The sequence below is a fragment of the Streptomyces diversicolor genome, assembly GCF_057537855.1.
This window is the reverse complement of sequence record NZ_BAAJXA010000059.1, coordinates 1-51,813: the sequence shown is the minus strand read 5'-3', so window position 1 is coordinate 51,813 and position 51,813 is coordinate 1. Positions and strand designations below refer to the sequence as shown.

Below are 51,813 nucleotides of genomic sequence, written 5' to 3'. Positions count from 1 at the left end.
TTAGGGCTGCCGGAACTGAGTGCGGAAGGCGGTTCCTTGCACAGCAGGGATCCTCGGTCGTCAACTCGTGGGGGCCCGCTGTGGGGTGGCGCGGCCCTGCCCGAGAAGGTGTCCGCTCGCCTGGCCGAGGGTGCGTTCCCCCGGGTGCCGGTGCTCCAGGGCGCCAACCACGACACGAACGCACCCCCGCTGTTGCCCGTGACCGCAGACTTCCCGCTGGGCGCCACGCACACCTCCGAGCTGCCCTACCTCTTCGACTTCGGACTCACGCCGGACGCCACCCAGCAGGCGTCCGCCGACCGGTTGATCGACTACTGGTCGAACTTCGCCCGCACCGGCGGGCCGAACGACGGGACCGTGCCGCACTGGCCGACCTACGCGCCCACCGGGCAGGTCCAGTCGCTGGAGAGCGGGACCGCGCGACCGGTGCCGGCCAGTGGCCGCGCCACGGAGCATCACTGCGCCCTCTGGAATCAGATCATCGACTAGGGATCTTGGGGGATCTACCGGCGTGCCGACACGAGACGCACCCTGGCGGCGCGTCTCGTGTCCGCGGGCTCTGTCGAGAGGTAGAGGATCCGCGTATGCTCCGTCATGTTCCATATCTCAGACCGACATGCCGATTAATGAAAAGAGCCGTGTGTGAAGCTCCGCAGCGCACAGTGGTACGAGGGTCAGGACCGCAACGCCTACATCCACCGGGCCTGGATGCGCCGAGGCGTACCGGGCGACGCGTTCACGGGCCGTCCGCAGATCGCCATCGCCAACACCGCCTCCGACCTGACGCCGTGCAACGCGCACCTGAGCGAGGTGGCCGCGTCCGTCCGCAACGGCGTGTACGAGGCGGGCGGCATACCGCTGGAACTTCCTGTGATCTCGCTGGGCGAGACCCAGATGCGCCCCACCGCCATGCTCTGGCGCAACATGGCGGCCATGGCCACGGAGGAGATGCTGCGGGCCAACCCCCTCGACGGTGTCGTCCTGCTCGGTGGCTGCGACAAGACCATCCCCTCGCTGCTCATGGCCGCCGCGTCGGTGGACCTGCCGGCCGTGGTCGTCCCCGGTGGTCCGATGCTGACCGGCACCTTCCGGGGCGCTCCGCTGGGTTGCGGCACCGACGTCTGGCGGCTGTCGGAGGAGGTCAGGGCCGGCACGCTGTCGAACGAGGAGTTCACGCGCTCCGAGTCCGCGATGATCCGCAGTCGCGGGCACTGCAACACCATGGGAACCGCGTCCACGATGGCCATCGTCGCCGAGGCGCTCGGAACGGTCGTACCAGGCACCGCGGGGACCCCCGCCCCCGACAGCCGCCTTCTGGAAGCGGCGCACGGAACAGGTCGCCTCGCCGTGGAGATGGTGTCCGCCGACCGCAGGCCCAGCACCTTCCTGACCAAGGCATCCTTCCACAACGCCATCGTGGCGCTCGCGGCTGTCGGCGGTTCCACCAACGCTGTCGTCCACCTCTTGGCGATCGCCGGCCGCCTCGGTATCGACCTGGCCCTGGACGACTTCGACCGCATCGGCTCCCGGGTACCTGTCTTGGTGGACCTGCTGCCGGCCGGGCGGTTCCTCATGGACGACTTCCACCGGGCCGGCGGGCTGCTCGCCGTCCTGCGCGAGGTCCGCGACCTGCTCGATCCCGAGGCACTGACCGTCACCGGCACCCCGCTCGTGGACCACCTCGACGACGCTCCGATCTGGGATGCCGAGGTGATCCGCACCCGACAGAAGCCGCTGGTGGCCGAGGGCGGCATCGCCGTCCTGCGCGGCAGCCTCGCCCCCCGGGGCGCCCTCGTCAAACCGGCGGCGGCCTCACCGCACCTGCTGCGCCACCGCGGCAGGGCGGTCGTCTTCGACAGCATCGAGGACTTCCACGCCCGCGTCGACGACCCCGACCTCGACATCGACGCCGACTCCGTCATGGTCCTGCGCGGCTGCGGCCCCAAGGGCTACCCGGGCATGCCGGAAGTCTCCAACATGCCCCTGCCCAGGAAACTGCTCGAACAGGGCGTGCGTGACATGGTCCGCGTCTGCGACGGCCGGATGAGCGGCACCGCCTACGGCACGGTCGTGCTGCACGTGACACCCGAGGCGGCCGCCGGCGGCCCCCTCGCCCTGGTGCGCACCGGGGACATCGTCAGCCTGGACGTCGAGGCCCGCCGCATCGACCTCGAAGTCCCCGCCGACGAACTCACCCGACGCACCCCCAACGAGGCGACCGTCGCCGGCTTCGCCGCCCCTCGTCGCGGCTGGGAACGGCTCTACGTCGACCACGTCCAGCAGGCCGACACCGGCGCCGACCTGGACTTCCTCACCGGGTCCAGCGGATCGGAGGTCAGCCGTGAGTCGCACTGACCGGCCCCGCACCGCGAAGGCTCCGCACCCCGGCCACCCGCTCGCCGCCGACGCGGCCCTGCTGGCCCGACTGGAGTCGGCGGCGCCGGGCGCGGTCACCGGCCGGGCCCTCGACCGGCTGTCCTTCGCCCACGACGCCTCGCACTACCTGCTCGTGCCGCAGGCCGTCGTCGCCCCGCGCGACGCAGACCAGGTCGCCGGCCTGCTACGGGTCGCCGCCGCGCAGGGCCTGCCGCTGACCTTCCGTTCCGGCGGCACCAGCCTGTCCGGACAGGCCACCAACGACGGGGTCCTCGTCGACACCCGCCGCAACTTCCGGGGGATCCAGGTCCTCGACGACGGCGCGCGCGTGCGCGTCCAGCCCGGGGCGACCGTACGCGCCGTCAACGCCCGGCTGGCCCGTCACGGCCGCAAGCTCGGCCCTGACCCGGCCAGCGAGTCCGCCTGCACGATCGGCGGGGTCGTCGCCAACAACTCCTCCGGCATGACGTGCGGCACCGAGGCCAACACCTACCGGACGCTGGAGTCGGCCGTCCTGGTGCTGCCCAGCGGCACCGTGCTCGACACCGCGGCCCACGACGCCGACGAACGGCTGCGCGCACGGGAACCCGACCTCCACGCGGGTCTCGCCCGCCTGCGCGACCGCGTGCGGAGCAACCCCGCGTCGGTCCGGACCATCGAGAAGCTGTACTCGATCAAGAACACGATGGGCTTCTCAGTCAACTCCTTCATCGACCACACCCGCCCGGTCGACATACTCCTGCACCTGGTGATCGGCAGCGAGGGCACACTCGCCTTCGTCGCCGAGGCGACGTTCCGCACCGTCCCGGCCCACCCGCACGCCGCCACCGCACTGCTGCTCTTCTCCGACCTCGCCGCCGCCACCGGGGCGTTGCCCGCCCTGGTCGACGCCGGCTTCACCACGATCGAACTGCTCGACGCCACGAGCCTCCGCGTCGCCCAGCGCGATCTACGAGCGATCGCGGCGCTGCGCACCCTCACGGTGCACGACCACGCCGCCCTGCTGGTCGAGCACCAGAGCCCGTCGGGCGCGGAACTCACCGACCGCATCGACTCCTCGGCACGCCTCCTCGCCGGCCTCCCGCTGGCCGCCCCCGCGGAGTTGAGCACCGACGCCGCCGCGAGGTCGGCGCTGTGGCACATCCGAAAGGGGCTCTACACCGCGGTCGCCGGCGCCCGCCCGTCCGGGACGACGGCACTGCTGGAGGACATCGCCGTCCCGGTCCAAGCGCTGCTGCCCACCTGCTCGGAGCTGACCGGGCTGTTCGACCAGCACGGCTACGGTGACAGCGTCATCTTCGGCCACGCCAAGGACGGCAACGTCCACTTCCTGCTCAACGAGGACTTCGACGCGCCCGGCAACGTCGACCGCTACCTGCGCTTCACCGAGGACATGGTCGACCTCGTACTCGGCGCCGGCGGCACCCTCAAGGCCGAGCACGGCACCGGACGGATCATGGCACCCTACGTCCGCCGCCAGTACGGCGACGAGCTCTACGACGTCATGTGCGAGGTGAAACGGCTGCTGGACCCGCTCGGGCTCCTCAACCCCGGCGTGCTGCTCGACGAGGACCCGGCCGGCCACATCAGCCACCTCAAGTCCACACCCACCGTCGAGACGGAGGTCGACCGGTGCGTGGAGTGCGGCTACTGCGAACCGGTCTGCCCGAGCCAGGACCTCACCACCTCCCCGCGCCGACGGATCGTGCTGCGCCGGGAGATGGCCCGGGCCAAGGGGGCGGACGACACCGCGCTGCTCGCCGAGCTGGAGCGGGACTTCCAGTACGACGCCCTCGACACATGTGCCGTCGACGGCATGTGTGCGACGGCCTGCCCGGTCGGCATCGACACCGGTGACCTGACGCGCCGGCTGCGCGCCGAACAGCGCGGCGCGACCGAACAGCGGGCGTGGGCCTACGCGGCCCGGCATTGGGACGGTGTCACAAGGGCGGCCGCGAGGGCGCTGACCACCGCGCGCGCCGTACCCGACGCGCTGCCCGGCCGGGTCACCGCGGCCGGGCGGGCGCTGCTCGGCGCCGACACGGTACCCGCCTGGTCCGCCGACCTGCCGCGCGGCGGCAGCCGACGCCGCCCCGTGCAAGCCAGGACACCACAGGCGGTCTACTTCCCGGCCTGCCTGTCCACGATGTTCGCACCGGCCGAACCGGAGGCAGGGCCGGGAGTCCGGGACGCCTTCCTGGCCCTGTGCCGACGAGCCGGCGTAGAAGTCCGCGTACCGGCCGAGATCGCCTCGCTGTGCTGCGGAACACCGTGGAAGTCGAAGGGCCTGACCGACGGGCACACGGCCATGCGCGACCGCGTCCTGCCCGTTCTGCGCAGGGCCACCGACGGCGGTGCGCTGCCCGTGGTGGTCGACGCCGCCTCATGCACCGAGGGCCTGGCACGCATGCTCGCCGAGGAAGCCGTCGGAGCCGTCGAAGTCGTCGACGCGGTGGACTTCGTCGACAAGCACGTGCTGCCCAGGCTGGCGGTCGCCCGCCGTCTTCCCTCGGTCGTCGTCCATCCCACCTGCTCCTCCACGCAACTCGGCCTCAACCCGGCGCTCCTGCGCGTGGCGGCCGCGGTCGCCGAGGAGGTCGTGCAACCGGAGAGCTGGAGGTGCTGCGCCTTCGCCGGTGACCGGGGCCTGCTGCACCCGGAGTTGACCGCCTCGGCGACCGCGGCCGAGTCACAGGCCGTGCTGCGGCATCCCGCGGCCGCCCACGCCTCCGTCAACCGGACCTGCGAACTCGGCATGACCAGAGCGACCGGGCACACCTACCGTCACCTGCTCGAACTTCTCGACGACGCGACACGTCCCCACTCCGTCTGAACGCCACGCTCGCCTCTCACGGTGTCTTCCCGACACCACCACCCACCGACAGGAGACACGGAATGAACGCCAGGACCGCCCTCGTGACGGGCGGCGCCCGCGGACTCGGCGCCGCCACCGCCGAGCGGCTGCGAGCCGACGGGCTGAAGGTGACGACACTCGATCTCGAAGACGCCGACGTGTGCGTCGACATCACCGACGAGGTGGCACTGCGGCACGCGGCCGACGGCCTGGGTCCCATGGACGTGCTGGTCAACTCCGCGGGCATCGTCGGGCCGAACAAGCCGCTGCTGGAGACCACGCGCGACGAATGGCTCCGCGTCCTCGACGTCAACGTCCTGGGGACCGTCAACACCATGCGTCAGTTCGTACCCGGCATGCGGGACCGGGGCTGGGGCAGAGTCGTCAACTTCGCCAGCATGGCCGGCAAGGACGGCAACCCCAACCTGGCCGCGTACTCGGCATCCAAGGCCGCGGTGATCGCGCTCACCAAGGCCGCCGGCAAGGAACTGGCCACCAGCGGAGTCCTGGTCAACGTGATCACACCCGCCGTCATCGCCACGCCGATGAACGAGACCACGGCGCCGGACGTGCTCGAACGCCTCACCGCCCTGATCCCCATGCAACGCGTCGGACGTCCCGAAGAGGTCGCCGAACTCGTCGCGTTCCTCGCCTCCGACCGCGTCAGCTTCTCGACCGGTGCCGTGTACGACATCAGCGGCGGGCGTGCCACGTACTGAGCCGCGGTCCACGCCGGGAGGGCGTGTACCGGTGGACGTCGGCGGAGATCGAGAGCCGCCGGCTCTGGGAGTCGACTCCCAGAGCCGGCGACAGGTCCTGTCAGCGGAGTCCGCAGACCAGGGGCGCGGTGGCCATGATGTTCCGCACGGAGTCACCGACCGACACGGTTCGTCCGATCGGTGCCGGCTTCCAGCTCTTGCTCGCGGTGTCCCAGTAGTTGAGCCGGTCGCTGTCGATGTGGACGTTCACGACCCCGGTCTGTCCGGGCTTGAGCGTGATCTTGTCGTAGCCGCCCAGGGCGTACTTCGCGAACTGGGCGTCGTAACGTCCGCTCGGGGCGCCGATGTAGAACTGAGGTGTTGCTGATCCCGCGCGCGACCCCACATTGCGCACCCGCACCGAAACGTCCGCCCCGGTACCGTCCGGCTTCACCGTGAGGTCGGAGTAGCTGAACTTGGTGTACGACAAGCCGTAGCCGAACGGGAAGAGCGGCTTCTGCCCCGCCTTGTCGTACCAGCGGTACCCGACGTTGATGCCCTCGTCGAAGTCCAGCGATCCGTCCCGGCCGGTGAGCGCGTCGGGTGTGGCCGCGACCGGGCCCTGGCTCGCGGAGGCGGGGAACGTCACCGGCAGGTGGCCCGAGGGATCGACGTCACCGTAGAGGACCTTCGCGAGCGCTGTGCCGAACGTCTGCCCCGGGTACCACGCCTGGACGACCCCTTCGACGTCGTCCAGCCACGGCATCAGCACCGGGCCGGACGTGTTGAGGACGACGACGGTGTGCGGGTTGGCCTTCGCCACGGCCTCGATCAGCTGATTCTGATCGCCGGGCAGGCTCAGGCCGTCACGGTCGGCGCCCTCGCCGGACGCGTAGTTCGCCATCACGACCGCGACCTTGGCCTTCTTGGCCGCCGCGACCGCGGCGGGTATCCGCGACTGGGACGGCTTCTGCCACGCGAGATTGATCCCGTCGTTGCCGAACGCTGTGCTGACACTGCTGTAGCGGACGCTCAACTGCACGGGTTGCCCCGCCTTCAGGCTGACCGTGCCCTGCGCCGGATACTGCGGACCGGCCCACAGATGGGACGTGGGCTTCTTGGCGTCGATCACGTGCCGACCGTTCACGCTGAACGTCATGTCCCCGGACACCAGCGACGTGAACCGGTAGAGCCCGGTCTCCGTCGGTGTGAAGGTCGACGTCCACTTCGCCGAGTACGGGGCCTTGAGGCCTTCGGGAACCTTGGGGACATCGATCGAGGGCTCGTTGCGGCTGATGGCCGGCGTGCCCTGCGGCTGTGCAGTGTCCCAGTACTGGGCCGACCAGCCGGTTCCGTCGCCGCTCGTGGGTTTCAGCGCGGTACCGGAGACGAGGTCGGTGGCCGGGACGTCACCGGCCGAGCCCTGCGACGCGAGGACGGTCGTCCCCGCCCCGGCGCGGGCCGTGATGCCGGCGAGCGGAGAAACCGTCGACTCCGCCGAGAGCGGCACGGCGGGGCCGCCCCCTTCGACGTACATCGCGTCCGAGCCCGAAGGGCCGATCACGGCGACCGACGTGTCGTCCTTGGCGCTCAGCGGGAGCGTGTCGCCGTCGTTCTTCAGGAGCACCATCCCCTGCGCCGCCACCTTGGCCGCGAGTTCCTTGTGCGCCGCGGTACTGATCTCGTCCCGCTTCACCGGCGGGTTGTCGTACACGCCGGAGTCGAACAGGGCGTAGAAGATCCGGTAGTCGCTCCTGTCCAGGACGTCCGCGGGGATCCGGCCCGAGGTGTACATGGCGGCAGTCCGCTGCTGGTTGCCCCCGTCGAAGCCGGCGATGTCGACTCCGGCCAGCGCGGCCTGTACGGCGTCGCGTTGGGCGATCAGGTAATCCGGGATCACGAGGCCCTGGAACGTGCTCTTGATGTCGTTCAGGAGGTCCGGGTTGTGGCATGCCGGCTGCCCGTTGACCTGGTTGTAGGAGCACATGACCGAGTCCGTGCCGTTCCCCTTGGCCGTCGCGACCACCGGAGCTTCGTAGATCTCGTGCAGGGCCTGTTGCGGAATGTTCTCGTTGATGGCCGGTGTGCGGCCGAAGTAGGCGTTCGGGTCGTCGCTCTCGAAACCCATGCGACCGTATTCCTGGACGTTCGCCCCGAAGTGCTTCACGGTCGTCATCACGTTCTGCGACGTGGCCCCGTCGACCTCGGCCCGTGCGGTTGTGCCGATCAGGTACGGGTCCTCGCCGAGGTTCTCGGCCTGGCGCCCCGCGAGCGGCTGACGCGTGACGTCCGTGGCCGGCCCGAGCCAGATCGACCGGCCGCTGTCCCTGATCTCCTGCGCGATGGCCGTGCCGTACTGCTCGGCCGCCGCGGTGTCGAAACCGGCGGCCATGGACAGCGCCGACGGGAAGGCGGTCGCACCCTCGACGCTCACTCCGCTGGGGCCGTCGTGCGACGTGAGGACCGGCGGAAGGCCGTACTTGACCAACGGCTCGAAGTTGTCGAGGGCGACCTGCACCTTCTCGTCGAAGGTCAGTGCGTTGAGGAGCGCCTTCGCGCGCTCGGCCGGTGACTTCGACGTGTCGCGCCACGGCTGGTCGACCGCGGACGCGGGTGTGACCGAGCCGCACAGCAGACCGGCGGCGAGCGCACTTGCCGCGGCTGTGACGGCTCGCCTTCTCCATCGGTTGCGCATGAATCTCCTTTGACAGATGCGAACGACTGGCGGCGTCAGTTGCCCGGCGCGGATCCGACCGCCGTGACGATGCCGGCGAAGCTGTCGTAATCGGCGACCAGGGGCGTGGACTCCCAGGTCTTCTGCGCCATGACACGAAGGCGCGGGAAGATGGACTCCGCGGCCTCGGCCTCGGTCCAACTGCCGCCGCTGTTCCACAGGTTGATCGCGGAACCGAGGTTCGCTCGCGCGCCCGGGTCCACGGTGTGGAACGGGGTGAGGAGGGGCGGGGCCGGATAGCTGCCGCGATAGGCGTATCCGTGGAAGGTGTCCACCGCCCAGTTCTCGTACGTCCAGGGCATGGAAGGCTGTTCCGGCGGCCCGGCGGGATAGTCGTACGTGGGGAAGAAGCCGCGGTTGTTGATGCGGTAGCCCTGGTCGAGGAGGGTCTGCGGCAGGTCGGGCGAGATCGGCTGCTGGGGGTGGAAGAGGTCCGTCCACCAGTCGACGACGAGGTTCCTGTCCAGGGTCACGACCCCCTCCTGGCTGAAGAGGTCGTTCCAGACGCGCAGCGTCCGGCCCCGCTCGCGCACGAGGTCGCTCATGTCGTTGACCAGGCCGCGTATGCCGTCCTTGCCGATGGCCTGCGGGCCGAACTTCTGCTGCGCGTAGGCCGTCAGCTGCGGGTAGTCGGCGTACTCCGAGGTGACGATGTACTCGTCCGCGCCCATGTGCCAGTAGGGGCCCGGGAAGAGGTCCAGGTACTCGGAGACCACCTCGCGCAGGAGGTGGCGGGCTCCGGTGAGGGAGTAGTCGAGCTTGCCGGGGAGGGCCACGCCCTGGGAGTTCCTGAGCTGGTACTGCGGATAGTGGGCCAGCAGTGCGCCGGTGTGGGCCGGCATGTCGATCTCGGGTATCACCGTGACGTGGTAGCGCGCGGCCAGCTCCAGCAGCTCGCGGACCTGGCGCTTGGTCAGATGGGGTGTGCAGTGCACACCGAGATCGCTCTCGATGCGCCAGCCCTCGTCGTCGGTGAAGTGCAGATGAAGGAAGTCGAGCTTCAGGTAGGCCAGTTCACGGATCCGGGCGGCCAGCCACTCGTACGAGAAGTTCATGCGGGCGATGTCCACCATGAGGCCGCGCTCGCGATAACGGGGCCAGTCCTTCGCCACACCGGCCGGGACGACCGGCTCCTGCCGGAACAGCTGCAGGAGGGTGCGGGTGCCGTAGAAGGCGCCCTTCGCGGTGCGGGCGGTCACGGTGATGTGCTCGCCGACCTCAAGCAGGTAGCCCTCGACGCCCAACTCGCCATCGGTGGCGCCGAGTTGAAGCACGATGTCGTGCCGGCGTGCTGGGCGGTCGGTGACCGTCGTATCGCCGATGGGGCGGCTGTCGGCGCGCAGGTCGTCGGCGAAGGTATGCGCCACACGGGAAAGCTGTCTCGCGTCCCGGGTGCGCACGACGATCTGGCCGGCAGCGCTGAGCTGGTACGAACCGTTCTTCCCGCGCCATTCGCGCAGTGCCGGGATGGTCCGCGGCCGGTCGGCGTCCGAGCCCGCGCAGAGGGCGGATGCGGCGGCCGGTGTGGTCGCGAAGGGCGCGGCGAGCACGCCTCCCAGGACCACGGCGGTGCCGACGAACGTGCGACGCTTGATGGTGTTCGTTGTCTTTTCTTGAATGGCCATTCACCTTCTTGGGCTGGTGGCGGTGCGTTTCCTTGCGGTGAGGTCCGGTCGATTCCGCGGCGGCGCTCAGCCCTTGACCGCGCCGGTGGCGAGGCCGGACTGCCAGTGGCGCTGCAGAAAGAGGAAGGCGATCATCAGCGGGATGATGGAGACGAACGCTCCGGTGATCACGGTGGAGAAGAGCACCTGAGCTCCGCCACCCGCGGACGCGGCGCTCTGCCACTGCGCGAGTCCGACGGTGACCGGGAACAGCTTGGGCGAGTTGAGCATGATCAGCGGCAGGAAGTAGTTGTTCCAGGTGGCCACCAGCTGAAAGAGCAGCACGGTGACGATGCCGGGAGTCAGCAGCTTCAGCGAGATCGTGCGGAACGCGCGGAACTCACTGGCTCCGTCGATACGGGCGGCCTCCAGGAGGCTGTCGTCCACGGCGTCCGCCGCGTAGACGCGCATGAGGTACACGCCGAAGGGGCTCACCAGCGACGGCAGGATGACCGCCCAGACGGTGTCGGTCAGGCCGGAGGCCGCGAAGAGGAGATAGGTCGGCAGGGCCAGCGCGGTCAGCGGCACCATGATGGAGCCCAGGACGATGTTGAACACCGCCATGGAACCGGGGAAGCGGTACTTCGCCAGGGCGTAGCCCGCCATGGTGGACACAGCGGTGGCTCCGACCGAGCCGACGACGGCGTACACAGCGGTGTTGATCAACCACCGGTTGAAGATGCCGTCCTGGAAAGTGAACAGGGAGCGGAGATTCCCGAAGAACTCGAAGGAGTCGCCGAACGCGAGGCCGAAGCTGGTGAAAAGGCCCGCGTTGTCCTTCGTGCTGGACATCACCAGCCACAGCAGAGGGACGACGAAATAGGCGACGGTGAGCCAGATGATGATGGTGAGCACGTTGCTGCGCCGCTTGTCGCGCTCCACGAGGCGGCGCTTTCGGCCGACTGCGGGAAAGGAGCGCACGGCGGTGCTCGGGGCTTCGGTGGTCAGCGGGGGCGCGCTCATGCCTGGCGCTCCTTCCGGTTGGTGATGCCCTGGACGACGAAGGAGACGATCATGATGACCATGCCGAGCAGGAACGCGATGGCGGCGGCGTAGTTGTCGTCCTGGTTGCGAAAGGCCAGGTTGTACGCGTAGAGGTTCGGCGTGAAGTCGTTGCCGATCGCGTTCGGGGCGATGTTGAACAGCAGGTTCGGCTCGTTGAACAGCTGGAACGAGCCGATGATCGAGAAGATGACCGTCAGCAGGAGCGCCGGACGCAGGGCCGGCAGTTTGATGCTCCAGGCGATGCGCCACTGGCCCGCGCCGTCGATCTCGGCGGCCTCGTAGAGGTCGGCCGGAACCGAGCGCAGGGCGGCGTAGAGAACGATCATGTTGTAGCCGATGAACTCCCAGCAGACGATGTTCATCGTCGAACCGAGGATGTGGTCGCCCGACAGCAGGTTCGGCGCGTCCAGGCCGACGGCGTCGAACAACTGGGTGACCAGGCCGAAGTCCTTGCCGTACAGGTAGCCCCACATGAGGGTGGCCACGACGCTGGGGACGGCGTACGGCAGGAAGATCAGCAGCCGTACCAACGTGCCGCCGCGCACCCGCCGGCTGTCCAGGGCGAGGGCGAGGAAGACGGAGAGGGCCAGCATGATCGGCATCTGGATGCAGAGGAACTCGCCGACCCGGCGCAGGCCGTCCCAGAAGTTCGGATCGTGCAGCGCCCGGGTGTAGTTGTCCAGGCCGCTGAAGACCTCGCCGCCCACGAGTTGTGAGGTGAAGAGGCTGAGGTAGGCCGAGTAGACCAGGGGGACGGTGAAGAACGCGGCGAAGACCAGGAGGAAGGGGAGCGTGAGGAGCCACGCGGTCCTGGTCTGGCCGGTGTGGATGCCCCGGCTTCGGCGGGCGGCCAGGGCGGAGGGCGCTGTGCGGCGCGGTGCTTCGGCGGTCATGACTGCCTTCTGACGTGGTGGGCCGGCCGGGCGTCCGGCCGCCCGGGCCGGGAATTACTTGACGGTGAAGCCCTGCTGCTCGGCGTAGTCGACCAGTTGTTTCTGCCAGGCGCCGAGAGCGGCCTTGAGGTCGCCGTGGTCGGCGATCGCCTTGCCGAGCGTCTCGTTGTACGAGGAGTTCACGTAGTCCTGGAACGGCAGGTACTTCTGGTTCTGCGGGACGGTCTTGGAGACGCCGGCGAAGAACTTGTTGACTTGCTGGCCGCCGTAGAAGTCGGACTTGGCGTCGGTGAAGTCAGGGTCGGACAGCGTGGCGGTCGTCGTCGGGTAGAGCGAGCGCTTGTTGGCCAGCTCGATCGTGGACGACGGGTCGTTGTTGATGAACTTCGCCAGCTCGTAGGCCTGGATCGGGTGCGAGGTGGCGGCCATCACCGCGTCGGACGAGCCGCCCCAGTTCGCCGCGATGTTCTGCCCGGCCGCCCACTGCGGCAGGGTCGCCGCGCGCCACTTGCCGCTGGTGTTCTTCGCGCTGCCGGCCAGGAAGGTCGGCCCCCAGGCCGCCGTCAGCCAGGTCGCGTACTTGCCGCGCGAAAGACCCTGATACCAGGAGTCGTTGAAGTCCGCGTCGGTGGACACCAGATCCTTCTGGATCAGGTCCTGCCAGTAGCCGACGACCTTCCGCGTGGTGGCGTTGTCGACGTCGATGCCGACCGTCTTCTTGCCGTCGTAGTCGAAGAGCTTGGCGCCGGCCTGGGAGAAGAAGCCGAGCGTCTGCGGCATGTCGTTGCCCGGAAGGTTGGTGATGTGCGCGCCGGTCTTCTTCTTGATCGTCTGTGCGGCGGTGGCGAACTCGGCCCAGGTGGTGGGGACCTTCACCCCGGCCTTGTCGAAGAGGTCGGTCCGGTACAGGGTGCCCATCGGGCCGGAGTCCTGCGGGACGGCCCAGACGCCGCCGTTCTGCTCCACCTGGCTCCAGACGCCCGGCACGTACTCGGAGGCGATCTTGTCCGCGCCGTACGGCGTCAGGTCCAGCAGGCTCTTGGTCTGGGTGAAGGAGGGCAGGTAGTCGTAGCCGATCTGCGAGACGTCCGGAACGCCCTTGCCGGCCTTGACCGCCGCGCGCAGCTTCACGTACTGGGTGTTGGCGTCCCCCTGGTTGACGAGGTTGACCTTGATCTTCGGATACTTCTTCTCGAACAGGTCGACCTCGTCCTGGACGTTGGGCACCCAGGACCAGAAGGTGAGGGTCGTCGGCGTGTTCATCGCCTTGTCGATCTCCGACTGCGTGACCGGCTCGGACGGTCTGGCGCCGGAGCTCCCGTCGCCGGAGCCACATCCGGTGAGGACGAGGGCGGCCGAGACCGCGCCCGCTCCGACCGCCAACGCGGTGCTGCGCAGAGTCTTCATGGTGCTGCTTTCGGTGGAAGGGAGGTGCCGCCGACCTGATCGGGCGGCCCAGGATGTCGAGTACGAGTGCGGCTTGCCGCTGGAGAGTGGGGGATTCCCAGCAGCCCTGTCGCGCGGTGGAGACGAGGTGGAGAGCCCGCGGTGGCCGGTGACCGCGGGCGCATCGCCGACCGAGACCACCTGCGCGAACTCGTCATGCTCTCCGAGGCGGCGCATTCTTGACTACGAAGTCAACCGGTACCTTGAATGTTCGAACGCGCTGAGTCAAGAGAGCTGTCGTATCTATTTTTTTGCCCATGAATCATGGGACTCTAGTGTCGGTTGGTGAGGAGCCTGACCCTTCCAAAACCGTGTTTGACTACGTAGTCTGAATCGGTCAGCCATCCGGTGCGGAGTCGCCGCCCGGCGCGCTCAGATGTGAAGGGATCGGTGAGCCGTGACAGCCACCGGCGGGGGCAAGAGCGTCCCCCGGCCTGCGAGCACCGACGTGGCACGCCTGGCCGGTGTGTCGCAGAAGACCGTGTCGCGTGTCATGAGGGGCGAGCCGCATGTCCGCCCCGAGGTGCGGGAGAAGGTGCTCCGCGCGGCGCAGCAGCTGCGCTACCGGCCCAACGCGGCGGCCCGCAGCCTGACGTCCGGCAGGACGGGCCGGATCGGCGTCGTCGCGCTCGGCGCCCAGCTGTACGGCCCCGCGACCCTGCTCGTCGCGGCGGAAGCGGCGGCCCGCAGACTGGGCTACGCCACCATCGTCGCGCACGTCGGCGAGGACGACAGCGACTCCCTCGCCGGTCCGCTCGAACGGCTCCTGGAGCAGGGGGTCGACGGCATCATCCTGCCCGAGGACATCGACGAGGGCCCGCTCGCGGTGACCGTCGACGTGCCCGTGCTGACCATGGGGAGGTTCCACAGCATCGCGGCTCCACGCCGGGTGGAGGTGGCCGAACGCCCCGACCGCAGCGGCTATGTGGCGACCCGTCACCTCATCGACCTCGGCCACACCGAGATCCGCCACCTCGCGGGCCCCGATCGCTGGTGGGCGGCGCGCGACCGTGCCGCCGGCTGGCGCTCGGCGCTGACCGACGCCGGTCTGCCGGTGGTCGAACCGATCGAGGGCGACTGGTCCTGCGAGGGCGGCTACGCGGCGGGCCTCCGTCTCGCGGAGGACACGACGATGACCGCTGTCTTCGCCGCCAACGACGAAATGGCGATCGGTCTGATCCGGGCCCTGCACGACAGCGGCCGGCGCGTACCGGACGACGTCAGCGTCGTAGCCATGGACGACATTCCGGCGGCGCGTTTCCTCAACCCGGCCCTCACCACCATCGTCCAGGACCTGCACGCCATGGCGGCCGAAGGCGTCGCGCTGCTGGTCGAGGAGATCGCCGCCCCCACGTCCACCGGCCGCCGGATCCACATCGGGGAACCGACCCTCGCCGTCCGCGAGTCGACCGCGCCGCCCCGCTGAGCAACCGGGCCATCACACCTATCCAGGAGTTTCCGTGACGAACACGTCGCGCCTGCCTCGCCGCGTCCTCTTCGGGGCGGCCTACTACGCCGAGTACCACCGGGGACCGCGCGTCGCCGAGGACTTCGACCGGATGGCCGCGGCCGGTTTCAGCGTCATCCGCGTCGGCGAATCCGTCTGGTCGACCTGGGAACCCGAGGACGACCGCTTCGACCTCGACTGGCTGCGACCGGTCCTCGACCACGCCCACGCCCGCGGCATCAAGGTCATCCTCGGCACGCCCACCTACGCGGTCCCGCCGTGGCTCGCACGCCGGTACCCGGAGATCGCCGGCGAGACCGCCACTGGCCTGCGCGTCGGCTGGGGCGCACGCCAGGAAGTCGACTTCACCCACGCCGCGTTCCGCTTCCACGCCGAGCGTGTCATCCGCGCCATCATGGGGCGCCACGCGGCGCACCCGGCGGTCATCGGCGTTCAGGTGGACAACGAACCGGGCTACCACCTGCTGCACAACGACGGCGTCTTCCAGCGCTTCGTCGAGCACCTGCGCCGTCGCTACCAGGACGTCGAGACCCTCAACAAGGAGTGGGGGCTCGTCTATTGGTCGCACCGCCTGTCCGACTGGTCCGACCTGTGGAGACCGGACGGCAACGCGCAGCCGCAGTACGACCTGGCGTGGCGCCGCTTCCAGGCCGAGCAGACGGCCGAGTTCATCCGCTGGCAGGCCGACATCGTGCGCGGCTGCACCGAACCCGGCACGCCCGTCACGACCTGCATCGCCTACGACCTGCCCGCGATGAACGACGAGTTGGTGGCCCGGGAACTCGACATCACGTCCGGCAACGCCTACTACGGCATGCAGGACGCGCTGCTGCTCCCGCAGCCCGAGGCCGACGCCCCCCGGTACTGGTTCACCACGGGCGTGCCCGCTCTCCACCTGACAGCCGACCGCATGTACGCCTCCCGTCAGGCGCCGTTCCTGGTGACCGAGACGACCGCCGGGTCGATCAACGACCCGGGGCACATGAAGCCCGCCTACGACGGGCAGTGGCGTCAGGCCGCCTGGGCGCTGGTGGCCCGGGGCGCCACCATGATCGAGTACTGGCACTGGCACACCCTGCACTTCGGCGCCGAGACCTACTGGGGCGGCGTCGTCCCGCACAGCAACGTGCCCGGCCGCACCTACCGCGAAATAGCCCGGCTCGGCGCCGAGTTCACCGCCGCGGGCGAGACGGTGGCCGCTCTGACACCCGACAGCGACGTGGTCTTCCTCTACTCCGCGGCCGGCAAGTGGCTGATGGAGAAGCAGCCGCCGCTGGCCGACGCGGACGGCCGTCCGGACCCGCGCGCCTACCGGGAGATCTTCGACGCCTTCTACCGGGGCGCCTTCGACGCTCGACTCCAGGCACGCCTGGTCCACGATCAGCAGATCCTCGACGGCGCTCCGGGCCAGGACAGCCCGGACCCGGAGCGGTTCGCCGCGCAGCACCCGCTCCTTGTCGCCGCGGGCACGCAGGTGGCCGACCGGCGCCTGCTCGACTGGCTCACCGCCTACGCCGCCGCCGGCGGACACCTCGTCCTCGGGCCGCGCACCGGCTACACCGACGAGGAGGGCCGCGCCCGGGAAGAGGTCGCGCCCCCGGTCCTGTCCGAACCCGCGGGCGCCGGTTACGGCGAGTACAGCAACCTCGACGCGGACATCCCCCTGACCTCCCCGGCGGACAGCGGATTGAGGCTGCCGGACGATGCCACCGCGACCCGATGGGCCGAGGGGCTGGTGGCCGCCGACGCCAAGGTCCTCGCCCGCTACGAGCACCCGCACTTCCGGCAGTTCGCGGCAGCGGTTACCCGCCCGTACGGCACGGGACGCATCACCTGCGTGGGCACCGTCCCCGGCGTCTCCTTCGCCAAGGCACTGTTCGAGTGGGCGCGCCCCACGGCGCCACTCTGGAACGCTCTGCCGGACAGCGTCACCGTCAACAGCGCGACGAACACCAACGGCGAGCGCGTGCACGTCGTTCACAACTGGTCGTGGGAGCCGCAGTCGGTCACCGTGCCGGTCGACCTGGAAGACGTACTCGCCGACCGCACGTTCCGCGCCGGCGACGCCATCGAGCTGGGCCCGTGGGACGTCGTCGTCACCGTCGCGCCGTGAGCGCCCAACTCGGATTCGACAGAGCGGAGTTCACTCCATGACCGGATGGCCCAACCCGCTGATCCCCGGCTTCCATCCCGACCCGAGCGTGGTGCGCGTCGACGGCGTCCACTACCTGGTGACCTCGACGTTCGAGTACCTTCCCGGCCTGCCGGTGTACCGCAGTACCGATCTCGTCGACTGGGAACACATCGGCAATGTCGCCGAGCGCCCCGAGCAGGTCGCGGTCGGCTCCGTCGCCACCGGAGCCGGCGTGTTCGCGCCCACCATCCGGTACCACGACGGGCTCTTCCACGTCATCGTGCGCGTGGTCGGCAGCCCCCGGGGCTGCGTCGTGTTCACCGCCCCCGATCCCGCGGGGCCGTGGAGCGACGGACTGCCCCTCACGGGCGTCGACGGCATCGACCCGGACCTCGCCTGGGACGACGACGGCACCGCCTATGTCACCTACTCCGGGCTGCGCCTGTCCGAAGAGGAAGCGGGGCGCCACCACGGCATCGAGCAGGTCCGGGTCGACCTGGTAACGGGCCGGGCCCTCGAAAGCCCCCGCTCGCTGTGGTCCGGCACCGGGCTGCGCTTTCCCGAGGCCCCGCACCTGTACCGGCACGGCGACCACTGGTACCTGGTCATCGCCGAGGGCGGCACCGAACGCGGCCACGCGGTCAGCGTCGCGCGTGGACCCTCCCCCGCAGGACCGTTCACCGGGCACCCGGCCAACCCGCTGCTGACGGCGAGCGGATCGCCGCGGCAGATCCAGAACACCGGGCACGCAGATCTGGTCGAAACCCCCGACGGCGGCTGGGCGGCGGTCCTGCTCGGAGTGCGCACGATCGGCGAAGCGCAGGCATTCTCGCCTTTGGGCAGGGAAACGTTCATCACCGAGGTCACCTGGACCGCGGACGGGTGGCTCACGGTCAACCCGGTCGAACTCGCCCCTCGGGCCGGCACGGAGAACATGGTCGTTTCCTTCGTGGACGAAACCGCACTCGACGATCCCGGTTGGCTTGCCGTCCGGACGACGCCGCGGTCCCTCGCGCGGGTCGCTGACGGCAGCCTGGTCCTGGAGGGGCGCAAGGCCGGCCTCGACGACCCGCGGCCGGTCTTTGTCGGCCGCCGCCAACGCCACCTGAACTGCACCGTGACGATCACGGTGGATGCGTCCGACGGAGTGGGCGGTCTGGCGACGCGCTACGACGAACAGCATCACTTCGGGCTGGAGGCGAAGACACAGGACGGCGCCACGCTCGTGACGGCGTGGGGTGCGGTTGCCGGTCTGCGCCAGGAGTGGCGCGGAACGTTCCCCTCCGGGCCGCTGGACCTCTGCCTGGAGATGCGCACGCCCGCGGGGCAGGCCGCACGCGAGGACCGGATCCGGCTGCTGGCCGGCGGCACGCTGCTCGCCGAACTGGATGGGCGGTACTGGACGATGGAGACCTGTGCGTCGTTCACCGGGCGGGTCATCGGGGTCTACGCCCGCGAGGGCACGGTGCGGTTCAGCGACTTCCGATACGAGGGCTGGGAACTCCTGCCGGTAGCGCAGTGACTCACTCGCAGGCCGAAGACCCTCCACTCGTCCTGCTTCACGATCCCGGATTGGATCATCCCGGTGAAAGACCACTTCATCCACGCTGCCACCGGCCAGCTGATAGCGAACTCGCCCCGTCCCGGTTCCCGGTACAGACCGATCAGACCGGCGCTCCGGTAGACAACCTGAGCCCGTTCTGCGAGGCCAACCGGAACGCCGACGCCCCCGCGTTCGCTGCCTTGATGGAGCATCCCGCGCGCCCCGGACGAGGGGCAGGGCGTGCGCGCAGCTGACCTGTGTGCTGGGCTGCGGACGGCTGTCCGGCGCACGGCGTCGACCGGCGCGGCCATCCCGGTCGGATTCATCGGCAGCACACCCCGTCCGTTCACCCATGTACTGCCCGCATTGCAGATCTCACCCGCATCGGAGGACCCATGACGTCCCTTGCCCCCTGGCGCCCGACCGAGATCACTCTCGTCGCCGGGCGCGACCATGCCGAGCCCTACACGGGAGTGGAGGTCTGGGCCGACTTCACCCACCACCCCAGCGGAACGGTGCTGCGCCGGCCCGCCTTCTGGGACGGTGGGCGCACATGGCGGATCCGGTTCGCCTCGCCGCTCGCCGAGGGTGAGTGGACCTGGCGTACGTACGCCGACGTGGACGATGCCGGTCTGGCGGGAGTCACCGGCGAACTCGCCTGCGGAAAAGGGGAGGTGGCGGATGAGGGCAAGTTCGCGCGGCACGGCTTGTGGAGGATGTCCGACGACAGGCGCAGCCTGGTGCACGCCGACGGGCGCCCGGCCGTGCTCGCCGCCGACACCGCCTGGGCGCTGCCCTGGCGTGCCACTGAGGAGGAGGTGCGCACCTACGCCGCCGACCGGCAGGCCAAGGGCTTCAACGCGGTCCTGCTGATGAGCGTGCAGCCCGACATGGACGCTCGCGGCCCGCGCGACCGCTCGGCGGACGAGGGGTTCGCGGTGGCCTTCGCGGACCTGGCCGACGGCCACCTCAACCGGCTCGACCCCGGCTATTTCCAGTACTTCGACCGGCTGCACGCGATCCTGGTCGAGCATGGCATCGTGCCGGTGCTGCAGCCAGTGTTCCACGGATACGGCTGGAAGGGGCTGCGCACCGCGGGCCCCGGTGCCGACCCCGGTGAATACGCCCGCTACTGCCGCTACCTCGTCGCCCGATACGGCGCCGACCCCGCCATCTATCTGGTCGGGGCCGACGGCTCCGGCGAAGAGCCCTCGATCGCGGCCGGCGGCGCGGAGGTCGAGGCATGGGACGCGTACGGGCAGCCCTGCGGCATCCACTACCGGTCGCACTCGCGCGCTCGCGCCCACCAGAGCGCGGACTGGCTCGACTTCCAGTGGTGCCAGACCGGACACCTCGGGGAACACCTGCCTGCCCGGGTGGCCGACATGTGGCGCAACACCCCGGCCAGGGGCGTGGCCAACGGCGAGCCCACCTATGAACACACCGGCGAGAGCGGCAGGGCCCAAGGGTGGTGGCAGGGGCATGAAGCCTGGTCGAACCTGTGCGCCGGCGGCACGATGGGTATCGTCTACGGCGCCGCCAGCCTGTGGCCTTGGGCACACCGCGCCGACGAGCCCGGGATGCCCGAGTACTTCATGGCGCCGAGTGCGGGCTGGCGCGATGCGTTGGACTTCGAGGGCGCGGCCTACGCAGGTCTGGTCGGGCGCATCCTGGACGGCCTGCCCACCACCGGCATGGCCCCCGAGTGCGAGGCCGCCGTCGGCGGGCGCGGATTGATCGTGCCCGGGGTCCTCTACCTGCACTACAGCGAGAACGGCGGGCCCCTGATGGTCACTCCGGGGCAGCGTGACCGTGTCCCGCGCCAGTACTACGTGCTCGACCCGCGCACCGGCGAAGTCACCGGCAAGGGTGAACTCCCCGACAGCGATGACATGCTGTGGGTGGAACAGGAGGCCGGAGTGCCGCGCCTGTTCGTCTTCTGCGCTGACGTGCAGGCCTGAGCCGCGGTCATCCGGGCATCGGTGCGCTCCGTCCTCGGGCAGGCGCGTAGCGTACAGTCCGGCCCGGCTGCTACCGAGCGAGATCCGCACGAGCCGCACCAGGAGTTCCGCGTCGCACGGGGCAACAAGATCTCCTCGGCCTGTGCACGGGGTGCGGGAGCCAGCGACACGAGATCGATGCGCTCGTCCTCCCAACACACCCACGTACGGAGTGTGGGCCAGGCAGCGGAGTCGTCGAGGACTTCGGCGCAGGGTGGCGCGGCTGCGCAACGCCGTCCACCCCAGCGGCAGCCCGTAGCTACGCAGCCCGCGGCCGGCGTATCGCACAGCGACGGAGTCCGCGGAGTTCACACGGCCGCTGTCCCACACGTCGGCCTGGCCTGCGCGCAGCCGGTCTGCGGAGCTCGCGACGAGCACGCGGTAGGCACTTTGGCGCCGGCCACGGGTCGCGGAGGACATGCGCCAGCCGAGTCGTGGACGTGTCGCGTCCACACCGAGCGGTTCGGTGCGGTGCTCGACCGTCAATGCCTCCACTCTTGTGCGACCCGTCGCGGCACCCTCCGACGAGGCAACGTCCCGCGTCTGTACGGCTGTTGCCGGCCCGACCGCGCCGACACCGCCGACCACGGCGACCGGAACGGCGCCCAGCGCGGTGGCCGGCACGGTTCTGCGCCGCGCCCTTCCCGTCCACGACGCTCAGCCGGATGACGGTGAAGCCGCCGAGGGGCGGTGTGCTAGTGAGACCTCCTGGCGTCCTTGCGTGGTGGTTTCTGGGGGCGGGGCGATGGTGTTTCGCGACGTTTCACAGCGGGCTTCACCATGATCAGTAGCGACATGAGTGCGATGCACGACAGCCCGATGAGAACGACTCCGAACGCCAAGACGCGATCAGAGCCGGTGCTGGGCAGTGGGGAAACGAGGGAAGCGAAGCCAAAGTTGACGAAGCCGAGTACAGACGCGGCGGTGCCGGCCTGCAGGGCGTGTCGCTCCAGGGCGACGACCTGCACCGTGGGCATGCAGGAGCCGGCCGCGAGCAGGAAGACGAACGCGGCGACGGTGAACCCCACGACGCCGATCTCGGCCAGGGCGATGAGTACCACCCCCACCGCGGCGATCGATGCTGAGCTCAGAGCCCAGCACAGCACTCGCTGCGGGGAGCATCGCAGCAATGCCTTGGCGGCCACCTGGGAACCCAGGGCGAACGCCGAGGCGTTGACAGCGAACACCAGCGCGTAACTCTTCGCTCCGAGCCCGTAGGTGGTCTGGTAAGCGAACGAAGACGTCGACAAGTAGGCGAACACGCCGCCGACCATCATCGCGCCGATGGCTGCCGCTCCCACCAGTCCCCGGTCGCCGAGGACCGCGATGTAGCGGTTCTTGACCGAGCCGCGTGTCCTCATCCGGGAGTCGGCATCGACAACGGCCGAGGTTTCGGGCAAGGCGGCCATGCACAGCACTACCCCGATGACCCCGTATCCGGCCAGGGTGATGAATATCCCGCGCCAGCCCACAGTCATCAACAGCAGCGACCCCAGCAGGGGAGCCACCACCGGCGCCAAACCGCTCAACAGCGCAAGCCGAGCCACGACATGCACCAGGCGCCGGCCCTCGAACGCGTCGCGCGCGACAGCGGTGGCCAGGACCGACACCCCCGCGGCACCGAATCCCTGCAGCAGGCGCCACAGCAGAAGCCACTCTGCGCTCCCGACCAGAGCGATGGCGATGCTCGCGGCGACGTGGATACCTGTCGCGGCCATCAACGGCCAACGGCGTCCGACGGCGTCGCTGAGCGGGCCGAAGAGCACCTGCCCGGCCGCCACTCCCAGGAGAGTGGCGGAGAGCGACCACTGGATCTGAGCGGCGCTGGCTTCGAGGTCCGCGGCCATCCGTGGAAAGGCCGGCAGGTAGAGGTCTGTGGTCATCGGGCCCAGCACCGCCAGGAGCGACAGTGTGGGGATCACCCCGGACAGTCGTCGAGAGCCAGGGCCCTGATCAGCACTCATATGCATCCTGGACAGGGGCGCGCTGAGCGGGCTTCGAGGTCCCAAGAGGCAGACCGGTCCCCTGTACTGGCCGGTGCTGCACCGATGGATGCGGCAGGAGCGTGGCCGGGATAGCTGATGCTCCTGGCGCGCGGCCCGAAGCCGATCATGTGCCGCCCTCTCCGTGGTACCGGAAGTCGGCGAAGCGGACCGTGCCCTCCTCGGCGAACACGCCGACCACGCGTCCGGTGAACGGAACAGCGGTTTCGACCGACCAGAAGCGGCCGTCGAGTTCGGCGAGGGCGGTCTCGACGCCGTTCCCGTCCACGACGCTCAGCAGGATGAGGTCTCCCGACGGCAGCCACTGCGGATCAGCCGGTGTTGGTTCCAGTGTGGCGATGCGCAGGACGACCTCGTCGCCGACGGCCTCGGTGTCCCAGGAGTTGACGAGGGTCGGCATCGAGGCTCGGGCCGTGATGCGGGTTCCGACGCCGGACGGAGCCCGTTCGGCGACCATGCTGACGGTGAAGTTCTCGTCGAGGCGGATGCCCAGACCACCCCGGCCGTCAGCCGGGTCCACGCGGGTCTCCACCACGCTGGTCACGTGCCGTTGTCGTCGGCCCACGAAGTCCGGGCGATAGGCATCGATGCCGCCGGAGTCGCCGCGCAGGGTGAGATATCCGGGACGCTCGTCGAGGGACGCCACCGATTCGGGTGTGCGGCCCACCGCGAGCCAGCCCGGGTCCGCCAGCGCGTCCGTGTCCGTGAACCGGAAGTACTCGTCGACCGGTTCCGGCCGGGGGGCGTACGGCACCGGCGCCGTGTGGGGCCAGCCGTCTGCCCATTCGACGCTGGTGACGTACGTTTCACGGCCGAGGGGTGAGGTCCGGCCTGCCGTGCGGGTTCCCAGAAGTACCAACAGGTCTCTGCCGTCAGGTCCCGGGACGAGGTCGGCATGGCCGGTGCACTGCACCCGGCGGTCCGTGCCCGAAGCACTCAGGATCGGGTTGTGGGGCGCCCCTTCGAAGGGCCCTTCGATGCTGGTCCCGCGTGCGATGCTCACGCAATGCCCGAACCCGGTGCCACCTTCGGCGATCAGCAGGTACCAGAAGCCTCCGCGGTGGTAGAGATGCGGAGCCTCGGGCGCGGTCAGCCCCGTCCCTGACCAGAGCCGCCGCGGCTCCTCCAACGCCTTGCCGGTCTCCAGGTCGACCCGCGCCTGGAGAATGCCGTGGTGCGCGATGACGCGCGTGCCGTCCATCTCCAGACCGCTGTACGTGACGTACGGACTCCCGTCCTCGTCCCAGGCGATGTCGGGGTCGATGCCCTGAACACCGTCGAGTTCGAGACCGTCGCTCCAGGGCCCTGCGGGATCGGTTGCGGTGAACACGAGACAGCCGCGCGTACCGGCGGCCACCGCGACGATCACGTAGTAGAGGCCCTCGTGATATCGCAGCGTCGGCGCCCAAACGCCCGCGGTGGACGGCGTCTCCGCGATGCCGACCTGCTCCTCACGCGTGGCGACGTTGCCGATGTGCTCCCACGTGGCGCAGTCGGTGGAGCGATAGACCGGGAGAGCCGGCAGGTACTCGAACGACGACGTGACCGCGTAGTAGATCCCGTCGACGATGATGCAGCTCGGGTCGGGGTTGAAGCCCGGGATCAGTGGATTGGGCAGCGCCGTGGGCTCGATCGCCCGCGGATCCGGCTGTGACGTCACGGTGATTCCTTGAACAGGTCGAGGGGGAGCGGATCAGACCCGGGCGATCTGGGTCGTGGAGAGGAAGGAGCGCTCCGGGCTCGTGAGGAGCCTGGGCTTGCCGACCAGAGCGAAGGAGCCCTCCAGGCGCCGGTCGTCCGAGTCGAAGCCGAGGAAGTACGGGACGGCTCCCGGTTCGACCGCGAATTCACGGGCCAGGTTCGTGTGCCCGAGCTGGGCGGCCGCCACCTGGAAGGTGACACGGCGTGACGCGCCCGCCTCCAGCTCCACGCGGGCGAAGCCGGCCAACTGCTGTGCGGGCTGGGCGACACCGGTGGCCGGGATCTTCAGATAGAGCTGGAGCGTAGTGGCGCCGTCGACAGTGCCCGTGTTGGTGACCGTCGCGCTGATCGTGGCCGTGCCCTCGGTGGTGATCTCCGCGTCGCCGGACAGCTCGGTGAGCGCGAAGTCGGTGTAGCTCAGGCCGTGGCCGAACGGGTAGAGAGGGGTCGCCTCCATGTCCAGGTAGAGGCGGTCGCGGCCGGGCGGCGTGGGGTTGCGGTAGCCGGTTCCGGACGGCTGGTGGTGGTAGACCGGGATCTGGCCGGTGTGCCGGGGGATGCTGTAGGGCAGCTTGCCGCTCGGGTTGACGGCACCGAAGAGGACCTCGGCGACCGCGCTCGGCCCGAACGGTCCGCCGTACGGCGCTACGACGAGCGCAGCTGCCTCGCGCACCACCTCGGGCAGTGTGTACGCGCGCCCCTGGAAGAGCACGACAACGAACGGCTTGCCGGTGGCCGCCACCGCCTCGGCGAGAGCCACCTGCCCCGCCGGCAGCGAGATGTCCGCCGAGTCGCTGGCCTCACCCTCGGTGCGGTCACCGGTGAACCACAGGCTGGCTCCGCCGAGCGCGAGGACAACGACGTCGGAGCGGACCGCGAGGTCGACCGCTCGCTGGATTCCCTCCGGATCCAGAGTCTGCGTCACCCCGGTGCCCGGTTCCACAAGGACGGTGCCGGTGAAGTCCTGGACGGCCTCGGCGAGCGAACGGGCACCGTGCCGTTCCCGGACGAACGTCTCCGGGTCGACCGGCGGGAAGAGCTCGTCGTTCCACGAGGCCAGACCCGGGTCGGCACCGATCTGGTTGCCGAGCGCGCCCTGCGACATGCGCACGATCATCTCCCGCCAGGCGGGATAGGTGTACGTCGGGAACTGCAGGGACGGCGCGTCGGCGTGCGGGCCGACGACGGCGATGGTGCGCTCCCCACCCGACAGCGGCAGCAGCCCGTCGTTCTTCGCCAAGGCGACGCCGCGCCGGGCGAGTTCACGCGAGACGTCCTCGCCTTCCCGCGCGGTGACGTCGAGGTCGATGTGCTCCGCCGGATACGGGTTCTCGAACAGACCGAGCTCGAACTTGGCCCGCAGCACCCGCAGCACGCACGTGTCCACATCCCGCTCGTCCACCTCACCTCGACGGACCGCCTCGGCGAACTCCTTGCCATAGCCGTACGGCGTGGGCAGCTCGACGTCGAGGCCCGCGTGGATCGCCATGGCACCGGCGGCCTCAGGGGTGGCCGCGGCATTCTGCCTGTTCACCACGTGCTCCAGCGTCGTGTAGTCCGACGCGACGAAGCCGTCGAAGCCGAGCGTGCCGCGCAGCAGGTCGGTCAGGATCTCGCGGGAGACACCCACGGGCACGCCGTCCACGGTCGCGTACGAGTTCATGACCGACTTCAGCCCTGCCAGCTGGATGGCGGCCTCGAAGGGGTAGGCGAACAGGTCACGAGTGCGGCGGGCGCCGCCCTCATACGCGGAGAGGTTGATGCCGCCGGAGGCGAGGCCGTAGCCGAGGAAGTGCTTGGCCGTCGCCATGACGCCCTCCGACAGGTCCTCGCCCTGCAGACCCCGGGTGTAGGCGACGCTGAGCGCGGCGGACAGGTGCGGGTCCTCGCCGTACGTCTCGTGCACGCGGCCCCACCGCGGGTCGAGTGCCACATCCATGACGGGAGCCAAAGCCTGCCGGAAGCCGACGCGACGCATCTGCTCGCGCATGACGTCCGCCATCTGCTCCACCAGCTCGGGGCTCCACGCCGCCGCCAGGCCGGTGCCGGTCGGGAACACCATGTGGCCACCGGCACAGAAGCCGTTGAGGGCTTCCTGGTGGATGAGGGCCGGGATGCCGAGCCGGGTGCGGGTCACGTACTGGCGCTGGATCTCACCCGCCATGCGCGCGAGGCGGGCGGGATCGTCGGCGGTCAGGCCGGCAACATGCCCAGGCGCGGACTTGATCGCTTCCTCGGCGCCCTCGGCCTGCGAGCCGTCCGGGCGGACCAGGAACCACGGCCAGCCGGCGGTGAGCTGGGCGCACTTCTCCTCCAGTGTCATCTCGCGCAGGAGCAGCTCGGCCCGGAGGGCGGGCGGCAGACTGGCGTCGCGGTGGTCCTGAGGGGACATGATCGAGGTTCTCCTGTTGCGTTGCGTGCGGGAAGGCGCGGGACCGTCAGGCGGAATCGTTGTTGATGAGGGCGTCGACGGTCTGTTGGAAGGCGGCGGCACCAGGGCGGAAGTCCTGGGGGATGAGCGCCCCGGCGAGTGCGGTGGCGGGCGCGTCGAGGTAGCCGGCGAGGCCGGCCGCGGCCTGAGTCTCGCCCAGCGGGGCCAGTCCTGTCTCGACGGCCGCGCTGACCACCGCGGACCAGACGGCCGGATTGTCCAGGACGTCCCGGACCGTGGTGGCGCCGGCCGACCCGTTGGAGGCTTCCACCGGGTCGGGCACCACCCAGTGGTGCTCGCCGTGGCCGACCAGGACGGTTTCGGCGGAGCCGGGAAGGCGCACCTGCGCGGTCGCCCCCACCGGCACCCGCACGTCCAGCCGGAACCGCCCGTCGGCGCGCTCCCACGCCACGCAGGCCTCTCCGTACGGCGTGAGGTGCCGCGCCGACGCGGACGTGAGCGCGGCGTTGGGCTGGGGCTGAACGGAGATCCTCCGGTAGCCCGGGGCGGCCGGCGCGAGGCCGGCGACACGCCGGTGCAGCCAGTCCGCGACCGCGCCGAGCGCGTAGTGGTTGAACGACGTCATCTCACCGGGGTTGACGGTGCCGTCGGGGAGCATGCTGTCCCAGCGTTCCCAGACGGTCGTCGCTCCCATCGTCACCGGATACAGCCATGAGGGGCAGCCGGTCTGCAGCAGCAGCCGGTAGGCGACGTCCGTGTGGCCGGTGGCGTTGAGTGCGTCGGTGACGAGCGGGGTCCCCACGAAGCCGGTGCTGATGCGGAAGCCGCCCGCGCGTACGAGATCCGCAAGCCGTCGCCCGGCCTGCTCGCGCTGCTCCGCGGTGTGCAGCAGCCCCCATTCGATGGCGAGGGCGTACACGGTCGGCGCGTCCGAGAGGATGCGGCCCGCGGCTGTGACATAGGCCCTGTTGAACGCCTCACGAACCTCGGCGGCCAGCACCGCGTACCGGTCGGCCTCGTCGTGCCGGCCCAGGACCCGCGCCGCCTCGGCGACGACCGCGGCGGAGCGGGCCAGGTGCGCCGTGGCCACCACGTCGGGGTCCGCCTTGGCCCGGAAGGGATCCTCCGGGGGAGCCGTCGGGTCGAGCCAGTCACCGAACTGGAAGCCTCCGGTCCACAAGCGGTCCGGGCCGGCGAGGTCGGCCACCTTGTCCACCCAGGCGCGCATGCTCGGCCACTGCCGCTCCAGGACGCCCCGGTCGCCGGTGCGCTGGTACAGCACCCAGGGCACGATCGCCGCGGCGTCGCCCCACGCTGCCGCCGCCGGCGCCGCGTCACGCAGTACGTCAGGCACGACGAACGGCACGGATCCGTCGGGGAGCTGTTCGGCCGCCAGGTCCTTGAGCCAGGAGTCGAGGAATCCCGAGCTGTCGAACAGGAAGGCCGCCGTCGGGGCGAACACCTGGATGTCGCCGGTCCAGCCGAGGCGCTCGTCGCGCTGAGGGCAGTCCGTGGGCACGTCGACGAAGTTGCCGCGCATGCCCCACACCACGTTCTCGTGGAACCGGTTGAGCAGCCGGTGGGAGGAGGTGAACCAGCCGGTGCGGCGCAGGTCCGACCCGATCACCACGACTTCGATGTCCTCGGGGCGCAGATCGGGTACGCCTGTCACCTCCGCGTAGCGGAAGCCGTGGAACGTGAGCGAGGGCTGAAGGATTTCCTCACCGGTTCCGGCGAGGAAGTAGCTGTCGGTGGCCTCGGCGGTGCGCAGCGGACGGGTACCGAGCTCGCCGTCCTCCAGGACCTCCGCGTGGCGCACGACGACCTCGGTGCCGGCCGCCAGACCGCGCACCCTGAGCCGTACCCAGCCCACGGCGTTCTGGCCGAAGTCGACCAATGTCCGGCCGGCAGGGGACGTCCACACCTTCTCGGCCGGCAGGACATGGCTCGCCCGGACGGGAGGCCCGTCCGGGGCCACGAGGCGGGTGAGGTCCCCCTCCACCACCTCGACCGCGCCGGTGGCCGGGCACCATCCGCTGCCGCGCCGGCGCAGGTCGGTGCGCTGGCCGTCGTAGAGGTCGTCGGCGAGAATCTCGCTCTCCCGCGCCGTCCATGTGCCGTCGGTGGCGAGCACATGGACCTGCCCGTCGGTCGTGGTGACCTCAAGCTGGGCCAGCAGCGCCAGCCGGTCGCCGTACAGCGCGCGCTCCTGGTTGAAGCCCAGGCGACCGCGGTACCAGCCGTTGCCGAGGAGAACCTCCAGCACGTTCCTGCCACTCTTGACCAGCTCCGTCACGTCGTACGTCTGGTAGCGCAGCCGGTGCCCGTAGGAGGTCCAGCCCGGTGCGAGCACCAGGTCGCCGACGCGCCGGCCGTTGAGCGTGGCGACGTACACGCCGTGTGCGGTGGCGTAGAGCCGAGCCCGGCGGATCTCGCCGGGCACTTCGAGCGTGCCGCTCAGGACCGGTGCCGGCATGCGCAGACCGCCGATGCCGACCGGGCTGACGAAGGCCGCGGTCCAGTCGTCGGCCTCCAGCAGGCCCACTTCGACGACCGACCGTTCACTCCACTCGCTCCATCGGCCCTCGCACGCCACCCGGACCCGAACGGCGGCGTGCTCCCGGGAGACCAGAGGGGATGCCGGCCAGGGCACCAGCACCTGCTCGGTGCTCTCTACCTGGTAGGTCATGGCGGTCCCACCGCGCAGCACCTCAATCTCGTACGCCGTCTGGCGGTAGCCGGCGTCCGCCCGCGGGACCGACCACGACAGACGGGGTGAGCCCGTCCCGATACCGCGTACCGGCGAGGTATCGGTGCGGCGCTCGAACTGGGGTGCGCAGGGAGCAGCAGCCACGACCATGCAAAACTCCAGAGTTCTTGAGCATTGAGTGACCGGTCCCGGGGCGGGGCGACAAGGCTCCGCGCGGAACGCCTGCCTCGCAGGCGGAGGGCCTCATGACGGGCCGGTGTTGTGTAACGTTCTACGTAGCGAGCGTAAGGAGCGGCCCGAACGCATGTCAAGGCACCGGAGGCGTTGAACGATGGGGAAACAAGGAAAGGCGGCGCTTGTAGCATGTCGGGGATGGACAACAGCTCTGCCGACGCCGACCCGCGGGGCGACATGACGACCTCATCCGATGGTGACAGGCGGTCCCGCCGCAGTCGGGTCGACCGCACGGCGCAGTCCGCCGGTGTCCGCCGGGTCACGATTCAGGACGTGGCGAACGAAGCGCGGGTATCGGTGTCGGCGGTGTCCAAGGTGCTGCGCGATGCCTACGGCGTCAGCCCGGAGATGCACGCCAAGGTCACCAGCGCAATCGAGAAGCTGGGTTACCGCCCGCAGGCCGGGGCGCGGGCCATGCGGGGTCGTTCCTACACGGTCGGCATCATGCTCACGGCGCTGTCGCACCCCTTCCAGCCCGAGATCGCCGAAGGTGTCACGGACGAGCTGGAACCGACGCCCTACCAGGAGATACTGGTCACCGGCAGCAGCGCCCCAGAGCGTCAGCAGCGCAGCATCGAGGCGCTGGTCGACCGTCAGGTCGACGGCCTCATCGTCATCGCGCCCGGCATGAGCACCGCTTGGCTGGAGGAGCTCGGGGCGAGCATCCCCACCGTCGTGATCGCCCGGCACGGTGGGGCCAACGGCTATGACACCGTTGTCGACGACGACCAGGGGGGCGCGCGTCTCATGGTCGACCACCTGGTCAGCCTCGGTCACCGGAGCATCGTGCATACCAGCCACCCCACAGCGGGACTCGAAAGACCCTTCGTCCTGTCGCACACCGCTCGCTGTGACGGATATGTCGGGGCCATGAAGCGGCACGGGCTCGAACCGGACGTGATCGAGACAACGTACACGGAGGAGGGTGGCTACCAGGCCGCCGTCGAGGCGCTTTCCCGGCCGGTGCCGCCGACCGCGATCTTCGCGGGAGCCGACATCGCGGCACTGGGTGTTCTGCGGGCGGCGGAGGAGCGGGGCCTGCGGGTGCCCGAGGACCTCACGGTGACCGGCTACGACAACGTGAACGCCTCGTCCATCGGCAGGGTCTCCCTGACCACGGTCGACCAGGCCGGCCATCTGACCGGCCAGATGAGCGCGCGGATCCTTCTTGAGCGCCTGAATGGTCGCACCCAGCCCGTCCACTACGTCGTGGCGCCCCGGCTCGTGCCCAGGGGGACGAGCGCGGCCCCCGCTCGCAGACCGGCCGCACGAGCGGCCCGTGCTTCCTGACGCATGCCCGAGACAGTCGTACATCGGTGCACCCTGTGCCAGGGTGCACCGATGCTGTTAGGTCCCCGTCGGGAGCGGGTCGGCATCGGTCAGCTGAGCTGAAGGCATCCGCCCGGAGTGTGAGATCCCAGGTCATGCGTTGTCGACGCCGTAGATTGACGATCGCACTACGGCCGCGTTGCCGAAATGTTACCCCGCGGGGTTGACGCGATCTCTTGACTCGTTCACGCCCCCTCCGTACCTTGCGGCGTAGAACGTTGTACACATTGACGTCGTCCAGCTCGCGGGGCCCTCTTCCGTCGCCGCCCTGGACGGATCTGCGCCAGCCGGCACGTAACCAGGCTGCAACCCTCATCGCGCGTCCGAAGGAGCCAACCATGCGGCGCATCACCCGACCCGCCCTCACGGCGGTCACCATGACCACTGCTCTTGCCGCAATGGCCGCGCTGAGCGGCTGCACCGACGCGAGCTCCACCTCGGGGAACGCGGGGGGCAAGGACACCCTCACGCTCGGAATGAGCCAGGACATCCAGGGCTGGGACCCCACGAGCCAGCCCAGCTACCAGGGCTGGGGAGCCGCCGCGGTCTACGAATCCCTCTTCCGCTGTGACGCGCTCGGCAAGCCCCAGCCCGCCGCCGCCAAGTCCTGGACGTTCAAGCCGGGCAACACCGGCGTGACGGTTCATCTGCGCCCGGGGATGAAGTTCTCGGACGGGACCCCGGTGAACTCAGCAGCCGTGAAGACGATGATCGAATACGCCGGGAAGACAGGCGGCAGCGCCACCCGGTTCGCCGGCATGAAGGTCACCACGCCGGACGACCTCACCGCGGACATCACCACTCCGTCGCCGAATCCGCTGCTCACCGCCCGGTTGTGCGAGGCGAAGCTGGCGAGCCCGAAGTACCTGGCCGCAGGCAGGACCAACAAGGCTCCCGTCGGATCGGGCCCGTACACGCTCGACACCAAGGCGACGACCAGCGGGTCCGTCTACACCTTCGTCAAGAACGACGACTACTGGGACAGCAAGACCTTCCCGTACAAGAAGCTCGTCCTGAAGGTGATCACCAACGAGACGGCGTCGGTCAACGCCCTCAAGACCGGGCAGATCGACGGCTCACTCATCACGCAGGCGACGTACAACCAGGCCAAGTCCTCAGGGATGAAGATCCAGACGCAGAACAGCCAGGTGACCCGGCTGCTGCTGACGGACCACCTCGGCAAGAAGGTCCCCGCCCTCGGCAATGTGAACGTGCGCCGTGCGATCAACATGGTGTTCGACAAGGACGCCATCGCGAAGAACCTCTACCGCGGACTGGCCACCACCACTGCACAGATCTTCCGCCCCGGCAGCGCCGCGTACATCGAGGGTCTGAAGGACCCCTACCCGTACGACGTCAAGAAGGCCAAGGCCCTGATGACGAGGGCCGGATACGCAGACGGGTTCAGCATCGAGGTCCCGTACATGCAGGGACAGAACATGGACGCGGTGATGCCCGTCATCAAGCAGCAGCTGGGCCTGCTCAACATCAAGGTCAAGCAGGTGACCCTGTCGGGGCCGAACGCCATCAGTGAACTGCTCAGCGGCAAGTACCCGATGCCCATGTGGCAGCTTGGCAACTACGGTGACTCGCGGCTGGACATCCAGGACTACATCCTGCCCGACGGCAACTGGAACGTCATGCACCAGACGGACCCGACCGTGGCCAAGCTCTGGAAGCAGATCCTGACCGACGACACGGCACAGTCGGCCAAGGACCAGCAGGCCATCAACCGCTATGTCGTCGACCAGGCATGGTTCGTTCCCATGGCCTCGCCGGGGATGTTCTACGCCTACAACGCCAAGCTCAAGGTCCAGCAGTCCACCGACCCGAACGCCCTGCACCCCCTGCTGTGGGACTTCAAGTAGTTCCACGGGTGTGAGTGATTGGAGTCGCAGGTGTTGCTCTCTGTGCTGAAGAAGCTGGTCCGCTCGCTGGCCGTGCTGCTCGTGGTCAGCTTCTCCACCTTCGTCCTGATGTACGGCAACGGGCCGGGAATCGCGCGCGCGGTGCTGGGCACGAACGCCAGTGACGCGGACGTGAAGGCGGAGACGGCCAGGCTCGGTCTGGACGATTCGCTCCTGGTGCAGTACGGCAGATGGATCAAGGGCGTCGTCTCGGGCAACCTCGGCGACTCCTTCTTCACCGGCCAGCCCGTGTCGTCCGCACTCTCCTCCCGGGTGCCGGTGACGCTCACCCTGATCGTGCTGTCCATCCTGCTGACTGTGGTGGTGAGCGTCCTCGTGGGTGTTACCGCCGCCGTCCGCGGCGGATGGGTCGACCGGGTGGTGCAGTTCCTGGCCGTCCTGGGGGCGGCGGTGCCCCCCTTCATCATCGCGATCGGACTGGTCTTCGCCCTCGCCGTGTCGGTCCGGGTGTTTCCGGCGACGGGATATGTTTCCCCGGACCAGAGCATGAGTGGATGGCTGAAGTCGGTCACGCTTCCGGTCCTCGCCCTCCTCGTGGGATCGATCGCCAACGCGGCGTCGCAGTTCCGCGGAGCCGTTCTGGACACGCTCTCCCAGGATTTCGTCCGCACCCTGCGAGCCCGGGGGATCCCTGAGTCGAAGGTGATCTTCCGGCATGTGCTGCGCAGTGCCGCCGGCCCCGGCCTCACCGCTCTGAGCCTGCAGACCGTGGGCCTCATCGGCGGGGCGTTGATCATCGAGCAGGTGTTTGCGCTACCGGGTCTGGGTGACCTGAGCAATATCTCCGCCCAGCAGGGCGACGTGCCGGTGGTGATGGGCTGTGTGCTGGTCACCATCGTGATCGTGCTGGTCGTCAATGTGCTGGGTGACCTCGCCGCGGCGGCACTCAACCCGAAAGCGAGGAAGCGGTGACCACGACTCCACCTCTGGATACGGCCGACCTGGTGCAGCCGGCCGCCAAGGGACGTTCCCTGTTCCGACGGCTGCTGACCAATCCACAGGGCCTGGTCTGCCTGGTCTTCCTGCTCTTCGTGGTGTTCCTGGGGCTGTCCAGCCCCTGGCTGGCCCCCCACGACCCCAACATGACCGACCTCAACGCGGTGAACGCGGGCCCGTTCAGCTCCGGGCATCTCCTCGGGGCCGACTCGACAGGCCGCGACATCCTGTCCCGGCTGATGTGGGGCACCCGGCAGACGCTGGTCGCCTGCGTCGTGGTGCTCGTCGTCTCCGTGGCGCTCGGTGTGACCACCGGTCTGGTCGCCGGTTTCTACCGGGGCAGGACCGACGCGGTGTCGAACTGGGTCTCCGACGTCGTGATGTCGACACCCGGCGTCATCCTGCTGATCGCGCTGTACACGCGGACCGGGTCGAACATCATCGCCGCCATGGCCACGTACGGACTCATCGTCGCACCCTCGTACTTCCGCCTGGTCAGGTCCGTCGTCCTCGGAGTCCGCAGCGAGCTCTACGTGGACGCCGCCAAGGTGGTGGGCCTGTCCGATCTGCGGATCGTCGGCCGCCACGTCCTGTGGGCCGTTCGCGCGCCGGTCGTCATCCAGAGTTCGTTCGTCCTCGCCTCGGGCATCGCGATCGAAGCCGGTATGGGCTTCCTCGGCCTGTCGGATCCCGCCAAGGCGTCGTGGGGCGGCGTCCTCCAGGAGGCATTCGGCAACATCTACAACAACAAGGCCGGCGTCCTGTGGCCCGCGCTCCTCATCAGCCTGACGATCATGGCCCTGGTCCTACTCGGCAACGCCCTGCGCGACACCCTGCAGTCGACGGCCAACCGGAAGAGGCTCTCACCGCGCCGCCTTCGTGAGGTGATCGAGCAGGCACGCGCGTCGGCGCCGCAGCCGGCATCGGACGACCGGCCCGCACCGGCTGACGCGGTGCTGTCCATTCGTGGCCTGCGCGTCGGGTATCAGGATGGCGAGGACGGCGTGCGCGAGGTCGTCCACGGCGTCGACCTCGACGTACGGCGCGGCCAGATCCACGGTCTGGTGGGCGAGTCCGGTTCCGGCAAGTCGCAGATCGCCTTCTCGACCCTGGGCATCCTGCCGCGCGAGGCGGTCGTGCTCGGCGGCAGCATCCTCCTCGACGGGAAGGATCTGCTGGCCGACGAACAGCAGCTGCGCACGGCGCGTGGCCGGCGGATCGCGTACGTGCCGCAGGAGCCGATGTCGAATCTCGACCCCAGCTTCACGGTCGGCGCGCAGCTCACCCAGGGCCTGCGCGCGGTCAAGAAGATCACCAAGCGTGAGGCGGAACAGGAACTGCTGGCCCTGCTGGCCCGGGTCGGCATCAAGGACCCCGAGCGCGTGTTCAAGCTGTACCCGCACGAGATCTCCGGTGGCATGGCCCAGCGCGTCCTGATCTGCGGCGCGGTGGCTTCCGGTCCCGACCTCATTGTCGCGGACGAGCCGACGACGGCCCTGGACGTGACGGTGCAGGCCGAAGTGCTGGAGCTGCTGCGTGAACTGCGCGACGAGCGTGGGCTCGCCGTGATCCTCGTGACCCACAACCTGGGGGTTGTCGCGGACATCTGCGACACGGTCAGCGTGATGCGGGAGGGACGCATCGTGGAGCGCAACGACGTGGACGCGCTGTTCGAGGCTCCCACGGAGGCGTATACCCAGGAACTGCTCTCCTCGGCACGCCGTGTCGAGATCGCGGAGGTGTGAGGTGGCTGAGGCCGAAGTGGTGGCTGAGCCCGTACTGAAGGTCGAGAACCTTGTCGTCCGCTACGGCGGCCGGCGGGGCACGGGGACCACGGTGATCGACGGTGTCGGCTTCGACCTGCACGCCGGGGAGACCCTGAGCCTGGTCGGCGAGTCCGGATCGGGAAAGACGACCATCGGTCGCGCGATCCTCGGACTCGCCCCGGTGACCGAAGGCTCGATCACCTTCCGCGGGGAGCCGGTCAGCAACATCTCGCGGGCACGCCGACGGAAGGTCGCCCACGACATCCAGGTCATCTTCCAGGACCCCTACTCCTCGCTGAATCCCTCGATGACCGTGGAGAGCATCCTGGTCGAACCGCTGATCGCCGCCGGCGTGGAACAAGGCCGGACGCGGGTGCGGGAACTCCTGAACGCCGTGGGCCTGCCCGCCGACTCCGGCAGCAGGTACCCGAGGGAGTTCTCCGGTGGACAGCGGCAGCGCATCGCCATCGCGCGAGCCCTCGCGCTCGAACCCTCCGTCATCATCTGCGACGAACCCACCAGCGCCCTGGACGTGACGACTCAGTCCCGGGTGCTCACACTCCTGCAGGACATCCAGCGCAACTCGGGCGTCGCCTACCTCTTCATCAGCCACGACCTGGGCGTGGTCAACGAGATCAGCGACCGGATCGCCGTCCTCAACCAGGGCCGGATCGTCGAGATCGGCAAGGCGCAGGACGTCGCCAAGTGCCCTCAGCACCCCTACACGCGCACGTTGCAGATGGCGGCCCCGATCGCGGACCCGAAGAAGCAGCGCCTGCGGCGTGCCCGCCGGTTGGCGGCGAACGGTGCGGAGGTCTCCGAACTGGAGAAGAGCTCATGAGTCCGCCCGCCCGGCTGCGTCCGGTGCCACGCGCCGGGCGGGTGCGTACGCCCTGCACCGCCGCCCCGACCTCTTGGACGGAGAGGTAGGGCACTTCGAACTCGCCCGGCGCCAACGGGCGGCCGCTCGCATCGTCGGCCGGCTGTCTCTGAGGCGCGGGGGGCGTCGGGCCGTTCGCCGGCCCGGCCGCCGGTGCCTGCCGAGGAACGGAAGCGACCGGGCGCGTCCCGCTCCCGGTCCGGGAACAGCCATCCGGCTCCCCGGCGAACTGCACCGTTTGGATCGTGTTCCGCAAGCTCAAGCCGAGAAGGCGGCGAAGCGCCGCCCCTTCGAGTACCACCCTTCCCCGCGTTGCGCACTGGTGGCCGGGAGGAACCTTCATCTCATGCGCGTGATCATCAGATCTCTGCGGGCTCCCTCTCGTCGACCCCAGCCCTTCGCCCGACTCACGGACAGGAAGTCGATCATGAAGCGTGTGTCCCCGACGCGCAGAACCCTGATGCGCGCGGCCCTCGGAACTGTTCCCGCGGCCTTCATTCCCCTGACCGCCGCCCCCTTTGCCGTCGCCGGACCCGCTGCCCCCGGCAGCACCGCCGACGCCCGCCGCGGCTCCGGCTTCGCCATCCCCGAGCCGGCGTTGAGCCGCCCGCTCGGCCGCATCGCGGACGGAGTGTGCGACGCCTCCGTCTCCCAGGTCTGCGACGGCAGCCGGCCACAGGGACCGATAGAGGCCCTCAAGGGCGCCTACCCTATGAGCGTCCCGGGGCTGGGCATTCCCCTGGGCGGCGTCGGAGCCGGATCTTTCATGGTCAATCAGTCCGGCACCTTCGGACCCTGGAACTTCGGCGGTGGGCAGAACGGCGACCGCTGGCAGAACCGGATCCTGCCCCAGGCGGCATTCCACTTCCGTGAGCGTGTCGGAAGCGGGCCCGCCACGGTCCGCACGCTGGCCACTGCCGGCCCGCGCAACACCGGATCACTGGGACCCGTCGCCGACCGCTCGTGGGGAAACCCGTTGCCGGCTTGGACTCTGCTGGAGCCTGGCGAGGGAACCTACAGCGCGCTCTATCCGTTCGGATGGATCGACTACAACGCTTTCGAGACGGACGTCTCTCTGCGGTTCTACTCACCGATCGTGGCGGGGGAGGACCGCCGTACCTCCCTGCCCGTGGCCTACTTCGACGTCCACCTCACCAACCGCTCCACCCAGGCGGCGGACGTGTCGGTCATGTTCACCATGCCCAACGCGCCCGGCAACGTGGGAGGCACGCCCGCCACCGTCCGCAAGGGACTCTCCAGCCGCGTGACAACCGACCGGACCACCGGCGTCACCGGCGTCACCCTCAGCTCCGACGACCCGTCCAACACCGCGGACGCCTACAAGTCCGAGTGGACCATCGCCGCGAAGCCGGCCAAGGGACAGAAGGTCACCTACACCACCTCCTGGAACGGCGACGGCAACGGATCCGACGTCTACAAGCCCTTCCAGAACAGCGGCGCTCTCGGTAACGCCCGCATCGACGACAGCGCCTCCGCGGGTGCCATCGCCGTCCAGGCTCATCTGGAGCCGGGCCGGAGCGCCGTCGTACCCTTCGTACTGACCTGGGACTTCCCGCAGATCACATACGACGGCAACCAGACGATCTGGATGCGCCGCTACACCAACTTCTACGGCGCCCGGACCACCGACCACACCAACGCCGCCGAGGGTGGCTACAACACCTACATCCCCGGCAGCTACCCCTTCCACCAGAGCTTCGCCATCGCCAACGACGCGCTGGACGACCGGGACAAGAACCTGCGCGCCGTGCACTCCTGGTGGAAGGCGATAGCGGGCAACACCGCCTACCCCGCGCTGCTGCGCACCGCGGGGCTGAACCAGCTCAGTCAGGTCGCGTTCAAGATGCCGCTCTGGGAAGGCGGCCTTGTCTCCAGCGCGGCCACACCCACGGGCGGCACGCGCGCGGGCAGCAAGACGCCCGGCACACACCTGTACTGGTCACCGGACTCGGCCGCCGGCGGAAACAACGGCATGGGCAGCGACGTCGGTTCCTACGGTTACATCGCCTACAGCTACCTCTTCCCCAGCATCGAGCGGGACCGGCTGCGCGCCGTGGCCGAGACCGTCATGCTCGACCCGTACGGCAACCCCGGCGACCCCGACGTGAACAACCCGTGGATCACCTTGGCCAAGGGCACCGAACCCAGGCCGGACAACCAGGAGTTCATCGACCGCCCGGCCAAGCGCCTGTACCGCATGTACGCGTACGCCCGTTTCCACGGAGACGGGGACTTCCTGGAGTCCGTCTACCCGGCCATGAAGCGCATGATGGCGTTTCTCCAGGCGCTGGTGCGCCCCGACGAGAACCTTCCGCGTACTCGGCTGACGCCGGACGGCGCCATGCTCCCTGCGATGCCGAACACCTACAACAGCATCCCCGGGCTCGGCCGTGACGTGTACAACTGCGGCCTGTACCTCCTGGCTCTGGCCATCATGGTCAAGGCGGGGCGGCGCCTGGACGAGGACGAGGCCACCGTCACCGCGTGGCAGCGAGCCTTCGACCGGGCCAGGACCGAGTTCGAGGACGTCTTCTGGGACGGCACCAACCAGTGGTACCGGTACACCGAGTACACGAAGGGCAGTGCGGCCCATCTGGACACCTTCTACGCCCAGCACGTCGCCGAACGCCTCGGGCTGCCGGACCTCGTCAACGTGCGCCGGTACCGCACCCAACTCACCCGGCACTACGCCCGTTTCACCGCCGACCGGGACGCGGACGGGCGCCTGCTGGGCGCACGCACCATGGTGCTGCCCGACGGAGTGACAGAGTGGCCCGCCCTCTCCAGCATTCTGGGAGTGGCCGCGCCGCGCCAGGAGATCGCGGTGTTCACCGGCACCAACTACTTCGCCGCCGCCACCTATCTCCTGGCAGGCGCCCGCTTCCACGATGCCGACCTGCGCGAGCACGGACTGGAGATGGCATCAGCGGTCTCCACCCAGATCTGGTCCGTGGACGAGAACGGCTTCGCCTTCGACGCCCCGGAAGCCTTCGGCCCTTCCAATGCCGCGATCTACAGCTACCCGGCTTACGAAAGGGTCCTCGCCGTGTGGGACACGCTCGACGCGATCGAGTCCCTGGCCACGGTGCTTCCCTCCGCGCCCCGGGCGTGACTCACCTGTCCCCACCGCGATCGAGCAGAGCCTCGATGAAACGCGGTCCTCCACCGGGGCCACGCACCGCGCAAGCTTCCACGACAGCCCAGCCGGCCGGGAACCGGGCCGGTGTGGATGGGAGCGGTCGCCAAGGTCGTCGCCCGCTACCCTGCCGCCTTCTGGCGGGACGCGGGACTCGCGGGCGCTGCTGCCAGCAGAACCGGCCCGCTGCAGCAGTTGCACGAGATGTCCGGGCCCGACGGGCAACCCGCCGCCCTGTTCGGCTTCGCACCGGCCCAGGCCGTCAGTCCCGGCTTCGAGAAGGCCATGATCGCTCAGCTGATCCAGCTCTTCGGCCCGGCCGCCGCCGAACCCGAGGCCCTTCACATACAGGACTGGAGCACCGAGCGGTGGACCGCTCCGCCGGCCGTCCACCACCTCGCCGACTACTCTCTGTTCGGCAACCCCCTCTACCAGCGGCCCGCGCTGGACGGCAGGCTGCACTGGGCCTCGACCGAGACGGCCGACCTGTACGCCGGGCACATCGAGGGCGCCATCGCCGTCCGGCCGCGGCCAGGACACAGCGCGCCGCCTTCGAAGCGACCACCGTCTGGTGGCACAGCTGGTTCAGCAGGTATGTCTCGACGAACTGGTCCTGCGGGAGCGGGGCGGTCACCTCCAGCAGCGGCTCGCCGTCGAACACCACATGGCCCTCCGGCACGGCGCGCACTTCGCCCTCGAAGGAGATGCCGAGGAGCGGTTCGAGATCCTGGACAGGACGGTGCAGGGCGTCCGCGAACTCCTCGATGTCGTCCTGCTCCACGCGGTAGCCGGCCAGAAACTCCGGGGCGGACTCCAACCCGCGGCAACCAGGAAGCCACGGCCGGATGGAAGGTCGCGGACGAAGAGGCTGAAGGTGGCCGGGGCCCGCATGTTCTCCCGGAGGTAGGACATGGCCATGGTCACTTCGTAGAGGTCGGTGGTGGTGACGTCGGACATGGTGATCCCCGCCGAGTGTCACCGACGGCGTGCTGACCGTCAGCGTGGGTCTGGGCGCGGAGAGGGCGGAGGCGAAGCACGTGGAGATTCGGCACGGGAACTGATGCTGGACCGGCGGCGGATGGCGGGCCGTGGGCCCGCCATCGTCGGGCGGTTGCGCGAAACGTTCAAGGGCCGCCGTGGCCGGCGGCCCAGCGGCGCCGTACCGCTTCTTCGTGCTCCGCCTCCTCCAACGCCAGTTCCGCTACCTTCAGTTCGTCCCGTAGTCGAGGGATCCAGTGCCGGCGCAGCGCGCGGACCCGCTGCCGAGTCCGTACGGCCTCGGCGGCCAGAAGCTCGGCGGCTGCCCGGTGCACGGCGAGTTCCGCCGCGGAACGGGCCGCCGCACGATAGGCCGTCTCGGCGTGCGCGAGGGCCGTGTTGGACGGGGTCTGTTCCCACGGGGAGCGGACGGGGTCCGTCCAGCAGAGCGCCGCCGGGTGGCGCACGCCCATCAGCGCGCCCCACCGGACGTCGACGCGCGCCCGCTCCACCGGCGCTGCCTCGGCCAGCGCGCGGTCGCCGCCGAGCAGCACGCCTCGTACCAGCCAGGTTTCCGCCTCGGCCAGCCTCTGTCGCCACACCCGGCCCGCGTCCTCAGCCGCTTGCCGTGCCCTGTGCTCCTGGTCCAGCAGGAGCCGGAGCTTGCGTTCCAGGAGGCCCGCTCCGCGAACCGCCGTGGCGAGACTGCGACGTAGCCGCAGACGCCCGGCGCGGCCGACCGGGACCCGGCGCGCCCGCGGACTCATCCTGCCTCCCGGTCCTGCGGCGGAGCGTGGGCGTCGAGCAGGTCGGCGGGAAGCATGCCGAGCTGGCTGCGCGGCAGGATCAGCAGCACCTCCCAGGCCCGGTCCAGAGAGTCGTCCAGCGACCGGTCCTCATCAGTGCCCTGCGCGAGGAACCGGCACCGGAAAGCGTCCTCCAGGTCCAGATGGCGCAGATCGGTCGGGCTGAGAGCCGACCGTCCGATCAGGTCGGCGAGCTCCCGCACCTGCCGCGACCGGGCCAGCGCGGCGATCAACTGCGCCGCGACGGCCGAATGGTCCGCGCGGGTGCGTCCCGCTCCGGTTCCCTTGCGCATCAGTCGCGACAGCGAGGCCAGCGGATCCACGGGCGGATACGTGCCTGCCGCATGCACCTCGCCGGACAGCACGATCTGGCCTTCCGTGATGTAGCCGGTGAGGTCCGGGACGGGGTGGGTGATGTCGCCCGCGGGCATGGTGAGGACGGGCAGGATGGTCACCGACCCTGGTCGGCCCCTGATGCGGCCACAGCGTTCGTAGAGGGACGCGAGGTCGCTGTAGAGATAGCCGGGGTAGGCCCGGCGGGCCGGAATCTCGCCACGCGCGGCGGACACCTCACGCAGCGCCTCCGCGTAGGCCGTCATGTCCGTCATCACCACCAGGACGTGACGGCCCTGGCCGAACGCCAGGTGCTCGGCGACGGTCAGGGCGAGTCGCGGGGTGAGCAGCCGTTCGATCACCGGGTCGTCGGCGGTGTTGAGGAACAGGACCAGTTCCCTTGCGGCCGAGCGGGCCGCCAGTCCTTCGCGGACGAACGCCGTGTCGGCGTGGGTGAGTCCCATGCCGGCGAACACGACGGCGAACGGCTCGCCTGCGCACGTGGCCTGAGCGGCGATCTGCACGGCCAGTTCCAGGTGCGGCAGCCCGGCCGCCGAGAACACCGGTAGCTTCTGGCCCCGCACCAGCGTGGTGAGCACGTCCACGGCGCCTACACCGGTGAGTACCGCCTCGTTCGGCGGTTCCCGGCGTACCGGGTTGATCGGCGCGCCGCCGACCCCCGCGTACGACCCGCCCAGCACCGGTGGCCCCCCGTCGGCTGCTTCGCCCCGGCCGTTGCACACCCGTCCCAGCCAGCCGGCACCGACCGGTATCCGCAGCGGCGTCCCCGAGAAGGCGACACGGCTGCCGGTGCGGCTCAGACCGGCCGTGCCCTCCAGGACCTGCACCACTGCTACGTCGCGGTCCACGTCCAGGACCAGGCCGTGCCGTCGTTCACCGGAGTCGAGGACGATCGTGGCGAACTCGTCCCACCCGACCCCGCTCACTCCCTCGACGAACAGGAGCGGACCGCGCAGATCCCGTACCCCCGTGTACTCGATGCCCTCGGCGTCGGTCATACCGCCTCCTTGAGCCGGGCCAGCACGGTGTCGCGGGCCGCGGTCACCGGTGCGGCCTCGTCGGGGCCCGCCGTCTCGCGCGCCCGCAGCAGCGGGGTGAAGTCGACGGCTTCGACGGCCTGCGCGGGGGTTCCGGAGTCCACCAGCTCCAGGCAGCGGTCGATGACCGTCAGTACGGCCTCCGCCAGGGCCGCCGTCTTCGCGGGGGCGCTGTAGGCGTCCGCCGGGGACAGCGCGTTCTGCTGGATCGCGGCCTCGCGCAGCAGCCGTCCGGCGAGCACACTGATCCGTTCCCGGGGCGGCAGCGCCGTGATGCCGACCAGTTCGACGAGGTCGGCCAGCCGGTCCGCCTTCGCCAGCTGCCGCGCCACACGGCCACGCCGCTCGGCCCACTCGGCGTCACCGGCCTGGGCATGGGCGGTGGCCAGCGTGGTGGCGTCCCGGGAGAAGGACTCCGACCAGGACACGGCCGGATAGTGGCGCGCGTAAGCGAGATCGCGGTCCAGGCTCCACAGGCAGCGTACGAAGCGCTCGGTGTGCGCGGTGACGGGCTCGGTGCGGTCACCGCCCGGTGGAGACACCGCGCCGATCACCGTGACCGAGCCGGTCGCGCCGCCGAGGGTGCGCACGGCGGCGGCCCGCTCGTAGAACGCGGCCAGTTGCGAGGCGAGCCCCGCCGGATAGCCTTCCTCGGCGGGGAGTTCACCCATCCGGGAGGCGAACTCGCGCAGCGCCTCCGCCCATCGGGACGTCGAGTCGGCGATCAGAACGACGTCGAGGCCCATGTCGCGGAAGTACTCGGAGACCGTCGCGCCCGTGTGCACGCCGGCCTCACGGGCCATCATCGGCATGTTGGAGGTGTTCGCGATCGTCACGGTCCGTTCGGCCAGACGACCCCCGGTACGCGGATCGGTCAGCTCCGCCAACTCCTCGATGACGTCCGCCATCTCGTTGCCGCGCTCGCCGCAGCCGACGTAGATGATGACGTCGGCGTCGCACCACTTGGCGATCTGCTGCAGCAGCATGGTCTTGCCGGTGCCGAAGCCGCCGGGCACGGCGACGGTGCTGCCACGTGCCACCGGGAAGAGCAGGTCGACGGCCCGCTGCCCGGTGTTCAGGGGGACGTCCGCCGGCAACCGCCGCGCGACTGGTCGCGGTCTTCGCACCGGCCAGGACTGCTCCAACCGCACTTCTTGGCCGCCCACCACGGCGAGCACGACGTCCGAGGGGTGATCGCCGGCCGCAGCGACCCACGTCACCTCACCCGACAGGTCCGCAGGCACCAGGAGTCGCAGTGGCACGCCCGCGCCGATCTCCCCGAGGACGTCACCGGCTGCGACCGGCGCTCCCTCAGCCACTCGCGGTATGAACGACCAGGCGCGACGGCCCGGTTCACCCGTCGTCGGTCCGCCCGCCGTGAGAAGGTCGCCGATGCCGGCCAGAGGACGCAGCAGCCCGTCGAACACGCCGCCGAGCAGATCCGGTGCCGGCCGCACCGACAGGGGACGTCCCTGGGGCTCCGCAAGGTGACCGGGGGCCAGCCCGCCGGTGTACTCGTACGCCTCAATGGTGGCCGTGTCGCCGTGGATGGCGACCACCTCGCCCGGCAGTCGGGCGGCACCCAGCATGACCAGGTCGTGCATGGCCACCGTGGGCGGGCAGGTGATCTCCACGAGGGGGCCGGCGACACGGAGGATCCGTGGCCGGTCCGCGCCGTCCGGCGGAGTGCCCGATGGGATCTGTGGCAGTGTGCGCCTGCCCGACGAGTCCGACGAAGGGTTGCCGGAGGCGGTCATGTCGGCACCCACAACCGCTCGGCTCGGACACCCAGCCGGTCCAGGGCACGATCGGCGAGGGCGTCCGCCGACAGGTCGACCCGTCGGCCGGGCACCTCGGCCGTCACCCCGCCCTCCGAGGCTGTCGTGACCTTCGCCTGCGGACCCAACAGTTTTCGTGCCGTCTCCGTGCAGCGCGGACGGAGAGACGAGTCCTCCGTGAACTCCCTTCGCACACCCGCCCGGACCGCGGCCCTCAGGGCCCCATGGACCTCGGCGCGGGCCGCGAGTTCCGCCGCCCAGGCGTCCTGGACCGCCCGCACCCGTTCCCGAGCCGCCTCGGCGGCACCGTCGGCTCTGCCGAGGTTTCGGGCCCGCTCAAGCACCGCGTCGGCCGTGGCACGGGCTGAGCGCAGGGTTTCCTCCGCATCGGCCTGAGCGCGGTCCCGTACGGCGTCGGCCGAGGCCCGTGCCGCGCGCAGCAACTCGGCGCGGACGGGGCTCAGCGCGTCCACAGGCGCGGTCATCCGGGCATCACCACCGTCAGCGGCCGGGACGGGTCCGACGCCGTCGCGGCGCCGCCCAGCGCTTCGGCGGCATCGGCCGTGAGGATCACGAGGCCGACCGTGCGGGGCAGCGTCCGCCAGGTTCGGCGGACGGCGTCCGGATCCTCCGCGACGAGCACGTCGACTCCCGCAAGCGCCAGACCGGACACGCTGGTCCGTGTGCCGATAGCGGCCACGGTAGGCATCGTCATGCCTTTCCGATCAGCAGGATCGCGACCACCAGCCCGTACACCGCGATGCCCTCCGCCAGACCGACGATCACCATCGCCCGGCCGAACATCTCCGGACGCTCGCTCAACGCGGCCAGCGCCGCGGCACCCGTGTAGGCGACGGCGATCGCGGCTCCTATGGACGCGCCGGCCACCGCGATGGCCGCCCCGATCAAGGCGGATCCGTTGACCCCACCGGACGCAGCGGCCTGCGCCGAGGCATGCGCTGGACCTGCCAACGTCGTGGCGAGGACGACGAGGGCGCCGCCCAGGAGGGCGAGGTTCGTGGCCAGGAGCCAGCGGAAGGCGTGTCTGGTCCGGCGTCGCCGCGACAGCCGGACGGCGCCGAGCACCGCGACCAGGACCGGCAGGACGATCAGCCAGGTGAGCATGGGATCACCTTCGTAGCGGGATCGGCAGGCTCCGTCGGGGGAACGTGCCAGGGACGGAACGGGCGGCCCTCCGTCTCGAAAAGCCGATAGAAGAGTTCGTAGAACTCCAGCCGCAGCGCCTGCACACCGGCCACCAGGGCCTCCAGACCGAAGGAGACGGCTGTGCCCACGACGAACAGCAGGGCGGCGCCCACGACCCCGGCGGCGCCACGCCCGGCCAGTCCGGTGGTACCGCGCCACACCAGGTCGGCGAGTGCGGCATGGGTCAGGCCGAAGGCGGCCAGCCGGGCGAACGACAGGGTGTTGGTGCCGGTCCGCACGACGACGTCGAACAGCCGCACCACCGTCTCGGCGAGTCCCGCGCCGCCGCCCGCAGTGGCCCGGAACAGGCCGAACGCCACCAGCGCCAGCCCGGTCACGGCAAGAGCGGCTCCGGCGACGGCCGGAGCCTGCCGGTGCAGGACCAGGCCCGCCGCGGCCAGAGCGAGGCCCAGGTAGAACAGCAACCCGGCACAGCCGGACGCCGCGTACAGCGCCGAGCCCCAGCCGCCCTCACGCACCCGGTTCACCGCCCCGGCGGCGTGTGCGAGGGTCAGCAGACCGGCACCGAGCACGACGGCAGCGGCCAGCAGACGCGCAGGATTCTCCAGCGGGCTCAGCCACAGCACCGGCAGCAGCCCCGTCGGCCCGAAGAACTCGCCGTAGGCGGCCCCCGCCACCATCGAGGCGACGCCCGCACCTGCGAGGAACGGCCACAGCCGGCCCACCCCGGTCAACCGACGCGGCCACCCGAGGCGCAACGCGACTGCACCGAGGACCAAGAGCGCCCCGTGCCCCACGTCGCCGAACATGATCCCGAACATCGCGACGTAAGCAAGGCCCGCCGGCCACGAAGGATCGATGTCCGCGTAGGCGGGTGTCCCGTACGTCGTCACCAGCGGGCTGAAGGAGGCGGCCCGGCCCCGCCGCAGCAGTGTCGGCGGATCGGCTCCGCGCGGGGCTGGCAGCGGCAGCAGCGCACCTCCCGCAGCGGCCAGGCGGCCGGCGACGCGGGGTACCTCCGCGGCCGGGCACCACCCGGCCAGCGCGGCCACCTCTCCCTGCCGCACCGCGCCCTGCGCGCGCTCCTCCAACTGGGCCTCGCCCGCGAGCAGTGCGACGTTTTCACGGCGTTCGAGCAGGTCGAGGTCGGGCGCGGCGGAGGACAGCACGCCGGGGCGCTCCCGGTAGTGGATGCCGAGGACCATGTGGTCGGCATCGTCTCGGAGTCCGACCTGCTGGCCAAGGTCGCCTTCGAGGCATCCGGTCACCGGCCCGGCCGTATCGGCAGGCTGCGTGAGCGCCGGATCCATGGCAAGGCCCGTGGCGACCTGGCCGCCGACCTGATGACAAGTCCCGCGATCACTGTGCTCCCGGGCGCGACCGTTGCTGAGGCGGCCTGGCTCGCCGCGCTGTCCCGCCTGAAGCGGATGCCTGTCACCGACCGCGATGGCCGCCTGGTGGGCGTTGTGCGCCGTGACGCGCTGCTGCAGTCGCTCATCAGGGACGACGCCGCTATCCGCGGGGAGGTCGAGGCAACGATGGCAGCGTGCTGCTCACCGGGCGACCGGGAAAACGTGGAGGTGGCCGTGCACGACGGCATGGTGGAGCTGACCGGCCGGATGCCCTCGGCGGCGCTGGCCCGCGTGGTGGCGGAGGTAGGGGAGATCGCCGACGTCGTAGAGGTGAAGAATCTGCTCACCGCCGTCTGATCCCGGCCGCTCTCAGCGGGAAGAACGACCCTTCACTTCGTGGGAGCCGTGCGGGCCGGTCTCGTGCTCGTCCACGTGGGAGGCGATGACCGCCGCCTGGACGCGGCGTTGCACGCCCAGCCTGGCCAGCAGCCGGGAGATGTGGTTTTTGACGGTCTTCTCCGACAGGTACAGCTTCTTGCCGGTCTCGCGGTTGCTCAGACCGTCGCCGATCAGCGCGAGAATGTCGCGTTCTCGGGGCGAGAGGTCGGGCCAGTTCCGGAGGCGCCCGAAAGCCGGGCCGCAGCCGAGTGGGCGGCTCGCGAAGCGCTGCTGCGTGGCCTGCCTCTGAAGATCGTGCATGTCCAGGAGCCGACGCCCCGGTACGCCGCCCGGACACCGTTGCCGGACCCGGCTGCGTCACCCGGGCATCGAGGTGATCACCAAGCGGCTCACGAGGATCGTGGCCGATGTCCTCTGCGAGGCGGCAGGCTTCGCCGAACTCCTGGTACTGGGCTCGCGGGCACTCGGTGTAGTGCAGGGGTTCATGCTGAGGGCCTGCGTGAGGATCTGGCGGCCTTCCTGCACCACCGGCTGCTGGCCGAGCAGTGGCCCGTTCTGCGTCGCCTGGTCAGTCCCTGCATCCGTGAGGTCTGGGAGCACGCCTTCCCTGAGCTGCCCCGCACCGCTCCGGCCGACACGACGGCCGCGTGGAGCTCACCCCGCTCCATGAGCGTCTCCTTGCCGATATCCTCGATCTCGGCTCTCCCTATCCTCTGGTCCTCACCGGCGGATACGCTGTGCAGGCCCATGGTCTGGTCGAACGCGTCAGCCGTGATCTCCACGTTGCCACCGAGAATCCCGCTCCGATGGACGAGATCGTCGCTGCCCTCACAGCCGGCTTCGCCGCGCGTGGCCGGCGGACCACACATGTCCAGACCGACCCCCTCAGCGGCCGGTTTCTTGTCATCGCCCCGGATACCGGCGAGCAGTGCGAGGTCGACATCCTCAAGGAGGCATTCTGGGCTCCGCCCGCCCAGACCCCCCTACGGTCCCGTCCTCTCCCTCGACGACGTGATCGGCACCAAGGTTCGCGCGCTCGCCGACCGCGGGACCGTCCGCGACCTCATCGTCCGGGCCGCCTCCCGACACCGCTCTACCGCCGATCTCGAATCTCTCGGCCGCCGCCGCGCCCCCGATGAGTTCAGCCTGGAGAATCTCCGTGACCGGCTCACCGGTGCGGACTGGTACGAGGATGAGGACTACGCCGCATACGGGCTCACCTCCCGGCAGATCGACGAGCTCAAGATGTGGGCGCTGACGGGGGCGGAGGACCTGGGGGCGCGGATCCACGACGAGAACGCCTGACAGGAGACCGCAGCCCTCTCACGTCGGTTGATCACGCGCTCGAACATCGCCCGCCGGCGGGCAGGGTCTGCGCTATGGCCCGCGGCCACCGCACGAACTTCACAAGTCCACACAACCCCCGATGATCAAACGGTGGCCGCACCCCGTTCCCAGCCGGGGGGTGCGGGCCCGGACACCGGACGACAGGGGATGGTTATTCGCCCGTCCACCGGTTGCGGTCATGGTCTAATCGCCGGATGACGAAGATCGAATCAGGGCTGATACGACGTTGGCTGAACGGCTGGACCGTGGCCCGCTCCCTGCCCGAGGCCGAGCCGGTCGAGTCCGCCGGGGACGGCCTGCGGTCCAAGTGCGACCAACCCGGCCGCGAGGTCGAGGTGTTCGCGCTGCGTGCGGACGAGGAGCCCGAGTCCGTGGCACGGCTGGCGGCAGCCGTCGCCGCCACGACGCAGACCACCTGGCTCACCGTGCCTACGCTGCGCCCAGGCACCGTCGAAGCCGTCGTCGGCTCTGCCGGACTGGAGGTGCTCCACCGCTCCGAGTGGTTCATGACGACCGATCTGACCGAGCACCCGCAGCACGCGCCCGCCGCGCCGTACGAGCGCGAGGTCCGCACGGAGGGACCAGTCACGGTCGTCTCCCTCCATGACTCCTCCGGAGAGGTGGCAGCACGCGGCACCATCGCCGTGGTCGGCGCCGATGCGATCGCCGACCGCATCGAGACGCACGCGGCGCACCGGCGACGCGGCCTGGGCCGTGCGATGATGAGCGCCCTGGCGGAGGCCGCCGTGTCCCAGGGTGCCCGTACCGGTCTTCTCATCGCCAGTGAGGAAGGCCAGCGTCTCTACTCCTCGCTCGGCTGGCGCCACGAAGCCGACGTCCTGATCGCCCGGGGGCCGGTGCTTCCCTCCAACCGGTAGGACTGGCTCACGCCGGCCGATCCGCCTTACGCACGGCGCACTCCCGCGGATCCTCCGAGCGAAGATATCCGGATTGCAACAGCACGGACTTCCCGGCCTCAGCGCACACAACACAGCCATGATCGAAGCAGTCGCCGGCCTCCCGCCGATCGTCGCGAGCGGCGACCTCTTCGGCATCCACCCTCACACCGCACACAGGCGGGCTCAGTATGCGCAGGACAACTGGGCGGACTACCTCGCGGCCTGCGAAGCCACCGAATAGCGCAGGGGCAAAACACTGCCTCGTAGGACGGCAGTGTGGAAGCGGCGGAGTACCGGGTGTGGGTACGCGCGCCTGAGCACATCCGGCTGGTCGACGGCGTCGACTACGACCAGGTCGCCACCGAACGCATCGAACCGCCGCCGCAGCCGGTGGTCCGGGAGGTTCTGGGGGAGCACCGGCCCTCCGGGTGGGTGGGTGGCTCGTCGACCCCAGCAACTTCGTCGGCGACGTCGGGCTCGACGAGGTCTGCCCGCCGGGCGTCGACGTCGCCCGCTACCTGAACTACCACGAGGATCCGGGAGGGCTCTCGCTCGCGCTGGGGAGGGACGCGATCGCCGGCGTTCAGCGGATCGCTGTTCTGCTTCCCGATACTTGGGATGGCGGCTGGGTGCGCGATGCCGTTGCGGCTCGGGGCGTGAGCGGCACCGTCGTCCCGGCGACCGGCAAGCTGGCCCGCTTCATGCGGCCGTCTTCGTCGCGAGCCGTCCTGGGCCGAGAGCTCGGTGCGTTCCTGGCTGGCAGACTGCCGTCAGCCTCCAGGGCCAGTTCGCGTCGGGCGCGGCGTTCGCGGAGGGAGAGGATCCAGAGCAGTGGGCGCGACGGACCAGCGACCTGTTCGATCTGATCGACGATCCGACTCGCGTGCCGGCTGCGCTCGACCAGCAAGACCCCCGGGAGGTCTGAGAACGGCCTGTCGGCTCCTGAGGGGCAGGAAGCCCGGAGGCCGCTGTCGGTCTTCCAGGTCGGCGCCACCCTGCGTTGGGAGAGCGGGAGCTGACGCACGGCCAGGTGATTGAGGTACTGGTGGCGAATCGGCTGACCGCTCCGGCGCCGCTGTTCCGCGTCGGGGACTGGGCGTACTCGTGTGGGGCCGTGATGGGTCTTGGTGGAGGCCGATGCGTGTCCCGGCTGGTGCATTTACGGGTCTCATCGGTGTCTTGCTGGGGGTTTCGGCGATCAGCGGCGTTGTCGCGTCCGGCCGGTGGCAGCAAAACGTCTCCTCAGAGGTTGTTTTCACGTTCAATGTGAGCTTCATCCTGCATTTTTCGATGGGAGTTGGTCGTTGCGCTGGGCCTGGTGGAGTGGATGTGGCGCATGTGCTGCAGGGGGTGACGCCTGGGACGCAGTGCGGCTTGCGCCTGTCTCATCCAAGACGCCCGTCGTGCGGCCCGTGCTTCCGCTGCTTGCGGTGCACGCCTGGGCGCACGCCCTCGGACGGCGGTAGGTCCAGGTCATGGCCGAACGTCGTGCGTATCCGAGTGATCTGCCCGATGCCCGCTGGGAGTTGACCGAGCCGGCGCTGTCCGCCTGGCGGGCCGAGCGGCGTCGCGGCACATGACCCTGTCCATGGCCGCCCTCGCCGCACTGACCACCATTCGCGCCCAGGAACTGTCAAAGGGGGCAACGATCTTGGACAAACCCGCCTGATACCCCTGTCCATCGCGGAGATCCGTCGCCTGATCGGGCTGCTCCTCCACCCCCAACGCCTCACCCCGACGCACCATCTGCACTGGTCATGCTGGAGACGGCTCAGTCAGACACGCGCTCGCCGCAGCCACTACAAACGCCGAGGCCAAACCCCATAACTGTGATTGCAGTACTAG

General features: G+C 69.9%; 34 protein-coding genes and 7 pseudogenes. 22 read left to right on the top strand and 19 right to left on the bottom strand.

Features of this window, described 5'->3' with window-relative positions:
* The 4 genes from AC27LF_RS41335 to AC27LF_RS41320 form a co-directional block, all read left to right on the top strand.
* Positions 1-489, top strand: a 489-nt coding sequence (locus AC27LF_RS41335) for a carboxylesterase family protein (RefSeq protein WP_479665129.1), incomplete at its 5' end; no start/stop codon positions are given.
* Between the two features lie 153 nt (positions 490-642).
* Entirely contained in the window at positions 643-2,355 is a 1,713-nt protein-coding gene (locus tag AC27LF_RS41330; protein WP_479665130.1) for an IlvD/Edd family dehydratase, read from the top strand.
* Positions 2,342-5,209 (top strand): FAD-binding and (Fe-S)-binding domain-containing protein, encoded by a 2,868-nt coding sequence (locus tag AC27LF_RS41325; protein WP_479665131.1) that lies wholly within the window; start codon positions 2,342-2,344, stop codon positions 5,207-5,209. Before AC27LF_RS41330 ends, AC27LF_RS41325 begins: the two co-directional genes overlap by 14 nt.
* 62 nt (positions 5,210-5,271) lie before the next feature.
* Positions 5,272-5,949 carry an SDR family NAD(P)-dependent oxidoreductase gene (locus AC27LF_RS41320; protein ID WP_479665132.1) on the top strand — a complete coding sequence of 226 codons (678 nt, stop codon included), beginning with the start codon at positions 5,272-5,274 and terminating at the stop codon, positions 5,947-5,949.
* A 100-nt stretch (positions 5,950-6,049) separates the two neighbouring features.
* Here AC27LF_RS41320 and AC27LF_RS41315 read toward each other — a convergent pair whose 3' ends face one another.
* The 5 genes from AC27LF_RS41315 to AC27LF_RS41295 all read right to left on the bottom strand — a co-directional run bounded on the left by AC27LF_RS41315 (position 6,050) and on the right by AC27LF_RS41295 (position 13,631).
* Positions 6,050-8,623 (bottom strand): glycoside hydrolase family 3 protein, encoded by a 2,574-nt coding sequence (locus AC27LF_RS41315; RefSeq protein WP_479664409.1) that lies wholly within the window; start codon positions 8,621-8,623, stop codon positions 6,050-6,052.
* A 35-nt stretch (positions 8,624-8,658) separates the two neighbouring features.
* On the bottom strand, positions 8,659-10,287 hold the full coding sequence (locus tag AC27LF_RS41310) for a family 20 glycosylhydrolase (RefSeq protein WP_479664410.1): 1,629 nt from the start codon (positions 10,285-10,287) through the stop codon (positions 8,659-8,661).
* A 66-nt stretch (positions 10,288-10,353) separates the two neighbouring features.
* Positions 10,354-11,289, bottom strand: a complete 936-nt coding sequence (locus AC27LF_RS41305) for a carbohydrate ABC transporter permease (protein ID WP_479664411.1) — start codon at positions 11,287-11,289, stop codon at positions 10,354-10,356.
* Entirely contained in the window at positions 11,286-12,224 is a 939-nt protein-coding gene (locus tag AC27LF_RS41300; RefSeq protein ID WP_479664412.1) for a carbohydrate ABC transporter permease, read from the bottom strand. Before AC27LF_RS41300 ends, AC27LF_RS41305 begins: the two co-directional genes overlap by 4 nt.
* A gap of 54 nt (positions 12,225-12,278) precedes the next feature.
* On the bottom strand, positions 12,279-13,631 hold the full coding sequence (locus tag AC27LF_RS41295) for an ABC transporter substrate-binding protein (RefSeq protein WP_479664413.1): 1,353 nt from the start codon (positions 13,629-13,631) through the stop codon (positions 12,279-12,281).
* Positions 13,632-14,067: 436 nt separating this feature from the next.
* Between AC27LF_RS41295 and AC27LF_RS41290 the strand changes: the two genes are divergently transcribed.
* The 4 genes from AC27LF_RS41290 to AC27LF_RS41275 all read left to right on the top strand — a co-directional run bounded on the left by AC27LF_RS41290 (position 14,068) and on the right by AC27LF_RS41275 (position 20,776).
* Positions 14,068-15,096, top strand: coding sequence for a LacI family DNA-binding transcriptional regulator (locus tag AC27LF_RS41290; RefSeq protein ID WP_479664414.1), 1,029 nt, complete (start codon positions 14,068-14,070; stop codon positions 15,094-15,096).
* 34 nt (positions 15,097-15,130) lie between these two features.
* On the top strand, positions 15,131-17,251 hold the full coding sequence (locus AC27LF_RS41285; RefSeq protein ID WP_479664415.1) for a beta-galactosidase: 2,121 nt from the start codon (positions 15,131-15,133) through the stop codon (positions 17,249-17,251).
* Between the two features lie 37 nt (positions 17,252-17,288).
* Positions 17,289-18,794, top strand: a complete 1,506-nt coding sequence (locus AC27LF_RS41280) for a glycoside hydrolase family 43 protein (protein ID WP_479664416.1) — start codon at positions 17,289-17,291, stop codon at positions 18,792-18,794.
* 416 nt (positions 18,795-19,210) lie between these two features.
* Positions 19,211-20,776, top strand: coding sequence for a glycoside hydrolase family 140 protein (locus AC27LF_RS41275; protein WP_479664417.1), 1,566 nt, complete (start codon positions 19,211-19,213; stop codon positions 20,774-20,776).
* A gap of 300 nt (positions 20,777-21,076) precedes the next feature.
* Here AC27LF_RS41275 and AC27LF_RS41270 read toward each other — a convergent pair.
* The 5 genes and pseudogenes from AC27LF_RS41270 to AC27LF_RS41250 all read right to left on the bottom strand — a co-directional run.
* Positions 21,077-21,439: pseudogene (locus tag AC27LF_RS41270) on the bottom strand (glycoside hydrolase family 78 protein); the annotation flags it as partial.
* A gap of 71 nt (positions 21,440-21,510) precedes the next feature.
* Positions 21,511-22,737: a multidrug effflux MFS transporter gene (locus AC27LF_RS41265; RefSeq protein WP_479664418.1), complete on the bottom strand. Its 1,227-nt coding sequence runs from the start codon at positions 22,735-22,737 to the stop codon at positions 21,511-21,513.
* A 187-nt stretch (positions 22,738-22,924) separates the two neighbouring features.
* On the bottom strand, positions 22,925-24,478 hold the full coding sequence (locus AC27LF_RS41260; RefSeq protein WP_479664419.1) for a glycoside hydrolase family 43 protein: 1,554 nt from the start codon (positions 24,476-24,478) through the stop codon (positions 22,925-22,927).
* 33 nt (positions 24,479-24,511) lie between these two features.
* On the bottom strand, positions 24,512-26,911 hold the full coding sequence (locus tag AC27LF_RS41255) for a glycoside hydrolase family 3 N-terminal domain-containing protein (RefSeq protein ID WP_479664420.1): 2,400 nt from the start codon (positions 26,909-26,911) through the stop codon (positions 24,512-24,514).
* Positions 26,912-26,957: 46 nt separating this feature from the next.
* Positions 26,958-29,771, bottom strand: coding sequence for a family 78 glycoside hydrolase catalytic domain (locus tag AC27LF_RS41250; RefSeq protein ID WP_479664421.1), 2,814 nt, complete (start codon positions 29,769-29,771; stop codon positions 26,958-26,960).
* A gap of 357 nt (positions 29,772-30,128) precedes the next feature.
* Between AC27LF_RS41250 and AC27LF_RS41245 the strand changes: the two genes are divergently transcribed.
* The 7 genes and pseudogenes from AC27LF_RS41245 to AC27LF_RS41215 all read left to right on the top strand — a co-directional run.
* Positions 30,129-31,145 carry a LacI family DNA-binding transcriptional regulator gene (locus AC27LF_RS41245; RefSeq protein WP_479664422.1) on the top strand — a complete coding sequence of 339 codons (1,017 nt, stop codon included), beginning with the start codon at positions 30,129-30,131 and terminating at the stop codon, positions 31,143-31,145.
* A gap of 377 nt (positions 31,146-31,522) precedes the next feature.
* Positions 31,523-33,052 carry an ABC transporter substrate-binding protein gene (locus AC27LF_RS41240; protein ID WP_479664423.1) on the top strand — a complete coding sequence of 510 codons (1,530 nt, stop codon included), beginning with the start codon at positions 31,523-31,525 and terminating at the stop codon, positions 33,050-33,052.
* A 30-nt stretch (positions 33,053-33,082) separates the two neighbouring features.
* Positions 33,083-34,024: an ABC transporter permease gene (locus AC27LF_RS41235; protein WP_479664424.1), complete on the top strand. Its 942-nt coding sequence runs from the start codon at positions 33,083-33,085 to the stop codon at positions 34,022-34,024.
* Complete coding sequence (locus AC27LF_RS41230; RefSeq protein ID WP_479664425.1) at positions 34,021-35,793, top strand: dipeptide/oligopeptide/nickel ABC transporter permease/ATP-binding protein; 1,773 nt, start codon at positions 34,021-34,023, stop codon at positions 35,791-35,793. Before AC27LF_RS41235 ends, AC27LF_RS41230 begins: the two co-directional genes overlap by 4 nt.
* A gap of 1 nt (position 35,794) precedes the next feature.
* Entirely contained in the window at positions 35,795-36,655 is an 861-nt protein-coding gene (locus AC27LF_RS41225) for an ABC transporter ATP-binding protein (RefSeq protein WP_479664426.1), read from the top strand.
* A gap of 466 nt (positions 36,656-37,121) precedes the next feature.
* On the top strand, positions 37,122-39,827 hold the full coding sequence (locus tag AC27LF_RS41220) for a GH116 family glycosyl-hydrolase (RefSeq protein WP_479664427.1): 2,706 nt from the start codon (positions 37,122-37,124) through the stop codon (positions 39,825-39,827).
* A 117-nt stretch (positions 39,828-39,944) separates the two neighbouring features.
* Positions 39,945-40,307, top strand: a pseudogene (locus tag AC27LF_RS41215) (FAD-dependent oxidoreductase); the annotation flags it as partial.
* Positions 40,308-40,329: 22 nt separating this feature from the next.
* On the opposite strand, the pseudogene AC27LF_RS41210 reads toward AC27LF_RS41215, so the two are convergent.
* From AC27LF_RS41210 to AC27LF_RS41175, 8 genes and pseudogenes are all read right to left on the bottom strand, one after another.
* Positions 40,330-40,808: pseudogene (locus AC27LF_RS41210) on the bottom strand (nicotinate phosphoribosyltransferase); the annotation flags it as partial.
* A 167-nt stretch (positions 40,809-40,975) separates the two neighbouring features.
* The gene (locus AC27LF_RS41205; RefSeq protein ID WP_479664428.1) at positions 40,976-41,596 is read right to left on the bottom strand and encodes a V-type ATP synthase subunit D; all 621 of its coding nucleotides are present in this window, start codon (positions 41,594-41,596) and stop codon (positions 40,976-40,978) included.
* On the bottom strand, positions 41,593-42,987 hold the full coding sequence (locus AC27LF_RS41200) for a V-type ATP synthase subunit B (RefSeq protein WP_479664429.1): 1,395 nt from the start codon (positions 42,985-42,987) through the stop codon (positions 41,593-41,595). Before AC27LF_RS41200 ends, AC27LF_RS41205 begins: the two co-directional genes overlap by 4 nt.
* The gene (locus AC27LF_RS41195) at positions 42,984-44,783 is read right to left on the bottom strand and encodes a V-type ATP synthase subunit A (RefSeq protein ID WP_479664430.1); all 1,800 of its coding nucleotides are present in this window, start codon (positions 44,781-44,783) and stop codon (positions 42,984-42,986) included. The genes AC27LF_RS41200 and AC27LF_RS41195 overlap by 4 nt, the downstream gene beginning before the upstream one ends.
* Complete coding sequence (locus tag AC27LF_RS41190; RefSeq protein WP_479664431.1) at positions 44,780-45,289, bottom strand: hypothetical protein; 510 nt, start codon at positions 45,287-45,289, stop codon at positions 44,780-44,782. Before AC27LF_RS41190 ends, AC27LF_RS41195 begins: the two co-directional genes overlap by 4 nt.
* Entirely contained in the window at positions 45,286-45,513 is a 228-nt protein-coding gene (locus AC27LF_RS41185; protein WP_479664438.1) for a V-type ATP synthase subunit F, read from the bottom strand. The genes AC27LF_RS41190 and AC27LF_RS41185 overlap by 4 nt, the downstream gene beginning before the upstream one ends.
* A 2-nt stretch (positions 45,514-45,515) precedes the next feature.
* Positions 45,516-45,929: an ATP synthase subunit C gene (locus AC27LF_RS41180; RefSeq protein WP_479664432.1), complete on the bottom strand. Its 414-nt coding sequence runs from the start codon at positions 45,927-45,929 to the stop codon at positions 45,516-45,518.
* Positions 45,914-47,176 carry a V-type ATPase 116kDa subunit family protein gene (locus AC27LF_RS41175; protein WP_479664433.1) on the bottom strand — a complete coding sequence of 421 codons (1,263 nt, stop codon included), beginning with the start codon at positions 47,174-47,176 and terminating at the stop codon, positions 45,914-45,916. The genes AC27LF_RS41180 and AC27LF_RS41175 overlap by 16 nt, the downstream gene beginning before the upstream one ends.
* Here AC27LF_RS41175 and AC27LF_RS41170 point away from each other — a divergent pair.
* Entirely contained in the window at positions 47,159-47,680 is a 522-nt protein-coding gene (locus AC27LF_RS41170) for a CBS domain-containing protein (protein WP_479664434.1), read from the top strand. The two genes, AC27LF_RS41175 and AC27LF_RS41170, sit on opposite strands and share 18 nt — an antisense overlap.
* Before the next feature lie 12 nt (positions 47,681-47,692).
* On the opposite strand, the pseudogene AC27LF_RS41165 reads toward AC27LF_RS41170, so the two are convergent.
* Positions 47,693-47,926 (bottom strand): annotated as a pseudogene (locus AC27LF_RS41165) (response regulator transcription factor); the annotation flags it as partial.
* 443 nt (positions 47,927-48,369) lie between these two features.
* Here AC27LF_RS41165 and AC27LF_RS41160 point away from each other — a divergent pair.
* From AC27LF_RS41160 to AC27LF_RS41135, 6 genes and pseudogenes are all read left to right on the top strand, one after another.
* Positions 48,370-49,027, top strand: a pseudogene (locus AC27LF_RS41160) (nucleotidyl transferase AbiEii/AbiGii toxin family protein).
* A gap of 236 nt (positions 49,028-49,263) precedes the next feature.
* Positions 49,264-49,947: a GNAT family N-acetyltransferase gene (locus tag AC27LF_RS41155; RefSeq protein ID WP_479664435.1), complete on the top strand. Its 684-nt coding sequence runs from the start codon at positions 49,264-49,266 to the stop codon at positions 49,945-49,947.
* Between the two features lie 118 nt (positions 49,948-50,065).
* A complete protein-coding gene (locus tag AC27LF_RS41150; RefSeq protein WP_479664436.1) occupies positions 50,066-50,209 on the top strand; it encodes a hypothetical protein in 144 nt (47 codons plus the stop codon).
* 26 nt (positions 50,210-50,235) lie between these two features.
* Positions 50,236-50,403: pseudogene (locus AC27LF_RS41145) on the top strand (DUF6233 domain-containing protein); the annotation flags it as partial.
* On the top strand, positions 50,397-50,834 hold the full coding sequence (locus AC27LF_RS41140) for a hypothetical protein (protein ID WP_479664437.1): 438 nt from the start codon (positions 50,397-50,399) through the stop codon (positions 50,832-50,834). The pseudogene AC27LF_RS41145 and the gene AC27LF_RS41140, both read left to right, overlap by 7 nt.
* Positions 50,835-51,443: 609 nt before the next feature.
* Positions 51,444-51,536, top strand: a pseudogene (locus AC27LF_RS41135) (IS5 family transposase); the annotation flags it as partial.
* Positions 51,537-51,813 lie beyond the last annotated feature (277 nt).

Excerpts from the sequence above, each read along its gene's own strand:
- AC27LF_RS41320 (WP_479665132.1), top strand. The coding sequence starts at position 5,272 with ATGAACGCCAGGACCGCCCTCGTGACGGGCGGCGCCCGCGGACTCGGC.
- AC27LF_RS41315 (WP_479664409.1), bottom strand. The coding sequence starts at position 8,623 with ATGCGCAACCGATGGAGAAGGCGAGCCGTCACAGCCGCGGCAAGTGCG.
- AC27LF_RS41310 (WP_479664410.1), bottom strand. The coding sequence starts at position 10,287 with ATGGCCATTCAAGAAAAGACAACGAACACCATCAAGCGTCGCACGTTC.
- AC27LF_RS41305 (WP_479664411.1), bottom strand. The coding sequence starts at position 11,289 with ATGAGCGCGCCCCCGCTGACCACCGAAGCCCCGAGCACCGCCGTGCGC.
- AC27LF_RS41300 (WP_479664412.1), bottom strand. The coding sequence starts at position 12,224 with ATGACCGCCGAAGCACCGCGCCGCACAGCGCCCTCCGCCCTGGCCGCC.
- AC27LF_RS41295 (WP_479664413.1), bottom strand. The coding sequence starts at position 13,631 with ATGAAGACTCTGCGCAGCACCGCGTTGGCGGTCGGAGCGGGCGCGGTC.
- AC27LF_RS41280 (WP_479664416.1), top strand. The coding sequence starts at position 17,289 with ATGACCGGATGGCCCAACCCGCTGATCCCCGGCTTCCATCCCGACCCG.
- AC27LF_RS41275 (WP_479664417.1), top strand. The coding sequence starts at position 19,211 with ATGACGTCCCTTGCCCCCTGGCGCCCGACCGAGATCACTCTCGTCGCC.
- AC27LF_RS41255 (WP_479664420.1), bottom strand. The coding sequence starts at position 26,911 with ATGTCCCCTCAGGACCACCGCGACGCCAGTCTGCCGCCCGCCCTCCGG.
- AC27LF_RS41250 (WP_479664421.1), bottom strand. The coding sequence starts at position 29,771 with ATGGTCGTGGCTGCTGCTCCCTGCGCACCCCAGTTCGAGCGCCGCACC.
- AC27LF_RS41240 (WP_479664423.1), top strand. The coding sequence starts at position 31,523 with ATGCGGCGCATCACCCGACCCGCCCTCACGGCGGTCACCATGACCACT.
- AC27LF_RS41220 (WP_479664427.1), top strand. The coding sequence starts at position 37,122 with ATGAAGCGTGTGTCCCCGACGCGCAGAACCCTGATGCGCGCGGCCCTC.
- AC27LF_RS41205 (WP_479664428.1), bottom strand. The coding sequence starts at position 41,596 with ATGAGTCCGCGGGCGCGCCGGGTCCCGGTCGGCCGCGCCGGGCGTCTG.
- AC27LF_RS41200 (WP_479664429.1), bottom strand. The coding sequence starts at position 42,987 with ATGACCGACGCCGAGGGCATCGAGTACACGGGGGTACGGGATCTGCGC.
- AC27LF_RS41195 (WP_479664430.1), bottom strand. The coding sequence starts at position 44,783 with ATGACCGCCTCCGGCAACCCTTCGTCGGACTCGTCGGGCAGGCGCACA.
- AC27LF_RS41190 (WP_479664431.1), bottom strand. The coding sequence starts at position 45,289 with ATGACCGCGCCTGTGGACGCGCTGAGCCCCGTCCGCGCCGAGTTGCTG.
- AC27LF_RS41185 (WP_479664438.1), bottom strand. The coding sequence starts at position 45,513 with ATGCCTACCGTGGCCGCTATCGGCACACGGACCAGCGTGTCCGGTCTG.
- AC27LF_RS41180 (WP_479664432.1), bottom strand. The coding sequence starts at position 45,929 with ATGCTCACCTGGCTGATCGTCCTGCCGGTCCTGGTCGCGGTGCTCGGC.
- AC27LF_RS41175 (WP_479664433.1), bottom strand. The coding sequence starts at position 47,176 with ATGGTCCTCGGCATCCACTACCGGGAGCGCCCCGGCGTGCTGTCCTCC.
- AC27LF_RS41155 (WP_479664435.1), top strand. The coding sequence starts at position 49,264 with ATGACGAAGATCGAATCAGGGCTGATACGACGTTGGCTGAACGGCTGG.
- AC27LF_RS41150 (WP_479664436.1), top strand. The coding sequence starts at position 50,066 with ATGATCGAAGCAGTCGCCGGCCTCCCGCCGATCGTCGCGAGCGGCGAC.